Origin of the sequence: Ensifer sp. ENS02 (genome assembly GCF_014851885.1) — a bacterium.
GTDB classification, from domain to species: Bacteria; Pseudomonadota; Alphaproteobacteria; order Rhizobiales; family Rhizobiaceae; genus Ensifer; species Ensifer adhaerens.
In genome coordinates, this window is sequence record NZ_JACVAO010000009.1 from 223,353 (window position 1) to 280,043 (window position 56,691).

50 protein-coding genes and 8 tRNA genes (1 of these 58 cut by a window edge) are annotated in these 56,691 nt (G+C 61.8%); 28 read left to right on the forward strand and 30 right to left on the reverse strand.

Annotated elements, in window-relative coordinates; genetic code table 11:
• From trmFO to IB262_RS20655, 3 genes are all read right to left on the reverse strand, one after another.
• Positions 1–698 carry the 5' portion of a methylenetetrahydrofolate--tRNA-(uracil(54)-C(5))-methyltransferase (FADH(2)-oxidizing) TrmFO gene (trmFO, locus tag IB262_RS20645; protein ID WP_112976447.1) on the reverse strand. It extends 721 nt beyond the left edge of the window, so only the first 698 of its 1,419 coding nucleotides appear in the window; the start codon lies at positions 696–698; its stop codon lies off the left edge, out of view.
• Between the two features lie 100 nt (positions 699–798).
• Positions 799–942 (reverse strand): DUF1127 domain-containing protein, encoded by a 144-nt coding sequence (locus IB262_RS36700; RefSeq protein ID WP_064816989.1) that lies wholly within the window; start codon positions 940–942, stop codon positions 799–801.
• 433 nt (positions 943–1,375) lie between these two features.
• The gene (locus IB262_RS20655; RefSeq protein ID WP_064816990.1) at positions 1,376–1,519 is read right to left on the reverse strand and encodes a DUF1127 domain-containing protein; all 144 of its coding nucleotides are present in this window, start codon (positions 1,517–1,519) and stop codon (positions 1,376–1,378) included.
• A gap of 933 nt (positions 1,520–2,452) precedes the next feature.
• On the opposite strand from IB262_RS20655, the gene IB262_RS20660 reads away from it, so the two are divergent.
• The 4 genes from IB262_RS20660 (at position 2,453) to tig (ending at position 6,066) form a co-directional block, all read left to right on the forward strand.
• The gene (locus IB262_RS20660) at positions 2,453–3,562 is read left to right on the forward strand and encodes a DUF2157 domain-containing protein (protein ID WP_089044637.1); all 1,110 of its coding nucleotides are present in this window, start codon (positions 2,453–2,455) and stop codon (positions 3,560–3,562) included.
• Entirely contained in the window at positions 3,559–4,140 is a 582-nt protein-coding gene (locus IB262_RS20665) for a GDYXXLXY domain-containing protein (RefSeq protein ID WP_112976448.1), read from the forward strand. The genes IB262_RS20660 and IB262_RS20665 overlap by 4 nt, the downstream gene beginning before the upstream one ends.
• A gap of 183 nt (positions 4,141–4,323) precedes the next feature.
• A tRNA-Leu gene (locus tag IB262_RS20670) sits at positions 4,324–4,408 on the forward strand.
• Between the two features lie 179 nt (positions 4,409–4,587).
• On the forward strand, positions 4,588–6,066 hold the full coding sequence (gene tig, locus IB262_RS20675) for a trigger factor (protein WP_034796594.1): 1,479 nt from the start codon (positions 4,588–4,590) through the stop codon (positions 6,064–6,066).
• Between the two features lie 177 nt (positions 6,067–6,243).
• On the opposite strand, the gene IB262_RS20680 is transcribed toward tig, so the two are convergent.
• Positions 6,244–7,047: an endonuclease/exonuclease/phosphatase family protein gene (locus IB262_RS20680; RefSeq protein ID WP_112976449.1), complete on the reverse strand. Its 804-nt coding sequence runs from the start codon at positions 7,045–7,047 to the stop codon at positions 6,244–6,246.
• A 190-nt stretch (positions 7,048–7,237) separates the two neighbouring features.
• Entirely contained in the window at positions 7,238–8,653 is a 1,416-nt protein-coding gene (sthA, locus tag IB262_RS20685; protein WP_034796590.1) for a Si-specific NAD(P)(+) transhydrogenase, read from the reverse strand.
• A 257-nt stretch (positions 8,654–8,910) separates the two neighbouring features.
• On the opposite strand from sthA, the gene IB262_RS20690 reads away from it, so the two are divergent.
• Complete coding sequence (locus tag IB262_RS20690) at positions 8,911–9,900, forward strand: magnesium and cobalt transport protein CorA (RefSeq protein WP_226020709.1); 990 nt, start codon at positions 8,911–8,913, stop codon at positions 9,898–9,900.
• Between the two features lie 51 nt (positions 9,901–9,951).
• Entirely contained in the window at positions 9,952–11,130 is a 1,179-nt protein-coding gene (locus tag IB262_RS20695; RefSeq protein WP_112976450.1) for a putative zinc-binding metallopeptidase, read from the forward strand.
• 84 nt (positions 11,131–11,214) lie between these two features.
• On the opposite strand, the gene radC is transcribed toward IB262_RS20695, so the two are convergent.
• The 4 genes from radC to phaC are packed head-to-tail and all read right to left on the reverse strand — an operon-like array spanning position 11,215 to position 15,447.
• Positions 11,215–12,003, reverse strand: a complete 789-nt coding sequence (gene radC / locus IB262_RS20700) for a DNA repair protein RadC (RefSeq protein ID WP_192493745.1) — start codon at positions 12,001–12,003, stop codon at positions 11,215–11,217.
• The gene (map, locus tag IB262_RS20705; protein WP_034796583.1) at positions 12,000–12,839 is read right to left on the reverse strand and encodes a type I methionyl aminopeptidase; all 840 of its coding nucleotides are present in this window, start codon (positions 12,837–12,839) and stop codon (positions 12,000–12,002) included. Before map ends, radC begins: the two co-directional genes overlap by 4 nt.
• Positions 12,840–12,869: 30 nt before the next feature.
• Positions 12,870–13,589, reverse strand: coding sequence for a DNA/RNA nuclease SfsA (sfsA, locus tag IB262_RS20710; protein ID WP_089044641.1), 720 nt, complete (start codon positions 13,587–13,589; stop codon positions 12,870–12,872).
• A 19-nt stretch (positions 13,590–13,608) separates the two neighbouring features.
• Positions 13,609–15,447 (reverse strand): poly(3-hydroxyalkanoate) polymerase subunit PhaC, encoded by a 1,839-nt coding sequence (phaC, locus tag IB262_RS20715; RefSeq protein WP_060583199.1) that lies wholly within the window; start codon positions 15,445–15,447, stop codon positions 13,609–13,611.
• Between the two features lie 109 nt (positions 15,448–15,556).
• Here phaC and IB262_RS20720 point away from each other — a divergent pair, with 109 nt between their 5' ends.
• From IB262_RS20720 to recJ, 4 genes are all read left to right on the forward strand, one after another.
• Positions 15,557–15,865 carry a hypothetical protein gene (locus IB262_RS20720; protein ID WP_060583200.1) on the forward strand — a complete coding sequence of 103 codons (309 nt, stop codon included), beginning with the start codon at positions 15,557–15,559 and terminating at the stop codon, positions 15,863–15,865.
• A gap of 126 nt (positions 15,866–15,991) precedes the next feature.
• Positions 15,992–17,209 carry an LL-diaminopimelate aminotransferase gene (locus tag IB262_RS20725; RefSeq protein WP_034796568.1) on the forward strand — a complete coding sequence of 406 codons (1,218 nt, stop codon included), beginning with the start codon at positions 15,992–15,994 and terminating at the stop codon, positions 17,207–17,209.
• 88 nt (positions 17,210–17,297) lie between these two features.
• A complete protein-coding gene (locus IB262_RS20730; RefSeq protein ID WP_089044644.1) occupies positions 17,298–18,620 on the forward strand; it encodes a homoserine dehydrogenase in 1,323 nt (440 codons plus the stop codon).
• Positions 18,621–18,853: 233 nt separating this feature from the next.
• Positions 18,854–20,656: a single-stranded-DNA-specific exonuclease RecJ gene (gene recJ / locus IB262_RS20735; protein ID WP_112976451.1), complete on the forward strand. Its 1,803-nt coding sequence runs from the start codon at positions 18,854–18,856 to the stop codon at positions 20,654–20,656.
• A gap of 87 nt (positions 20,657–20,743) precedes the next feature.
• Here the strand turns inward: recJ and IB262_RS20740 are convergent, their stop codons facing one another.
• The 7 genes from IB262_RS20740 to IB262_RS20770 all read right to left on the reverse strand — a co-directional run bounded on the left by IB262_RS20740 (position 20,744) and on the right by IB262_RS20770 (position 24,854).
• The gene (locus tag IB262_RS20740; RefSeq protein ID WP_162728821.1) at positions 20,744–21,331 is read right to left on the reverse strand and encodes a hypothetical protein; all 588 of its coding nucleotides are present in this window, start codon (positions 21,329–21,331) and stop codon (positions 20,744–20,746) included.
• A gap of 327 nt (positions 21,332–21,658) precedes the next feature.
• Positions 21,659–21,733 (reverse strand) — tRNA-Glu (locus IB262_RS20745).
• 179 nt (positions 21,734–21,912) lie between these two features.
• A tRNA-Glu gene (locus tag IB262_RS20750) sits at positions 21,913–21,987 on the reverse strand.
• 199 nt (positions 21,988–22,186) lie between these two features.
• Positions 22,187–22,261: transfer RNA gene (locus IB262_RS20755), tRNA-Glu, on the reverse strand.
• 199 nt (positions 22,262–22,460) lie between these two features.
• Positions 22,461–22,535: transfer RNA gene (locus IB262_RS20760), tRNA-Glu, on the reverse strand.
• Positions 22,536–22,671: 136 nt separating this feature from the next.
• Complete coding sequence (locus tag IB262_RS20765; RefSeq protein ID WP_112976453.1) at positions 22,672–24,015, reverse strand: YcbK family protein; 1,344 nt, start codon at positions 24,013–24,015, stop codon at positions 22,672–22,674.
• A gap of 398 nt (positions 24,016–24,413) precedes the next feature.
• A complete protein-coding gene (locus tag IB262_RS20770; RefSeq protein ID WP_112976454.1) occupies positions 24,414–24,854 on the reverse strand; it encodes a VOC family protein in 441 nt (146 codons plus the stop codon).
• Between the two features lie 196 nt (positions 24,855–25,050).
• Here IB262_RS20770 and IB262_RS20775 point away from each other — a divergent pair, with 196 nt between their 5' ends.
• The 3 genes from IB262_RS20775 (at position 25,051) to IB262_RS20785 (ending at position 26,931) form a co-directional block, all read left to right on the forward strand.
• Entirely contained in the window at positions 25,051–25,629 is a 579-nt protein-coding gene (locus IB262_RS20775) for a cold-shock protein (RefSeq protein ID WP_034790903.1), read from the forward strand.
• Positions 25,629–26,114 (forward strand): DUF192 domain-containing protein, encoded by a 486-nt coding sequence (locus IB262_RS20780; RefSeq protein ID WP_112771585.1) that lies wholly within the window; start codon positions 25,629–25,631, stop codon positions 26,112–26,114. The genes IB262_RS20775 and IB262_RS20780 overlap by 1 nt, the downstream gene beginning before the upstream one ends.
• A 163-nt stretch (positions 26,115–26,277) precedes the next feature.
• Positions 26,278–26,931 (forward strand): outer membrane protein, encoded by a 654-nt coding sequence (locus IB262_RS20785; RefSeq protein ID WP_112976455.1) that lies wholly within the window; start codon positions 26,278–26,280, stop codon positions 26,929–26,931.
• A 65-nt stretch (positions 26,932–26,996) separates the two neighbouring features.
• Here the strand turns inward: IB262_RS20785 and IB262_RS20790 are convergent, their stop codons facing one another.
• The 3 genes from IB262_RS20790 to IB262_RS20800 form a co-directional block, all read right to left on the reverse strand.
• Positions 26,997–27,626, reverse strand: a complete 630-nt coding sequence (locus IB262_RS20790) for a DUF1062 domain-containing protein (RefSeq protein ID WP_060582193.1) — start codon at positions 27,624–27,626, stop codon at positions 26,997–26,999.
• Positions 27,627–28,126: 500 nt separating this feature from the next.
• Complete coding sequence (locus IB262_RS20795; protein ID WP_112976456.1) at positions 28,127–29,308, reverse strand: GGDEF domain-containing protein; 1,182 nt, start codon at positions 29,306–29,308, stop codon at positions 28,127–28,129.
• A gap of 236 nt (positions 29,309–29,544) precedes the next feature.
• Positions 29,545–29,621: transfer RNA gene (locus IB262_RS20800), tRNA-Pro, on the reverse strand.
• 225 nt (positions 29,622–29,846) lie between these two features.
• Here IB262_RS20800 and IB262_RS20805 point away from each other — a divergent pair.
• Positions 29,847–30,152 carry an ETC complex I subunit gene (locus IB262_RS20805; RefSeq protein WP_034791376.1) on the forward strand — a complete coding sequence of 102 codons (306 nt, stop codon included), beginning with the start codon at positions 29,847–29,849 and terminating at the stop codon, positions 30,150–30,152.
• Between the two features lie 37 nt (positions 30,153–30,189).
• Positions 30,190–30,266 (forward strand) — tRNA-Arg (locus IB262_RS20810).
• A 513-nt stretch (positions 30,267–30,779) separates the two neighbouring features.
• Here the strand turns inward: IB262_RS20810 and IB262_RS20815 are convergent.
• Positions 30,780–31,028, reverse strand: a complete 249-nt coding sequence (locus IB262_RS20815) for a hypothetical protein (protein ID WP_162728817.1) — start codon at positions 31,026–31,028, stop codon at positions 30,780–30,782.
• Between IB262_RS20815 and IB262_RS20820 the strand changes: the two genes are divergently transcribed.
• On the forward strand, positions 30,958–31,938 hold the full coding sequence (locus IB262_RS20820) for a GlxA family transcriptional regulator (protein WP_089044651.1): 981 nt from the start codon (positions 30,958–30,960) through the stop codon (positions 31,936–31,938). The two genes, IB262_RS20815 and IB262_RS20820, sit on opposite strands and share 71 nt — an antisense overlap.
• 217 nt (positions 31,939–32,155) lie before the next feature.
• Here the strand turns inward: IB262_RS20820 and IB262_RS20825 are convergent, their stop codons facing one another.
• From IB262_RS20825 to IB262_RS20835, 3 genes are all read right to left on the reverse strand, one after another.
• Positions 32,156–32,419 (reverse strand): hypothetical protein, encoded by a 264-nt coding sequence (locus IB262_RS20825; RefSeq protein WP_043623603.1) that lies wholly within the window; start codon positions 32,417–32,419, stop codon positions 32,156–32,158.
• A gap of 155 nt (positions 32,420–32,574) precedes the next feature.
• Complete coding sequence (locus IB262_RS20830) at positions 32,575–32,829, reverse strand: glycine zipper domain-containing protein (protein WP_034790944.1); 255 nt, start codon at positions 32,827–32,829, stop codon at positions 32,575–32,577.
• A 222-nt stretch (positions 32,830–33,051) separates the two neighbouring features.
• A tRNA-Lys gene (locus IB262_RS20835) sits at positions 33,052–33,127 on the reverse strand.
• Positions 33,128–33,318: 191 nt separating this feature from the next.
• Here IB262_RS20835 and IB262_RS20840 point away from each other — a divergent pair.
• Positions 33,319–34,065, forward strand: a complete 747-nt coding sequence (locus IB262_RS20840; protein ID WP_112975421.1) for a cytochrome c biogenesis CcdA family protein — start codon at positions 33,319–33,321, stop codon at positions 34,063–34,065.
• A gap of 116 nt (positions 34,066–34,181) precedes the next feature.
• The gene (locus tag IB262_RS20845; protein ID WP_192357253.1) at positions 34,182–35,144 is read left to right on the forward strand and encodes an AEC family transporter; all 963 of its coding nucleotides are present in this window, start codon (positions 34,182–34,184) and stop codon (positions 35,142–35,144) included.
• On the opposite strand, the gene IB262_RS20850 is transcribed toward IB262_RS20845, so the two are convergent.
• Complete coding sequence (locus IB262_RS20850) at positions 35,112–36,323, reverse strand: UbiH/UbiF family hydroxylase (RefSeq protein WP_112975420.1); 1,212 nt, start codon at positions 36,321–36,323, stop codon at positions 35,112–35,114. The genes IB262_RS20845 and IB262_RS20850 overlap by 33 nt on opposite strands.
• 273 nt (positions 36,324–36,596) lie before the next feature.
• Between IB262_RS20850 and pcsA the strand changes: the two genes are divergently transcribed.
• The 8 genes from pcsA to IB262_RS20890 all read left to right on the forward strand — a co-directional run bounded on the left by pcsA (position 36,597) and on the right by IB262_RS20890 (position 45,502).
• On the forward strand, positions 36,597–37,322 hold the full coding sequence (pcsA, locus tag IB262_RS20855; protein WP_034790952.1) for a phosphatidylcholine synthase: 726 nt from the start codon (positions 36,597–36,599) through the stop codon (positions 37,320–37,322).
• A 9-nt stretch (positions 37,323–37,331) separates the two neighbouring features.
• A complete protein-coding gene (locus IB262_RS20860; protein ID WP_112975419.1) occupies positions 37,332–38,303 on the forward strand; it encodes a quinone oxidoreductase in 972 nt (323 codons plus the stop codon).
• A gap of 48 nt (positions 38,304–38,351) precedes the next feature.
• Positions 38,352–39,926, forward strand: coding sequence for an ABC transporter ATP-binding protein (locus tag IB262_RS20865; protein ID WP_112975418.1), 1,575 nt, complete (start codon positions 38,352–38,354; stop codon positions 39,924–39,926).
• Positions 39,916–41,004: an ABC transporter permease gene (locus tag IB262_RS20870; protein ID WP_112975417.1), complete on the forward strand. Its 1,089-nt coding sequence runs from the start codon at positions 39,916–39,918 to the stop codon at positions 41,002–41,004. The genes IB262_RS20865 and IB262_RS20870 overlap by 11 nt, the downstream gene beginning before the upstream one ends.
• Positions 41,004–41,924, forward strand: coding sequence for an ABC transporter permease (locus IB262_RS20875; RefSeq protein ID WP_060606392.1), 921 nt, complete (start codon positions 41,004–41,006; stop codon positions 41,922–41,924). Before IB262_RS20870 ends, IB262_RS20875 begins: the two co-directional genes overlap by 1 nt.
• 49 nt (positions 41,925–41,973) lie before the next feature.
• Positions 41,974–43,044 (forward strand): BMP family ABC transporter substrate-binding protein, encoded by a 1,071-nt coding sequence (locus IB262_RS20880; RefSeq protein ID WP_034791380.1) that lies wholly within the window; start codon positions 41,974–41,976, stop codon positions 43,042–43,044.
• Positions 43,045–43,263: 219 nt separating this feature from the next.
• Entirely contained in the window at positions 43,264–44,043 is a 780-nt protein-coding gene (locus IB262_RS20885) for a FadR/GntR family transcriptional regulator (protein ID WP_051659212.1), read from the forward strand.
• Between the two features lie 166 nt (positions 44,044–44,209).
• Positions 44,210–45,502 carry a hemolysin family protein gene (locus IB262_RS20890; protein ID WP_090295591.1) on the forward strand — a complete coding sequence of 431 codons (1,293 nt, stop codon included), beginning with the start codon at positions 44,210–44,212 and terminating at the stop codon, positions 45,500–45,502.
• Between the two features lie 276 nt (positions 45,503–45,778).
• Here IB262_RS20890 and glp read toward each other — a convergent pair whose 3' ends face one another.
• From glp to IB262_RS20915, 5 genes are read right to left on the reverse strand one after another with little or no spacing between them, the layout of a single operon-like run.
• Entirely contained in the window at positions 45,779–46,990 is a 1,212-nt protein-coding gene (gene glp / locus IB262_RS20895) for a gephyrin-like molybdotransferase Glp (RefSeq protein WP_112975416.1), read from the reverse strand.
• A gap of 4 nt (positions 46,991–46,994) precedes the next feature.
• Positions 46,995–47,483 (reverse strand): cyclic pyranopterin monophosphate synthase MoaC, encoded by a 489-nt coding sequence (gene moaC, locus IB262_RS20900; protein ID WP_112975415.1) that lies wholly within the window; start codon positions 47,481–47,483, stop codon positions 46,995–46,997.
• Positions 47,483–48,298, reverse strand: a complete 816-nt coding sequence (trpC, locus tag IB262_RS20905) for an indole-3-glycerol phosphate synthase TrpC (protein ID WP_060517062.1) — start codon at positions 48,296–48,298, stop codon at positions 47,483–47,485. Before trpC ends, moaC begins: the two co-directional genes overlap by 1 nt.
• 14 nt (positions 48,299–48,312) lie before the next feature.
• Complete coding sequence (gene trpD / locus IB262_RS20910) at positions 48,313–49,326, reverse strand: anthranilate phosphoribosyltransferase (protein WP_034791006.1); 1,014 nt, start codon at positions 49,324–49,326, stop codon at positions 48,313–48,315.
• A 17-nt stretch (positions 49,327–49,343) separates the two neighbouring features.
• On the reverse strand, positions 49,344–51,233 hold the full coding sequence (locus IB262_RS20915; protein ID WP_060530031.1) for a SurA N-terminal domain-containing protein: 1,890 nt from the start codon (positions 51,231–51,233) through the stop codon (positions 49,344–49,346).
• A 350-nt stretch (positions 51,234–51,583) separates the two neighbouring features.
• Here IB262_RS20915 and IB262_RS20920 point away from each other — a divergent pair, with 350 nt between their 5' ends.
• Positions 51,584–53,230 carry a Na/Pi cotransporter family protein gene (locus IB262_RS20920; protein ID WP_112975414.1) on the forward strand — a complete coding sequence of 549 codons (1,647 nt, stop codon included), beginning with the start codon at positions 51,584–51,586 and terminating at the stop codon, positions 53,228–53,230.
• A 12-nt stretch (positions 53,231–53,242) separates the two neighbouring features.
• Here the strand turns inward: IB262_RS20920 and IB262_RS20925 are convergent, their stop codons facing one another.
• Entirely contained in the window at positions 53,243–55,003 is a 1,761-nt protein-coding gene (locus IB262_RS20925; protein ID WP_112975413.1) for a hypothetical protein, read from the reverse strand.
• Positions 55,004–55,246: 243 nt separating this feature from the next.
• Between IB262_RS20925 and glmU the strand changes: the two genes are divergently transcribed.
• On the forward strand, positions 55,247–56,617 hold the full coding sequence (gene glmU / locus IB262_RS20930; RefSeq protein ID WP_112975429.1) for a bifunctional UDP-N-acetylglucosamine diphosphorylase/glucosamine-1-phosphate N-acetyltransferase GlmU: 1,371 nt from the start codon (positions 55,247–55,249) through the stop codon (positions 56,615–56,617).
• Positions 56,618–56,691 lie beyond the last annotated feature (74 nt).

Below are 56,691 nucleotides of genomic sequence, written 5' to 3' on the forward strand. Positions count from 1 at the left end.
CCTTCCCATTCCTTGAAGCCGGTCTTGTCGCCGGCGATCAACGCATCGACGAAGGCATTGTACTGCTCCTCGGTCATCGGGCAGTTGATATAGTCCTTGCCGGTTCCGCCAGGGCCGACCTTGTCGTAGCGCGACTGAAACCAGCAGATGTCCATGTCGATCGTCTCGGTATAGACGATCGGCGCGATGGCGTCGAAGAAGGCGAGCGCATCGGCGCCCGTTTCCGCGCGGATCGCTTCGGCAAGACCGGGGGCGGTCAGCGGGCCGGTCGCGATGACGGCGAGATCCCAATCTTTCGGCGGCAGACCGGTGACTTCTTCGCGCACCACCGTGATCAGCGGATGAGCGGCGATCGCCGCGCTGACCGCGTCGGAGAAGCCGTCACGGTCGACCGCAAGCGCACCGCCCGCAGGCACCTGGTTGGCGTCGGCGGATTTCATGATCAGCGAGCCGGCAAGGCGCATTTCCGCATGCAGCACGCCAACCGCGTTGCTGGTCGCGTCATCCGAGCGGAAGGAATTGGAACAGACGAGTTCGGCAAGGCCGTCGGTCTTGTGCGCGTCAGTGCCGCGCACGCCGCGCATCTCATGCAGGATGACCGGTACGCCGGCTTCGGCGATCTGCCAGGCGGCTTCCGATCCGGCAAGGCCGCCGCCGATGACGTGGATGGGGGAGTGGGAAGAAGTGTCTTTGCTCATGGCCGGCTTCCTATCACGGCTCGGCCTTTCGTTCCAACGCCTATAAACGAAAACGGCGCCCTGAAGGCGCCGTCTTGGAAGTCCTGGTCGTTCGTTCCGATTAACGGAAGGAACGGGCCGCAATGTTGCGGATGTCGTAACGGGTGATGCCGATGTCATTGAGAGCGTGGTTCGACAGGTTGCCGAGCTCGCTGACGGTGCGGCGGTAGTTGATCCAGCTTTTTGCGATACGAATCGGGTTCATGGTCATTTCCTCAAAATCAGGTTGTCGCGACAGCCATCTGTCTGCGTCGTTGAGGTTCTTATACGCTTGTCTAATTAGAAGGTGGAGTGCAAAGAAAATGCAGCTGCTATGCATTTGTGCAGTGCATCGCCGCATAGATGGGCACCGCTTCAAAAGGCGGCATCGATTAATGATTGATTAAAAGCTTAATTGCCCGTTGATAAGCGATTGTTTTCAAAGGGACTTACAAGCCGATGCTGAGCAAGAACGCAGCGTCTGTCGATAGACGCGGTTCGGCCGCATGGGCAGTCGCAGATGGCGAAGCATCCGGTGCCTCTCGCAAGTGCGAAGGCGTCACCTGGATCGTACTCGCTGCGACAAAAGAAAACGCCCCCCGGAATGAACCGGAGGGCGTCTTACTTGGAGATCGGTTGCGCTTGACGCGCAGTCTGAATTACTTGATCGCCTGGCGGGCAACGTACGGGATGTCGCCACGGCCGATGCCGAGGTCAGACAGTTCGCGGTCGGTCATACGGCCGAGTTCGTTGCAGGTCTGACGATACTTGCGCCAATTGTTGAAAGAACGTGCGAGGTTCATGATCCTATCCTTTCTAGGGTCGTGTGCCAGCGCTCATCTCTCTTGCTGGCCGTCATCTGATGCTCTGAAATATAATCTTTTTGAGCAGAAGTTACAGAGACAATGCTGCATCGCACCCATGCAGGCCGTGCAAGCCTCTACGCGATGGCGTGTTCGCGGCTGGCGCCTAAAACGCGCGGCGCAATCGAGTTGTCGTGGCTGGAAAGCTGCCCGAAATGTGAGGGCCAAAAACAAACAACGCCCGCTGGGGGAGGAGATCCAGCGAGCGTCGCTTTGTTCTGATCGGCAACCGGGAGGAGGAGTGTCGCCGATCCAAATCGAGGGGCGCTGGGAGGAGGAGTGCGCCGCCCCGATCGATGAGTTGAAGATAGTACGCAGGCGGGTGGAAGGGTAGCGCTGTTCCAGAATGGCACCTATGCATACAGTGCATGGCGTGGGGCCAGCGCAGCGAAATTATGCACGAATATTGTGCAGGTGCGCAGGCGCAGGCTTCTTTGTGGAGAGGAGGGCTGAAAAGAATAACGCCCGCTGGGGGAGGAGGTCCAGCGAGCGTCATTAGGGGTGATTGGCAACTGGGAGGAGGAGTGTTGCCAATCTGATCGGAAGAGCGCTGGGAGGAGGAGTGCGCTCGTCCGAATTCCGTCGGTTTTACCCGGGCCTTTCTCAGCAAACTGAGGCGGCTGGCCATTTCCGCTGGCGACCGTCTGGCTTCATGCCTTCGTTCGCCTTTGATGATTTGAATATAGGACCTTTAAATCGATTTGTGCAGTGCAATATCTGCATGGAAGATATGCGCATTGCGCAAGCCGTTCGTTCGTCCTCATCGGTTTGGTGCGCAGTCGCGAGTGAGCGATTGTGTTTCCGCGCCGATACGTGATTAGTTGGGAGCTGAACCGGACCATTTCAAGCATCGGATTCTAGGCTGGGGGCAGGATGTACCGCGCGCGTCTCGAACGAGACTTCAAGCACTGGATGGACAAGGGGCTGCTGCAGGAGAATGCAGCACGCGCAATGCTGGCCGAATATGACGGTCGCGAGTCCACTTTCCGGGCAGGGCGGGTCCTGCTCATTCTCGCCGCACTCCTGTTGTCCGCCTCAATCCTGCTGCTTGTCGCCGCCAACTGGGAGGCGCTGCCACGCCTTGCGCGGGTGGCCGGCATCGTCGCTCTGGTCTGGGGCTTTCATTTCGCCGCTGCCTGGCTGACCCAGACCGGCCGCACGACGCTTGCCGCAGCGGCCCTCGTTCTGGGGGTGGCCGCCTTTGGGGGCGGCATCGCGCTGATCGGGCAGATGTATCACCTGTCGGGTGACGCGGCCGATGCCGCGCTGCTGTGGTTTGCCGGCGCCGTCCTCTCTGCCCTGGCATTTCGCTCAGCAGCAATGACCGCAGTTGCGGGTGGGCTTGCCTGGTTCTATTTCGGAACGGTGCTGCAGGACAATGGGTTCGGCGCCACGCCGGACTGGCGCGTGTGGTCCGTTCCGGCGCTCGCGGTGATCGTCGTTCTGCTGGTGCGCTTCACGGCCGCCGACCGGGCCCGTCATCTCGCCTATCTGCTGGTCCTGTCGTGGCTGGCCTGGCTTTACCTCGACAACGCGTCGCTTGCCTTTGCAGGTGGCCTTGCGGCGTTCGGCCTCGTGGCCTTTCTGGCGGCGACGCTGCCAGGCTCGCCGCTTCGCGCCCTGGCGGTCGATGCCGGTTCGGCACCCGCTTTCTATTCTTTCGCGCTCGCCTTGCTCGGTTTTACCGCTCTTCAATTTGAAGCCGTCGGAGTGACAACGGAGGTCGCAACCGGGGCGGGCACGCTGCTGGTGGCCCTCCTCGGGATCGCGCTTGCCGGGGCGCAGAACGGCGCCGTGCGCTATCTCGGCTACGTCGCCTTTGCCGGTGAGCTTCTCTATCTCGCCTTCGAAACCCTCGGCTCCATGCTCGGCACCTCCGGTTTCTTCCTGATCTCCGGATTGGTGGTTGCCGGCATCGCCTGGCTCGTCATCCGCATCGAGGGGCACTTGGCAAATGCGCGCGGGACGGAGGCGCCACGATGATCACCGCAAAGACCCGTTGGTTGAACCCATTGCTGGCGGCCCTGCTGGTTGCGGGCGTACAAACGGCGGCACTTGGCTATATGATCGAGAGCAGGGCCTCGATCCTCAGAAGCGGCCGTGACGTGCTGTTGAAGACCGTGCCTGTCGATCCCCGCGATCTGCTTCGGGGCGACTACGTGATCTTGAGCTACGACATTTCAAGGCTCCAGCCGGAATTGTTCAAGGGCGATACGTCGAAGCAGTCGGAAGAGGCTAAGGTCTACGTTCGGCTGGAAAGGCAGCTTGACGGCTTCTGGGTGGCGACCGAAGCGTCCTTCGCGCCGCTTAGCCCTGCCGGCGACAGCGTCGTCCTTCGCTCTCTGCCATTTGCCTACTATCCCTCGTCTGCGCTCTCGTCCGTCAATGTAGAATACGGGATCGAGCGTTTCTATGTGCCGGAAGGCGAGGGACGGACGCTGGAGGAGGCGCGCAACGCCGAGGCGCTCTCCGTCAATATCCGCGTGGACGCCAAGGGAAAGGCCCAGATCCGCGAGATCGCGGTCAATGGCAGCCCGGTCTATGAGGAGCCTCTCTATTGAGGCACGCCGTGCCAACCCGCTTGGTCGTGGAATTCCCGCATTTTCCCTTTGATCCCGCGAAAACGAGTGATATAGAGACGCCGCGCTCGGGAAAGCCCTGAACTTTCAGCATGCCCATTCTATCCGCGGTATTCCGCTGGTTGGTCTTGCGGGAATACGGTCAGGCGGTGCGATTGTCTGAACGCGGGTATGGTGAAATTGGTAGACACGCCAGATTTAGGTTCTGGTGCCGTAAGGCGTGGGAGTTCAAGTCTCTCTACCCGCACCAGATCAGCGATCGCACCCAAAGTCCGGATTCTGCGAGGATGAGGGGGGCTGGAGTGCCATTTTGCTTGCAAAACGGTTGCAGAACTGCGTAAAGCCACTCCCGGCAAATGGATCGGCTCACGTGCTCGCCAGACCTTTCGAAGGGGAAGAGCACAGTCAACGTGAAATGAAGGTTTGAACATGCAGGTTATCGAAACGCTCGCTCAAGGGCTGAAGCGCGAACTCAAGGTCGTTATCCCGGCCAAGGACATGGAAGCTCGGATGAACGAGCGTCTGGCCGAAGTGAAGGACCGTGTGAAGATCAACGGCTTCCGTCCCGGCAAGGTGCCGGTTGCGCATCTGAAGAAGGTCTACGGCAAGTCGATCATGGCTGACCTGGTCAACGAGATCGTTCGCGACAAGCCGACCGAGATCCTGTCGGGCCGTGGCGAAAAGTCGGCCACCCAGCCGGAAATCGCGATGACCGAGGACGAGGCCGAAGCCGACAAGATCCTCAACGCTCAGGCCGACCTCGAGTTCACCGTTGCCTACGAAATCATCCCGGCGATCGAACTCAAGGACGTCAGCGGCATCAAGGTGACCCGCGAAGTCGTCGAGATCGCTGAAGACGAAGTCAACGAGCAGATCCTGAAGATCGCCGAAAGCGCCCGCAGCTACGAATCGAAGAAGGGCAAGGCCGCCAACGGCGACCGCGTCACCATCGATTACCTCGGCAAGGTCGACGGCGTCGCCTTCGACGGCGGCAAGGACGAGGACGCTGAGCTGGTTCTCGGTTCCAACCGTTTCATCCCGGGCTTCGAAGAGCAGCTCGTTGGCCTGAAGGCTGGCGACGAGAAGGTCATCACCGTGACTTTCCCGGCTGAATACCCGGCTGCAAACCTTGCTGGCAAGGAAGCCACCTTCGACATCACCGTCAAGGACGTGGCTGGCGCCCAGGACATCGAAATCAACGACGAACTGGCCACCAAGCTCGGCCTCGAATCGGCTGACAAGCTGAAGGAAATCGTCCGCGGCCAGATCGAAAGCCAGTATGGCAACCTGACCCGTCAGAAGGTCAAGCGTCAGATCCTCGACCAGCTCGACGAACTCTACCAGTTCGAAACGCCGGAGCGCCTCGTCGAGGCCGAATTCGAAAACATCTGGCGCCAGATCAACACCGACCTGCAGCAGGCCGGCAAGACCTTCGCTGACGAAGAAACCACCGAAGAAGAAGCCCGCGCTGAATACCGCAAGCTCGCTGAGCGTCGCGTTCGCCTCGGCCTCGTTCTCTCGGAAATCGGTGAAAAGGCCGGCGTTCAGGTCAGCGACGACGAACTGCAGCGTTCGCTGTTCGAACAGCTCCGCCAGTTCCCGGGCCAGGAGAAGCAGATCCTCGACTACTTCAAGAACACCCCCGGCGCTGCTGCTTCGCTGCGCGCTCCGCTGTTCGAAGAAAAGGTCGTCGACCACCTGCTCGGCGAAATCTCGGTAACCGACAAGACGGTTTCCAAGGAAGAGCTGACGGCTGACGACGAAGAGACTGAAGGCAAGGCTGCCAAGAAGGCTCCGGCCAAGAAGAAGGCCGCTGCCAAGGCTGAAGCCACGGAAGGCGAAGAAGCCGCTGCTCCGAAGAAGAAGGCTCCGGCCAAGAAGAAGGCCGCTGACGACAGCGCCGAGTAATCGGATCGAAGCCTTAGGAATCGAAAGGCCCTGCCGCTTGCGGCAGGGCCTTTTTCGTTGCGGGAGGCGAGCTCTTCGTCCAGCGCTGGCCGAGAGCATGCTGCTTTCAGCGACACACGGAAGTGTCAGCTGATTGAGCCAGAGCCGACTTCGTGGCTCAGTGAAACCCGCGGCGCGCTAAGCGATGTCGAGGAGGAGGGCGCGATGGTCGGAGACTTCGGGCTCTGCGACGACATCGAAGCGAGCGACGCTGACTGCACCGTTCGCCAGCATGTAATCGGCAAAGCGGCCGCTCTTTAGATAGTGCGACGTGCGCGTGTCCGTGTGGCCGCGGGAAACGACGAGGTCGACGAGCCCCAACTGGCCGAGCGTCTGAAACGTTTGGCTGTCTGGGAGCACATTGAAATCACCGCACACGACAAGCCGCTCGTCTCCGGGCCAGACCTGGTGGACGAGACCTACCAGCGCCTCCGCCTGCGCGCGGCGTGCCGGACTGTCGTGCTTACCACCGACCTCCCGCAGGCCGTGCATCTGTGCGATGGTGATGGGAGTGCCGGCGTCGTGATCGAACAGGCGAATGCAATGGGCGTTGCGCGCACGCGGATGCGGCCCCCAGCTGTCGGGCGAAAAACGGCCATGCACGAAACCGAGGGCCTGGCCGATGACGGAATAGCCCCGCCGAACGAATGTTGCCAGACCGAATTCCGATGCCACGGGCGTGTCTCCAGCAAAGAGCGTACCTCGCGCGGTCGGGCAGAAGAATCCATCATGTCCCGGTAGTACGGCGGCGATCTCGTCGAAGAGGTTGGCGCGTTGCGGCAGTTCCACATCCGCATCGCGATAGCTCAGCCATTCGGTCTCGGTCGTCGGTGATCGCGCGATCTCCTGCAGGCACAGGACATCGGCGTCGACATCGGCGAGATATTTCATCAAGGGCGAATGGAGCTTGCCGCCCCAGGCATTGAGCGAAAGGATGCGCATGGTGTTCGGCTCTCTTGATCGGGAGAGGTGAAGCTAGCCGATTCGCCGGCGTCCTGCGCATTTCAGATGCGGTCTGTGGGATGGCAAACCCGGAGAGATCGGTTCGGCAACGCGGAACCAAAATCGTTGCCCTCTAGGCACGTGGCCGCCGCCGTCAGCGTTGACGGCGGTCAGCTCTGTCGCTGGATGCTTACGCTTTCGGCGCTTCCTGCTTGATCTCGCCCATACGGTTCCAGGCGTCGAGGCCGGCGATCTTGTAGGCCTCGGCCAGCGTCGGGTAGTTGAAGGTGTTTTCGACGAAGTACTCGACCGTGCCCTTGAGGTTCAGCACGGCCTGGCCGATATGCACTAGTTCTGTCGCGCCTTCGCCGATGATATGCACGCCGAGCAGGCGGCGGGTCTTCAGCGAGAAGATCATCTTCAACAGGCCGGAATCGAGCCCCATGATGTGGCCGCGCGAGGTCTCGCGGAAGCGGGCGATGCCGCATTCGTAGGGGATGCCGCGTTCCTTGACCTCTTCTTCCGAGAGACCGCAGGTGGAGATCTCAGGCACGGCGTAGATGCCGTAGGGGAAGTATTTCTGCGGCTCCATCGCGATCGCGCCGATGGCGACCCGGGCGGCGATGCGCCCCTGTTCCATCGAGGTTGAGGCGAGGCTCGGGAAGCCGACGACGTCGCCGGCGGCATAGATGTTGGGCACGGAGGTCTGGAACGTCTCGGGATTGACCTTGAGGCGCCCTCGGTTGTCGGCTTCGAGCCCGGCTGCGGGCAGGTTCAGCGTATCGGTGGCGCCCATGCGGCCCGCGGCAAAGAGCACCATGTCGGTTGTGATCTTGCGGCCGTTGTCGAGCGTCAGCAGCACCTTACCATCGTCGAGCCGCTCCACCGTGTCGGCCTTCTGCCCGAGGTGCAGCTTCATGTTGCGGTCACGCAACTGGTAGATGAAGTCTTCGACGATTTCCTTGTCGATGAAATCGAGCATCGTCGTCTTCGGATCGATAACCGTCACCTGGGTGTCGAGCGCGCTGAAGATCGTCGCGTATTCGATGCCGACGACGCCGGCGCCGATCACCACCATGGAGCGCGGCAGGGTCTCGATATCGAGCAGTTCATCGCTGTCGAGCACAGTCTTGCCGTCGAACGGCATGTAATCCGGGCGGAAGGGCTTGGTACCGACGGCAAGCATGATGCTGGTGCCGGACACGAGCATGGTCTCGCCGTCGTCCTTGACGACTTCGAGCGTGGTCGGATTGACGAAGCTGGCTTTCCCGCGCATCTGCTGCACGCGGTTGCGCGCGAACTGATGTTCGAGAACCTCGACTTCATGATTGAGGGTGATGATCAGCCGCTGCCGGAGGTCATCGGCGCTTATCTCCTGCTTGACGCGATAGGAGCGCCCGTAAAAGCCGCGCTCGCGCCAGCCCGAAAGATTGAGCGCCGTTTCGCGCAGCGTCTTGGAGGGAATCGTACCGGTGTGAACCGAAACGCCGCCAACGCGTTTTCCCTGTTCGATGACGAGGACCTTCTTGCCGAGCTTGGCTGCCTGGATGGCGCCGCGGCGGCCGGCAGGTCCGCTTCCGACAACGATGAGATCGAACTGGTTCATAGGCGTTTCCGTTAGAAGGTGGAATCGTTGTGCGTTGCGAAAACTCTCGCTCGCAAGCCTCTATACCGTCAATGGCACGGTTTGATGAAGTGGTTTTCATAGCCGAAACAGTCGGATGAGAATATATAAGGGAGTGCGCGTATGCTTGGCTTCGTTACGACATGCGGAGCCCGTCGGTGTCGTATTTGCCTGGGAGGCTGACGATGGGATTGGAGCTGACGAACAGGGCTTTGCCACAGTCTGGCGCTGAGGGCGTCATGCCGCATTCGCAGCCGCAGCCGGGCGTCGTAGCGGCCGCGGTCTACGAGAACGGCGTGCGCGTCCGCGATATCCGCATCGAGGACGCAGGCAAGTGGCGCGATCGCCCGGGCACAGTGATCTGGATCGGCCTGCATGAGCCCGATGCCGAACTCTTGCGGCAGATCCAGCAGGAATTCGATCTGCATGACCTGGCGATCGAGGACGCCTGCAAGGCGCACCAGCGGCCGAAACTGGAGATCTATGGCGACTCGATCTTCGTCGTCGCCCGCACCGCGCATATGGTTGGCGACGAGATCGCCTTCGGCGAGACGCATCTGTTCGTTGGGCGCGGTTACGTCATCTCGGTCCGGCACGGCGCGTCGACCTCCTACATGGCCGTGCGCCAACGCTGCGAAGCATCTCCTGCAGCCTTGGCCCACGGCGAAAACTACATCCTCTATTCGATCCTCGATTTCATCGTCGACAACTACATGCCGGTGATCGAGGCGATCCACGAAGAGGTCGAGGAACTGGAAGACCGGCTGCTGCGCGAGCGGCTGGTCAAGGGCGACATCGAACGCCTCTATCTGCTGCGGCGCAATCTCTTGCGCCTGCGAAACGCGGTCGTGCCGCTGGTCGACGTCTGCCGACGGCATGAGCACATCGATCTACCGGGCATGGATGCAGCACTGCAGCCGCTCTTCCGCGACGTTACGGACCACGTGCGCCGCGTTCAGGAGGATATCGACGCTTTGCGTGAGGTTCTTGCCTTCACCTTCGAGGCGAGCCTGATGGTCGGTCAATCCGAGCAGACGGAAATCTCGCGCAAGCTCGCGTCCTGGGCCGCGATCCTCGCGGTGCCAACGGCGATCGCCGGCATTTACGGCATGAACTTCGACGACATGCCGGAACTGAAGTTCCGCTACGGCTACTTCGTCGTCCTGGCAGTGATCATCGGTCTTTGCGGCACGCTCTACCGGTTCTTCCGCCGCGCGAAATGGCTTTAGGCCGGAGCACTGACCGGCAGACCTTACCAATTCCCGAACTCGGAGGATGTGGTGGCAACCCTTCTGCAAACGCTCGGCGACCTGATCGGTACGAACTGGAAACACCGCGACGTACCCAAGCGGTACTCGCGCACCTTTGTGTGTCGCTGCGGCAGTCACGTGTTTTTCGGCAACATGTTTTGTAACAGCTGCCAGGCGCCACTCGGATATCTGCCAGGTGAAGATGCGCTGCTGCCGCTCGACCCCGGCCCACAGCCAGGTATCTGGGCCGCAGGCGAGGAACGGCCGTTGCTGAAGTATTGCGGCAACCGTGACACGCCGGCGCAGTGCAACTGGATGCTGATGGCCAGCGAACCGGGGGAACTTTGCATCGCCTGCCGGCTGAACCGGACAATTCCGAATCTCGATCGCGAGGACAATGCCCGCTACTGGGGTCTGCTTGAGGTGGCGAAGCGACGGCTCGTGTCGCAGTTGCTGGCACTCGGCTTGCCCGTGAAGTCCAAGGTCGACGAGGACGAGAAACACGGTCTGATGTTCGATTTCCTGCGTTCGCCATCGAGCGGGCCGCGCGTGCTGACCGGGCACGCCGACGGTTTGATTACGGTCAACATCGAGGAGGCGGATTCGGTCCAGCGCGAGAAGATGCGGCTCGAATTCTACGAGCCCTATCGAACGCTGCTGGGCCATCTTCGACACGAGGTCGGTCACTACTACTGGAACCGGCTCGTTTTCAACGGACCCTGGCTGGAGCCGTTTCGCACGCTGTTCGGCGATGAGCGCGCCGATTACGCGGCGGCATTGAAGGCGAACTATGAGAATGGCGCACCCCCAGACTGGGCCGATCGGTACATCAGTTCCTATGCTTCCACACATCCCTGGGAAGACTGGGCCGAAACTTGGGCGCATTACCTGCATATGATCGATAGCCTGGGCACGGCACTCGGCTTTGGGCTTGATGCAGAGGATCTTGAAGCGATTGTCGAGCCATTCGAGCGCGACGCCTTGTATGCGCCCGACGACGCCGGCGCCGACGGGCTTCTGTCGCTATTGAACTCCTGGATCGAAATGACGATGGTGCTTAACGAGTTGGCGCGCAGCATGGGCCAGCCGGACTTCTACCCCTTCGTAATGTCGAAACCGTCAGTGGCGAAACTGCAGTTCGTGCATATGGTCATCGAGGCTTCACGCTCGGCGGGGACGGAGTCTGTCGAAGCCGGCTTTTTGGGGTAAACGCCTTCGCCACTGTTTGCGGCCGGGCGGCGTCACCACCGGGCTGCTACCTCCGCCGCGCGAAACGGCTGGGTGCCAGTGCGCTCAGAACAGCCGCAGCCCTTTCAGGCTCACGTGGCCGTCCTTGCCGATGATGATGTGATCGTGCACGGCAATGCCGAGAGGCTTGGCCGTCTCGACGATCAGCTTCGTCATGTCGATATCGGCGCGCGACGGGGTCGGATCGCCGGATGGATGGTTGTGCACCAGGATGATCGCGGTGGCCGAGAGTTCCAGCGCGCGCTTGACCACTTCACGCGGGTAGACCGGCGTGTGGTCGATCGTACCTTTCTGCTGCACCTCGTCGGCAATCAGCGTGTTGCGCTTGTCGAGGAACAGGATGCGGAACTGTTCCTTCGTCTCGTAGGCCATCGCCGCGTGGCAATAGTCGATGACGGCGCTCCAGGACGAGAGAAGCTGCTTCTGGCGAAGTTCGCTCTTCAGCGTGCGGTGACCAATTGTGGAGATCAACTTGAGGTCGAGGGCGACGGCCTCGCCGATACCGCTCACCTCCTGCAACAGCGCGATCGGGGCGCCGAAGACACCGGCGAGCGTGCCGAAGCGCGCGAGCAGAGCCTTGGCGATCGGCTTGGTATCCTTGCGTGGGATCAGCCGAAACAGCAACATTTCCAGGATTTCGTAGTCGGTGAGTGCGGCATCGCCGCTTTCGCGGTAGCGCGCCCTGAGGCGATCGCGATGACCGTGATAGTGCGCCTCGGGTGCCGGCGCCTTCTTGGCGGCCGGCGAGTTATCTAACTGCAATTGCGGAAAAAACGTCCTCTCGTCCGCCGATGGCACAAAGTCGCCGTCAGGGGAGATCGAGCGTTTCGTCATGCGGCGCCGAGCGTGCTGACGCCGGGCTTGAACAGGCCGGCGGGCGAAAGCGTGAAGATCTCGCAGCCATCGGCGGTGACCCCGACCGTGTGCTCGTATTGCGCCGACAGCGACCGGTCGCGGGTCACGGCGGTCCAGCCGTCCGAGAGCACCTTCACATGCGGGCGACCGAGATTGATCATCGGCTCGATGGTGAAGATCATGCCCTCGCGCAGTTCCGGGCCTTCATTGGCGCGGCCGTAGTGCAGGATGTTCGGCGCGTCGTGGAAGAGCTTGCCGACGCCGTGGCCGCAGAAATCGCGCACGACGGAGCAGCGCTCCGCTTCGGCATAGACCTGGATCGCTTCACCGATAGCGCCGGTGCGGGCGCCGGGGCGCACGGCGGCAATGCCGCGCATCAGGCTCTCGTGGGTGACGTCGAGCAGTCGCTCGGCCGCACGCTTGATCTCGCCGACCGGATACATCCGGCTCGAATCGCCATGCCAGCCATCGACGACGTAGGTGACGTCGATGTTGACGATATCGCCCTCGCGCAGCGGCTTGTCGTTCGGGATGCCGTGGCAGACGACGTGGTTGATCGAGGTGCAGGACGATTTCGTGTAGCCGCGATAGTTGAGCGTCGCCGGCAGCGCGCCATTGTCCATACCGAACTCGAAGACGAACCGGTCGATCTCGTCGGTGGTGACGCCAGGCTGTACCCGCGAGACGAGCTCGTCCAGACAACGCGCAGTCACCTGGCAGGCCTTTCGCATGCCCTCGAAACCTTCCGGTCCATAGAGCCGGATTACGCCGGTGTTCTTGTAGGGCGCAGACCCTGCCTCGATGTAAGTCACCATTCCAAAGCTTTCAGTTGTTCCAGTCGGATTTCATAGAGCAGCGAGGGCCGCTTCGTCCACTGTCATCAATCCGGTTGGGCGGATTTGCGTTGGCGAAACTCGACATTTGACCGCATAGGCCTCAACGCCACGTGACATCGCGCGGTCGAATGCGCGCGCATAGGCGGGATCGAACTCGCGGCAGATCCTCAACCGGTCACAATCGTCGCGCTGCACGAGATAGATCATCACCGCGCGGTGACCGGCCTCAACCATATCACCGAGTTCGTCGAGATGTTTCGCCCCCCGCGTTGTCGGACTGTCAGGGAATTCGGAAAGACCGGGCGAGCGGCTGAAATGCACGTTCTTGACCTCGACATAGGCACGGCCGCGCTCGGGATCGCTGAGGAGAATGTCGATGCGCGAGTTGCGTCCGTATTTCTGCTCGCGTGCACTATGCTCATAGGTATGCAGGTCGGAAACGAGCCCCAGCCGGATGGCTTCTTCCGCAAGCCGGTTGGGCAGGCCGGTATTGATGCCGACCATCGTTCCGTCGGCTTCAACGATTTCCAGCATGTGGCGGTACTTCCGCGTCGGGCTGTCGTGTTCCGACATCCAGATGCGTGAACCGGGTGTCGTCAGCCCGCGCATCGACCCCGTGTTGGGGCAGGATCCGGTCATGGCCGTGCCATCAGGCAACAGGGCGTCGAAGAGAAAGCGCTTGTAGCGCTGCACAAGGGTTGCGGTCGTCAGCGGAGGATCGAAGATCAAGGCAGGTCCTGCGAATGATTCAGGCGCGAGCGCGTACGTAGGAGCCCGGCGCTTCCTCGAGCGAGTTCAGCGGACCGCCCGGCTTGCGGGGCGCAACGCGTCGCTTGTCGAGTTTCTCGATCCATTGGTGCCAATGCGGCCACCAGGATCCCGGTGTTTCCTTGGCGGCCTTGAACCAATCGTCGAAGTCACCCTTGGGCGCGCCTCCGGTCCAGAACTGATACTTGCCCTTGTCCGGCGGATTGACGACGCCGGCAATGTGGCCCGAACCCGAGAGAACATAGGTGACCTTGCCGCCGAACGAAGCGCTGCCGAGAAATACAGAGCGCGGCGGGGCGATGTGGTCTTCCTTGGTCGCGAGATTGTAGATCGGGATCTTCACGTCGCCGAGCGATACCTGCTTGCCGGCAAGAACCATCTCGCCCTTCGAAAGCTTGTTATCGAGGTAGCAGTTGCGCAGATAGAAGGAATGGTTGGCGGCCGGCATCCGCGTCGAATCGGAGTTCCAGTAGAGCAGGTCGAAGGGCAGGGGTTCCTGGCCCTTGAGGTAGTTGTTGACGAAGTAGGGCCAGATCAGCTCCGAGGCGCGCAGCATGTTGAAGGCGGTAGCCATCTTCGAGCCGTCGAGATAGCCGGTCACGCTCATGTTCTGTTCGATCTGGCTTATCTGGTCCTCGTCAACGAAGACCTTGAGGTCGCCAGCGTGAGTGAAATCGACCTGCGTCGTGAACAGTGTCGCCGAGCGGATGCGGTCGTCGCCCTCGGCCGCATGCAATGCGAGCGTCGCGGCAAGCAGGGTGCCGCCGACGCAATAGCCGATGGCGTTGACTTCCCGCTCACCGGTGGCCTGCTCGACGATATCGAGCGCAAAGCCGATGCCTTCGCGGGCATAGGCTTCCCAGTCCTTGGTCGCGTGCCGTTCGTCCGGGTTCACCCAGGAGATGACGAAGACCGTGTGTCCCTGATCGACCGCCCATTTGATGAAGGATTTCTGCGGGTTGAGATCGAGCACGTAGAATTTGTTGATCCAGGGCGGGCAGATCAGCAACGGCCGCTTCAGCACGGTTTCCGTCGTCGCCTCATATTGCAGCACCTGGCAGACGTCGCTCTGGGCAATGACCTTGCCCGGCGTCATCGCGATATTCTCGCCGATTGCAAACTTGCTGGTGTCCGTCTGTCGGAGCTTGAGGTCGCCGCGGCCGGCGGCGATGTCCTCGGCAAACATCTGCATGCCTTTGACCAGATTGGCGCCGCTTGAGGCAACCGTCTCGCGGTAGAGCTGCGGATTGGTGGTGACGAAGTTGGTCGGAGACAGCGCGCTCGAAACCTGGCGAACGTAGAAAGCAGCCTTGTGTTTCGTGTGGTCGTCGAGCCCCTCGGCGTCTTCGACCATGCGCTCGGCCCAGTCCGACGTTACGAAATAGGCCTGGCGAATGAAGTCGAAGAACGGGTTCTTTACCCAATCCTCGTCGGTAAATCTCTTGTCGTTGCGCTGGAGGGCGGCCGGCTCCGCCGTCTCTTCGCCGGACATGCGGTGCAGCGTGCGCGACCAGATCTCGAAGAAGCTGCCCATCAGGTGAGTCTGCGCTTCGAGCGTGCGGCGCGGATCGGAAAGCCAGTACTCCGAGACCTTGGACAGCGTCTTGACCATGTCGGTGACGGGTTCAGCGAAGGTATCGGACTTCTGGCCCGATTCCCGCGGCGCCAGCCAGGCGGAAGCCGCTTTGCCAAGCTGTTCCATGGCGCGGGCGAGGTTGACTGCGAGGCTTTCCGGATCCTTGACGATATAAGGTTCGACGGATTTGGGATCGAAGCCTGCGTAGCCGTCCTTGCCTTCCGCATTCCTCTCTGCTGTCACCCGGCGTCCTCCACAGCATCTTGTTTGTTTTGTATTTTTACATTCTGCCCGAAAATGATTACAAGGGCTAGCGCATCGTCGCGCCATCAAAATAGAGGTCGTCTCCAGTATGCTTGCCGTCGGAAAACAGCGTTCCATCACCTGGGTTGCCGGGATCGTTCTGCTAGGCACGCTTGCAGGCTGCAACAGCCAGGGGACCAACTTCGAGAACTATCCGTCGGTTTACGGCCAGAAGCCGGCCGCAACGTCGCAGATGACCAACGATGAAGCGGCAAGCATGCAGGCGCGCCTGAGCTCTCTCGGCGCTGCACGCAAGTCCGGCGCGATCTCCGAAGCCGAGTATCAGCGTCGCCTGAAAGAAATGCGCGCGCTGGCCGAACAGCACGGCGCCGACACGCTGAAAGAGATCCAGAATTAGCGCTTGCCTTTCCGGTGATTTGGACGCAAAGCGTTCAATGGCCGCATGGACGGCCGTTCACCACAGCGCACGGTTTCGCAAAGGCTTGAGCCGCTGGCGGGAGCGTGCGCCAAACGAGGTTTGGAGATGGAAGAGTTTCACAAAGTCCGGCGTTTGCCGCCCTATGTTTTCGAACAGGTCAACCGTTTGAAAGCAAGCGCGCGAGCGGCCGGTGCTGACATCATCGACCTCGGCATGGGCAATCCGGATCTACCCACACCACAGTCGATTGTCGACAAGCTCTGCGAGGCCGTTCAGGACCCGCGCACGCATCGTTATTCGTCGTCGAAGGGCATTCCCGGGCTGCGTCGTGCCCAGGCCGCCTACTACGCCCGCCGCTTCGGCGTCAAGCTCAACCCGGATACCCAGGTCGTCGCTACCCTTGGCTCCAAGGAAGGCTTCGCCAACATGGCGCAGGCGATCACCGCACCTGGCGACGTCATTCTGTGCCCGAACCCCACCTATCCGATCCACGCCTTCGGCTTCCTGATGGCCGGCGGCGTCATCCGCTCGATCTCGGTCGAGCCGGACGAAACCTTCTTCGGGCCGCTGGAACGCGCCGTTCGCCATTCAATCCCCAAGCCACTGGCGCTGATCCTCAACTATCCGTCGAACCCGACGGCGCAGGTCGCGACGCTCGACTTCTATAAGGACGTGATCGCCTTTGCGAAAAAGCACGACATCATCGTGCTGTCCGATCTCGCCTATTCGGAAATCTACTTCAACGACGCGCCGCCGCCGTCGGTGCTGGAAGTTCCGGGCGCGATCGACTGCACAGTCGAGTTCACGTCGATGTCGAAGACCTTCTCGATGCCGGGCTGGCGCATGGGCTTTGCCGTCGGCAACGAGCGGCTGATCGCAGCCCTGACACGCGTGAAATCCTACCTCGACTATGGCGCCTTCACGCCGATCCAGGTGGCCGCCACCCAGGCGCTGAACGGCGACGGCAGCGACATCGCCGAAGTGCGCAACATCTACAAGCGCCGCCGCGACGTGATGGTCGACAGCTTCGGCAAGGCCGGCTTCGAAGTACCGCCGCCGGCAGCGACGATGTTTGCCTGGGCAAAGATCCCGGAGAAGTTCCGTCATCTGGGCTCGCTCGAATTCTCGAAGCTCCTCGTCGAGAAGGCGGACGTCGCGGTCGCTCCGGGCATCGGCTTCGGCGAACAGGGCGACGACTATGTGCGCCTCGCTCTCGTCGAGAACGAGCACCGCATCCGCCAGGCGGCGCGCAACATCAAGAAGTTCCTGTCGACCGCCGACGAGACGATGCACAACGTCATCTCGCTCAACGCTCACAGGTAAGAAGTCGGGAGGCGTGCTTGACGCGCGCCTCCTTCCACACTGGCCCCGCTGTTCTCGCGGCGCGCCCTCTACATGTTAGGAAATGGCTATGGCAGATGCCCTCAAAATCGGCATTGCGGGCTTGGGTACCGTCGGTGCCTCGCTCGTGCGAATCCTCCAGGATCGTCACGAGATGCTTGCGACAACGTGCGGACGGGCAATCGAGACCACGGCCGTAACGGCGCGCGACCGCAACAGGGACCGCGGCGTCGATCTTTCGACGACCGCCTGGTTCGACGATGCCATTTCGCTTGCGCGTGACGCCGATATCGACGTTTTCGTCGAACTGATGGGCGGTGCCGGCGATCCGGCCTATTCGGCCGTCAAGGCGGCGCTGCAGCGCGGCATTCATGTGGTGACCGCCAACAAGGCGCTGCTGGCTGCCCATGGCATCGAACTTGCCAAGATCGCCGAGGAGAAGGGCGCGCTGCTCAACTACGAAGCGGCTGTTGCCGGCGGGATCCCCGTCATCAAGGCGCTACGCGAATCCATGACCGGCAATACGATCTCGCGCGTTTATGGGATCATGAACGGCACCTGCAACTACATCCTGACGAAGATGGAGAAGGAACAGCTTTCCTTCGAAGCCTGCCTTAAGGAGGCGCAGCGCCTCGGCTATGCCGAAGCCGATCCGGCCTTCGACATTGAGGGCAACGACACGGCGCACAAGCTGTCGATCCTGACGAGCCTTGCATTCGGCACGGCGATCGCTGCCGACGACATCTACCTCGAAGGCATCACCAATATCTCGATCGACGACATTCATGCAGCCGCCGATCTCGGTTACCGCATCAAGCTCCTCGGTGTCGCCCAGCGCACCGAAAGCGGCATCGAGCAGCGCGTCCACCCGACGATGGTGCCTTACGATTCCGTCATCGCCCAGGTCGATGGCGTGACCAATGCCGTTGCGATCGAATCCGACATTCTCGGCGAGCTCCTGATGGTTGGCCCGGGTGCCGGCGGCAACGCGACGGCGTCGGCCGTGCTCGGCGATATCGCCGACATTGCCAAGAGCCGCCCGGGCGCCCAGCACGTTCCGGCCTTCGGCCGTCCGACCAATGCGCTGCTGCCCTATAAGCGCGCGCAGATCCAGAGCCACGAGGGCGGCTACTTCATCCGCCTGAAGGTCGTTGACCGCACCGGCGTCTTCGCCAGCATCGCGACCCGCATGGCCGACAACGGCATCTCGCTGGAATCGATCATGCAGCATTCCAAGCATCTGATGGACACGGGCGAGCCGCAGACGATCATCTTGGTCACGCACGCGACATCGGAGCACTCCGTTCGCGATGCGATCAAGGCGATCAAGGGCGAGGGCTACCTCGTCGGCGAGCCGCAGGTCATTCGCATCGAACGCCCGAAGGCAAACTGACGGCGAAGGACCTCGGGCCGTTCGGCATGACGGTGCGCAGTGCCGTTTGTGGCCAACAAATTAGAAGCCTCGCCGCGCAAGCAAGCCGGCGAGGCTTCTTTTTTGGGAATTGGGCGCCTGCGGCGGCCCAACCCCCTACGAAACGTGGATCTCTGTGTATGCCGTTCCAAAAACGGTCACGATTTCCAGGGTTATGCGCTAAGAGGAATGAAGCGCCAAGCGGATGGACGAGCATGGAAGAATTGGTGGATCCGGTACAGCGGGCCTTTCTGAATGTCGAGCAGTCGATCAGCGGCCAGCGATGGGTGTCGCGTCTCGACCAGGCGGGCCAGAACCGGGCGCTCGCCATCAGTCAGGTCCATGGCTACTCCGACCTGCTCGGTCGCGTCCTTGCCGGCCGAGGCGTCGTGCTCGACGATGCCGCAAGCTTCCTTGATCCGACGCTTCGCTCGCTTATGCCGGACCCGGACACGCTTACCGATTGCCGCAAGGCTGCAGAGCGTCTGGCGGCCGCCATCAAGCGCCGTGAAAAGACGGTGATCTTCGGTGACTATGACGTCGACGGTGCCGCGTCTTCGGCTTTGATGGCGCGTTTCCTGCGCCATTTCGGCGTCGACGCGGAAATCTACATTCCCGATCGGATCTTCGAGGGCTATGGCCCGAACCCGACGGCAATCGAGCAGCTGATCGACAAGGGCGCCGATCTCATCGTCACCGTCGACTGCGGCTCGACCAGCCATGAGGCGCTCGCCGTTGCCGATAAACGCGGCGTCGATGTCGTCGTCATCGACCACCATCAGGTCGGCTCGGCGCTGCCGCCCTGCCATGCGCTCGTCAATCCCAATCGGGAGGACGATCTTTCGGGGCAGGGGCATCTTTGTGCTGCCGGTGTCGTTTATCTGGTTCTCGTCAATACCTTGCGCGTTTTGCGCAACGCCGGCGACAGCCGCGTTTCTTCGTTCGACCTGCTGTCCCAGCTCGATCTGGTGGCTCTGGCGACGGTCTGTGACGTGGTGCCGCTCAAAGGGCTCAACCGCGCCTATGTCGTCAAGGGACTGATCGCGGCGCGTCACATGGGCAATGTCGGGCTTTCGGCACTGCTGCGGAAAGCTGCGATCGGCGGCCCGGTCACGCCCTATCACCTGGGCTTTCTCGTCGGCCCGAGAATCAATGCCGGCGGACGCATTGGCGATGCTGCGCTCGGCAGCCGCCTGCTGGCGATGGAGGATGCGGCCGAGGCAGAGAAGATCGCCGCGCAGCTCGATGAGCTCAATCGCGAGCGGCAGGCGATGGAAGCCATCATGCTGGCCGAGGCGGAGGCTGAGGTTCTGGCCGAATACGGCACGGGCGAGGGCGCTTCGGTGATCGTTACCGCGCGCGAAAACTGGCACCCGGGCATCGTCGGACTGCTCGCCGCCCGCATCAAGGAAAAATTCCGCCGACCGACTTTTGCCATCGCCTTCGACCCGAACGGCCGCGGCACCGGCTCCGGCCGCTCGATCAACGGCTTCGACATGGGCAAGATGGTTCGGGCCGCCGTCGATGGTGGCCTGCTGGTAAAGGGCGGTGGCCATGCCATGGCTGCCGGTCTCACCGTCGAGCGCGCGAAACTCGGCAAGCTCAGGCAGTTTTTCGAGGGACGTGCGGAAGCGGCGGTGCGCGAACTCGTCGCCATTCAGACGCTCAAGGTCGACGGCGCGCTTGCAGCCTCCGGCGCGACCCTGGAACTCATCGATCTCCTGGAGCAGGCCGGCCCCTACGGCTCGGCCCACCCGCAGCCGGTCTTCGCCTTCCCGCAGCATCGCTTGCGCGACAGCAGGCAGGTCGGCGCCAACCACGTCAAGGTGACGCTGGAGGGGCAGGACGGCAGCCGCCTTGACGGTATTGCTTTCCGGGCGACCGAGACACCGCTCGGCGACTTCCTGCTGTCGAGCCGCGGAACATCCATCCACGTCGCGGGATCGGTGTCCGCCGATCTGTGGCAGGGCCAGCGACGGGTACAGCTGCGCGTCACGGACGCGGCAAAGGCGCTGTAGCACCCGTCGCGAAGTGTGCTGACAGATATTTCGCTGGGCCGTGTTATGGCTGACCGTACCGCACACGCTTCAAAACATCTCGAGGATTCACAGCGAGGATGGTGTTGAAGAACGTCGTTTCGACGATGGTGTCGCCATCGGCTTGCAGGCGAAAATGCACGCTCTTGTTGCGCCACAGTTCGTTGAGTCGATCATCGCGATAACTCTTTCGACCTCGTCGGGCGTCTTTTCGTCCAGCCTGACAAGGGTAGGATAAAGGGGGGCGCAACTTGCACCGCCGTCGCGAACAAGTTCTCCTTGTCGATCAAAGAGATAGCTGAGGCGTGCGAACTCTCCCTTGTGCGAGCCGCGATGGGCGCTGCCCCACATGGCACTTAGGTACTGAACCACAGCGCTCAAAGATCCGAGATCATTGAACGGTCGCAAGGCTTCAACATTGTAAACCACGGAGTAGAGGCGACTGCCGCTGAGTGGTGAATTCAGTGTGAGCGAGTAGGTTCGACGAAGACCTTGTTGTTGGTCCGGTCGGGTAATGTGTATTCGCTGCAGATAGGGTGCTTTGGCAGAAGCTGGGAGCTTCGGGTCTTTGCGATTGTTCAGTCTTCGCGTCGTTTCGGAGCGTTTCCAGCCTTTGAAATCCCGCGCAAGCAAAGCTTCCAGCTCTTCGATAGGCACCCCCAGTTTGAATACCGGACTCGGTACCAAGTCTGCAGGCGTCAGTGGCTGCGCGCCAGAAATCACGTTGGAACGAGCGGCCGCAGGCGATCCGGGATAGGCGAAATTATGATTGCGGCGAGCCCCGCAGCAATGACGCGAAACAAAAATATTCCCCTGTTTCGAAAGATTGTTGGTGCCGTCGCCTACTTGTGACCGACTCGGGGTGGCTAGGGCGCTGCAGGACCTTACAAATCCGCGGTTGCCGGTCAAATGGCACGAGGGACTAGGTGCAAGCGTAGCCGTCCACGCGTTCGCCGCCGTCGGGAGAATTTTCCGAGCCGGCCTTGGCACGCCCAACGGGACTCGAACCCGTGTTACCGCCGTGAGAGGGCGGCGTCCTGACCGCTAGACGATGGGCGCCTTTAGGCTCGCTTCGCGCTGACAATTGCGGCGCATGCCGCATACTAAGCCTTTTCCGCGAAATCGACGATAGGCTTTCTCTGACGCCGGGTAGGGCGCTTGAAACGGGACCGTTCGGTCACGCGCCCAAACTGGCGGTGTTGATAAAGCTTGGAATGTCGGGGAGAAGATCAACACAGTGGCACGCCCTAGGGGAGTCGAACCCCTCTTCCCAGAATGAAAATCTGGTGTCCTAACCGATAGACGAAGGGCGCACTTGCTGTGTGGGCGCCTTATAGCCAGCGACTCTGAATAGAGCAAGCGCCAATCTCAGGAATGTTGTGATTTTCCTGTTCAAAATACCAGGAAAGATTCATGGCGGCACGAGGCGGAAATTTAGGTGTCGAAACGCGCGGTAAATCGCTGTTCCAACAACAGAAAATCGATTTTCATTTGGGGAAGAGATCAACACAGTGGCACGCCCTAGGGGAGTCGAACCCCTCTTCCCAGAATGAAAATCTGGTGTCCTAACCGATAGACGAAGGGCGCACTCGCTGTGTGGGCGCCTTATAGCCAGCGACTCTGGATACCGCAAGCGCCAATCTCAGTTTTTTTGTGCTTTCCCTGTTAAAATCGGTGAGAAAAATTCGGCGGCCGAAGAGCAGGAATCGGAAATGCGTGCGACGCAGCGAGTTGCTGCTTCAGATGCTGAAAACGTCGATTTTTCGGGAGAAGGAGATCAACACAGTGGCACGCCCTAGGGGAGTCGAACCCCTCTTCCCAGAATGAAAATCTGGTGTCCTAACCGATAGACGAAGGGCGCACTCGCTGTGTGGGCGCCTTATAGCCAGAGGATTTCAGAACCGCAAGCGGCAATTTTCATATTTCTGTAAAAATTCCACAGGCCGGAAACAATGGAGGGTTCTCGTCGAATCCTCCATGGAAACAAATGCTTGCCTTCAGCCCTTGGCGCGCCGGCAGCGCCAGTTCCAGTCCCGCTGTGCGCCGATATCGATATGGACCGACTCCGTGTGGCAATAGGTGCCGACGCCGCCGCGGCCGGGGACGCTGCGCAGGAATTCGGCGAGATCCCACTTGCTGACGCCCTGAACCTGAATGTCAGCCGCCTCGCAGCGTGTATGCAGCGATTGCTTGGCGCGGTTGACCTTGATCGGCCTGAGGCCCGAGGTCACCATGACCTGCTTGCCGTAATGCGTTTCCACCTTCTTCAGCATCTGCATGAGCTCGGGCTTGAAACAGCCGGCATCGACTTTCTCGGTCTGCAGAATGAGCCCGCTCGGCGCCAGTCGAGCGAGCCCCGAGAGCGAGGCGACCTGAACCGGTGCGCCGTCGTCGTCATCGCCGAGGTGCTCTTCGTGCTCGTAGTTGTAGAGCGAGTTCAGTTTGACGCCCGGAAGCGTGTAGGCGAGGGAGGCCGTTTGCGGCTGGCTCGCGTTGCTGGTGGTAATCGTCTTCTTTTCCGCCGGCGGAGCGGAGCGAAGTGCCGCCTGCTGCGGCTTCTCCTTGCGCTTGCCGGCAAAAAGGGCCGCGAGCGTCCAGGTTTTGGACGTGTCCTTGTTATCGTCTGCCGGCGTGGCTTCTGGTGCTGCCTGCTGCGCGGCGGCGACCTCGGTCGCTGCTGGTGTGGCGTCGGCATTGGCCACCGCCTGTGGCGTTGACGAGGTCTGGCCGTTGGCGGCAGCCTCGGCGCTCAGCGGCACCGGAACGGCAACAGGAAGGGTGGCGTCCTGCGCGGGAGAGGGAGCATAGGCGGCGACAGCGGCGTCCGTCACGACGTCGGTGGCCGTGTTGGCGGCCCCCTGCTGCGGCGCTATTACCGGCAGCGGCTGTCGCTGGGTGCCGCTGAAAAGACTGTTGTTGGTTGCGTTCATGCCGGGCTGGCCGGCGGGGAGCGGAACAGTTCCCGTCGTCTGCGGCTGGACGGTCGTCGTTGCCTGTGCGGCAGGCGCCTGGCCATAGATGCTTGAGGAGGCGGCGCGCAGGCCGGTGCCCTGCATCGTCAGCGATTGCGGCTGTCCGCCGTCGTGGGGAACTGTGGCATTGCCGGCTGCCTGTTGCGCCTGCGGATTGCTGCCGAGCGCGACCACCTGTCCATCCTGGACTGTGGCCTCCGATTCGGCGGTTTGCACAGGGGCTGCCTGCCCCTCGGCCTTCAGCGCGGTCGCGGCATCGTTTTCCCCGACCGCCGACATGCAGCCGCTCAAGGCCAGCAGCGATACGGATAAGGCTGCCGCCCGCGCAATGGTGACGAGCACCGCGCCCTTCGTGTCCGGATGTTGCAACGTCCTATCCCCGCTCTCCGTGCATGACCGACGAAGCCTCGCCTTGTCATGCATTAAGTCTCAGTTCCGAAACATCGCTCAGAACAAACAAACTCATGCTTCTCGCGGCGATCGGAATGAGCGCCACGGGAAAAGATCAGGCCAAGTACAAAAGGGGGTCGCCGCCACGAGATATCGCGGATAGGACCCGGCATCAACGTTTCGCGCGAAAAAGTACTCAACGATACGCGATTTGTAAACCGGCGCTAACCTTGAGCCCGCATGTTTCCAACATGCAAAGGCCCGGATAGACCGGGCCCTGGATCATTCATAGCTGCTGCTGATCGACGGCTCGGCCGTGCCCGCCGGATTTCACCGACAGCACGGGGCCATCTTCGTTCGCGAGAATTGTGCGGAGCTTACCAGACGCCCGTATTGGCCATCGACGCCCAAGGTTCCTGCGGCGGCCGGTTTTCGCCTTTCTGCAGGATCTCGATCGAAATGCCGTCGGGAGAGCGCACGAACGCCATGTGGCCGTCGCGCGGCGGCCGGTTGATGGTCACGCCGTTCTCCATCAGATGCTGGCAGAAACCGTAGATGTCGTCGACTTCGTAGGCGAGGTGCCCGAAGTTACGCCCGCCCGTATAATCTTCCGTATCCCAGTTGTAGGTGAGCTCGAGGCAGGGAGAGAGTTCGCCGCGGGCGCGATCGATGTCGCCGAGAGCGGCCAGAAACACCAGCGTGAACCGGCCCTTTTCATTTTCGTAGCGGCGGATCTCCGTCAGGCCGAAAATCTTGCCGTAGAAGTTCAAGGCCTCGTCCAGATTCTTGACGCGAACCATCGTGTGCAGATAGCGCATTGCAATGTCCCTGTTTTGCAGAAGATGGCGTATACTGGTCCGTCAGCAAGCCAGAGGCAAGGCTGCGTCCCCATATTAGTTCTCGGCCAAAATATGCCGAGGGTCTTGCGTATCCGCGGCGGGACGATGTTATTCTGGTCAATAAGAATCAGTTAACCGTATCGGTAGTCGCGCGTAAACGAGGGGCTGGGAGAGAATGGCGGATAGGACATCTTCAAAAGACGTCATGCATGGTGACGACTTTGGCAGCGACGCTCTCGACCTCATCGAAATCACCGGCGTGATCAAGTGGTTCGACGTCGCCAAGGGCTTCGGCTTCATCGTTCCCGACAACGGCATGCAGGATGTGCTAGTGCACGTGACCTGCCTGCGCCGCGACGGCTACCAGACGGTTCTTGAGGGTGCGCGGGTCGTTGCTCTCATCCAGAAGCGGGACCGCGGTTACCAGGCGTTCCGTATCCTATCGATGGACCAGTCCACGGCGGTGCATCCGTCGCAGCTGCCGCCGGTCCGAACCCACGTGCAGGTAACGCCGACCAGCGGCCTTGAGCGCGTTCTCGTCAAGTGGTTTAACCGCACCAAGGGCTTCGGCTTCCTGACCCGCGGCGAGGGAACCGAAGATATCTTCGTCCATATGGAAACGCTCAGGCGTTTCGGCCTGACGGAACTGCGGCCAGGCCAGGTGGTGCTCGTCCGGTTCGGCGATGGCGAAAAGGGCCTGATGGCCGCTGAGATACATCCGGATGGACCGTCGCCGACGAGCCGGGCGCACTGATGGTCGCGGCTCGAAACCTTGTCGGAAAAAGCGCCTTCCTGGCGCTTTTTTTGTTGCTTGCCCTGACGGTATCGTCTTTCGCCGACGTTCAGTTCACAACGGACAAGATGCGCCTGGTCACCGCGGACAAGGCTGTGCACGAACTGACGGTCGAACTGGCCCTCGATCCGGCCCAGCGTGAGCAGGGCCTGATGTTTCGTACCTCCATGGCGCCGGATCACGGCATGCTGTTCGATTTTGGCGAGACACGCCGCGTGATGATGTGGATGAAGAACACCCATTTGTCGCTCGATATGCTGTTTATCGACAACAAGGGCGTTGTGCGCACGATCCATGAAGGCGCCGTGCCTTTTTCGGAAGCGATCATTGATTCGAGAGAACCGGTGGCTTTCGTGCTTGAGCTCAATGCCGGCGCGGTCAAGCGGCTGAATATCCGGCCCGGAGACCGGCTGGAAGGTGCCCGCATGCCGTCTTCGAAGCCGTAGACGTCGGGGCCAGTTCGCGGTCGGCCTTGTCCTTGCCCGATCATTTCCTAAATTATGTGTCTGAACCCCACGGGTTTCATGGTTGAGCTCATGGAGCCTTTCGGGCAGACTGCGCGTTAACGACTTGCTAATATTCTTCTGGCGACAACAGGAGGCATCCGTGATGATCCGGAGTGTGCTTGTTGCAATCATAGCGGCCTGCGCCGTTGCGCAAACAGCGATGGCAGCGGACTTGGCAGCCGATCTGAGCCAGCCGCCGGCACCGGTCGCGCAGCCATCTCCAGGATTCGTCTGGACCGGCGGTTATGTCGGCCTCCAGGGCGGCGGCGGGTGGCTCAATGGCGATTTCAGTGCGCCCGGCAGCAGCGCTTCAGAAGACTTCAATGGCGGATTGCTCGGCGCCTTTGCCGGTTTCAACTTTCAGCAGGGCGACTGGGTTTACGGCATCGAGGGTGACGTCAACTACAATTGGAACGACAAGACGTTCGACGTCGGCGGAACCTCGACCGAAGTTGGTACCGACGTTTCCGGCGCAATACGCGGCCGGGTCGGCTACCTGCTGAATGACAAGGCGCTGCTCTATGGCGCCGGCGGCTGGGCGGTGACCCGCGGCTTCGTCGATGTGCCCGGCGCATCGAAGGAAAAGGAAACCTTCAACGGTTGGACGATCGGTGCCGGTGTCGACTATTCGTTCACCGACAGCGTCTTCGGCCGCGCCGAGTACCGCTACAACGACTACGGCGACAAGGACTTCGGCGGCGTCAATGTCGATCTCGACCAGCACCAGTTCACCGTTGGTGTCGGCGTAAAGTTCTGACCAGCAACCATTGGCATCGCGGAGCGCGCCGGCATGCTGCCGGACGCTCCGCGGTATCCTTTCAACTACGGGCCGCCGCGGGCACGCCGGGCAATCTCGGCCCGGTCATCTTCCGCCGTAAGATCGAGGACGATGCGGCTGCCGTCTCTGATCGGGCGTTGCAGGGCCTTCCGCGACTCGGGCAGAAGCGTGAGTCGCCCTTTGGTTTCGAGCTTGCTCAGTCTGGCGCGTGAAAGCGCGAGTTCCGCCGATAGCAGGCGGTCGACGCGCAGGCTGCTTGCCTGGCGCACGACAAGGACAATCTCAAGCCGTGCGCAACCCGCACTCCCACCCAATACGTGCCGTTCCACGTTAGAATCGGCCAAATCCTCGATCCGGTCCGTGCATTGGCGAAGACCTTCGATGTCGAACGCCGCCTGGCGGACCCAGACAGGATCGTTGCTTTGAAGCGCTGCGAGCGCATCCGGGGCGACGCTGGCGACATTCCGCCGCTCGAAGATCGGGCGGTTCCAGGTGTCTTCGCAGACGGCGCAACGATAGATCAGCCAGGCGTCGAGCCGCCGCCCGTTGGCGTTCAACCGTGTCTTGCCGCTGCATACGAAGGGGCGGTGGCCGCCGCAGCGGCTGCAGGCAAGCCAGGGGCGGGGGGCGGATTGGGGTTCGATGGTCCACTGGACCGTCAATGTATGAGACATGTCGTCTGGTTCTTCCAATTGGAAGTCCATCGAGACGACGGTTTGAGTACCCGTTCCGGGGACGCGGCCTGGCAGCTGTTGGACGTGATGGTTCCGCCTGACGAAGTTACGTCGGGCTTGAGATCGGCAATGCCATTCCGGTCTCGAACCGCCACCTCAACGAACGCATGAAAATTCTATCCGACAGCTGGAGTGCTATCGGGCGTACGGGGTGAAACTAGCGAGACCGGATTTTACAAAGGCAAAGCGAAACTCCAGGAGAGCCAGCGCAATAATGGCTGCTTGAACGTCCTACACGCTTGGGCGGATGGCGAAAAGTGCAACGATGCCACAGGCTCGCGTCAAGGTGGCGTGCGATGGCGCGCTAGGCGAAATTTGGCCACAAGCGAATTCGGCGCATTGCGGTAAAATACGCCTTACACCTCCAATCTGAAGCGGATCGGAAATGCTTGGATCCGCTTCTCTTTTTTGAAGGTGGTCTGCGGCGAAGCATCGCCTGATTAGCCGGCGCGGTGAAGGCTCGCCGCAAGCGGCTTCGAATCGGCAAGCTCCGCATCGGACGCGACACGGTTACGCCCGCCTCGTTTGGCCGCGTAGAGCGCGGCATCTGCCCTATTGAACAATTCCTCCCAGGAACGCTCCGCGCCGCTGGCGGTGGCAAGCCCGATGCTGATGCTGACAGCTACGCTTTGCCCGTTGCTCACGACCCGCAGCTCTTCCACGGCGCGGCGCAGCGTCTCGGCGATTGCAAACGCCTGTGTCTCGCTTGTCAGCGGGAGATAGAGCCCGAATTCCTCGCCTCCGAGACGCGCGAAGTCGTCGCCCCTGCGCAGGTTCTTCCTGACCAGATCGGCGAAGGCGACGAGCACCTGATCACCCGTATGATGACCGTAGCGGTCGTTGATACGCTTGAAATGGTCCAGGTCCATGACGAGGAGGCAATCGCCCTGCCAGCTCGCCTGAGGCAGTTGCGCCAGGAACCAGCGCCGGTTGCCGACGCCGGTCAGCGCATCTGTATCGGCAGACCGGCGAAGCTCTGCTTCCGCCCGCTCCTTGACGAGCACGAGGGCGAAGAGCGCGATGGCGAAGTGGCAGATGATCGAGAGAAAGAAGGCGTAGGTCGTGGTGATCGGCACGATGCCGGGCTTGAGGAGGCCAATGACCACCGCGAGGCAAAGGCCGGCCCCGACGGCCATGGCGGCCGCCAGCATGGCGCGCGCCGGCAGCGGCTCCTTCGAGCGATCGGCGATGACGGCGACAGCCGAAGCCGCGAGGAAAAGAAAGGCGGCGGCGTTGAAAACGCTGGCCCTGACGACGTTGACGACATGGAAATCCGTGGCGAGACCGACGAGCGCGCCGGCAAGCGGCACAAGTAGCGCCAGCCAGTCCGCCAGACGGCGCCGGCCGCCGCTGAGGCGGCGCACGCCGATCCAGAACAGGGCATATCCGCCGATCCCGAGCGTGAAGCTGGAAAGCCTCCACAGAGTGGGCGGCAACAGCTTTTGCTCGCCATAGCCCGCGAGCGTCGAGGCGAGCGCCAGGAAGAGGAAGCCGCTCGCCAGGATACCAAGCCCTTCGTCCCGCGGCGATTGCCAGCGCGCATAGAGGAAGCAGAAGGCGCCGATCAGGAAAGACGACTTGTGAAGCAACAGAACGGTGGCAAGGTCGAGTTGGGCAGTCATTGGATCGCTCGGGCGGGCTTGGGGGCGCGCAGGGCACGAAAGCGCGCCGGTTCGCTCTATCCACAATGGATTTAGCGATTCCTAAATTCGTATGACAAATAGGCATTCTTGTCCCAACTCGGGACGATTCGATCGTTTGCCAACGCAATCGGGTGATCTACGGCGATGTTAGCCTGCAGATCTGCGATCACGAACAGATTGAAAAAAAAGGAGAATGACGCTTCCGCCTCAATGAATGGTCGGAGTGGAGAGATTCGAACTCCCGACCCTCTGGTCCCAAACCAGATGCGCTACCAGACTGCGCTACACTCCGTGCCAACGGCGCCGGAGATACACGCTTCGCAGCAGGGCTGCAACAGCAAAATTTCCCAATGCCTCATCTTAGACTGGGACAAACCCACAAGTTCGCTCATCTCCGACTGAAAGCCAAATTTATCCGGCCAAAAGTCATTCCGTTTTAAATCATTCTGCGTTATGGGAAGACGGAATGCTGGCGCCCGTGAATGTTGCCAGCGAAAGTATGGAGCCGTTCGAAACCATGTCCGCAAAGATCTATCGTCCAGCAAAGACCGCCATGCAGTCTGGCAAGGCCAAGACGAATCTGTGGGTGCTGGAGTTCGATCAGGAAAAGCCGCGCACCATCGACCCGATCATGGGCTACACAAGCTCCGGCGACATGAAGCAGCAGCTGCGGCTGACCTTCGAAAACGCCGAGCAGGCGATCGCATACGCCGAGCGAAACGGCATCGAATACCGCGTCATCGCGCCGAAGGAAGCGACCCGCAAGAGCGTGTCCTATCCGGACAACTTCCGTTTCAACCGGATGCAGCCCTGGACCCACTAAGGTCCTTCAGCCGCATTCGACGGGCACAGCCCGGGACGGCCCCTTAGCTCAGTTGGATAGAGCACCTGCCTTCTAAGCAGGTTGTCGCAGGTTCGAATCCTGCAGGGGTCGCCAATAATTTCAAGAACTTAGCAGCTGTTTTGGGGCTTGAAAGAAGCTCGATTACAGCTTCCCTTTGCCGATAGCAGAATTCGTCGGCCAGGTGATCTCTCCATCCGCGAAACGGCGCCGTCGCTGGCCCATTGTCTCCCGGTAGATCTGTTCGTCCGCCATGAGCGGCAGATCTCTAGTACGCCACCACGCGGCGGATAAGTCCGGCGATTCGCGCCGCACCACTAGAGGAAAGCTACGCTCGTTTCCGGAAGCAGGAAAGAAGCGCGGTAACAGGCTTGAACAAGAGCCTGTGGCCCTTGGTGAACATGCGGCCCGGACGATGGATCGTCAGTGCGTAGAGATACGAGCGCTTTCCTTGCAGGTAGGACCGGAATTTCCGGATCATCTGGCGCCGGGCATCGTTCTCCTGGATTCGACTCTTCCGTGATCGGGGGGCGGATCGTTGCAGAGCAGATGGAGCGCAACCGTGTCGCTGACCATCGGAAGTGTAAATGCCCGTGCGCTGAAATCGCTTCATAAAAAAACGGGCCGGCGGATGGTTTCCGACCGGCCCGTTCCGGCAAAAGGCGGAAAGGGGAACGTCTCTGCGCGGGGCTGCAGCGCCGCGCGTAGGGAGATCGATACGGTCTGATAATGCCCGAAAGGCAGCATTGGAATTGACATTTCCCGCTTGAAATTTGACATTTCCCGCATGCCTTCCGATGGACGTCTACAATCTGTGATCGAAGTTTCCGTCGTTATCCTGCCGGAGTCGTCGATCATGTCGCTTGCCTCCGTGCTGGACCCGATGCGCGCCGCAAACCGTATCTCGGGGCGCGAGGTGTTTCGTTGGCGGCTGCTCTCGGCCGATGGCAAGCCGGTGGTCCTGACCTGCGGCGTGCCGATTGCGGTCGAGGGCACGCTTCGCCCGCCGCTTGCCGGCGACGCGCTGCTGGTGATCGGCGGCTTCAACCTTGATCGTCACGCCGGCAAGAAATTCATCGGTGCATTGCAGGAGTGCTCGCGCCATTTCGATATCGTCGCCGGCATCGAATCGGGCTGCTGGTTGCTCGGCCGCAGCGGTCTGCTCAATGGCCGCAAGGCGACAGCGCATTGGGAGGAGCTTGAGGATTTCAGCCAGGCCTTTCCGGAGTTGACGGTGCTTGGCGACCGGTTCGTCATCGACGGCAAGTTCTGGACCTCGGGCGGCGCTTCGCCGACCTTCGACATGATGCTGCACTGGATCACCCAGCGGCTGGGGTCTGCACTGGCGCTCGATGTCGCCAGCATCTTCGTCTACGACCAGACGCATAGTGCAGCCGACGTGCAGCCCTATGTTTCGCTCGGGAGGATCGAGACGCGCGACCCGAAGCTCGCCGAGGCCATCCGCCTGATGGAACGCACGCTGGAGCGTCCCTTGACGATCGCCGCGTTGACGAAGCGGCTGTCGATCTCGCAGCGCAAGCTGGAGTTGCTGTTTGCGCGCGGACTATCGACGAGTCCCGGCGCCTATTACCTACGCCTGCGTCTTCAGTTCGCCCATCGGCTGGTGCGCGACTCCGCTAGCCCGATCCGCGAGATTGCCCTTCGATGCGGTTTCGACAGCCTGTCTGCATTTTCGCGCGCCTATAGCCGCGAGTATGGAATGAGCCCGCTGAAGATGCGACTGGCCCGCAGAGGAGCGGAAGCATAGGCAGCGCCGTCAGGCACGCGACTATTGGGAAGGCCGGGGTGAGGGGCCCGCGAATTGCTCACGGCATCGCCGATCCGGATTGTTCGCGTGTTTTGAGGCAACCGCGCAGACAGCACCCGCTGATGCGTCCCCATCATGCATGGAGTGCGACGTCGTTCCGCACGCCCGGCGTCGCCGGGCCGAATCCGGCCGGGCGCAGTCGCGGGGTCATTATGCCCTAGTGAACCGTTTGTGGCGGCTCGTCGGTAAAGGCTTGGATGCCGTCGCGCTGGACCGTGGCGATAAACTCCTCGAAAGCTTCCCTGTCGGTCGGGAAGGGCTCCTCCCATGTCGTAGAGAAGCCCTCTTCGTCGATGACCTCGAGGGTCCAGTCGCGATTCGTGCCGGCCTCCCGGTAGATCCGCAATTCCACGACGACGCCATCGTCACTGAATTGGCCGGAAAATTCCGAAAACTCGTAGTTCTGTTCTTCGTCAGTCATGTCTGAAGTGTAACACGCTTGCTTGAGGACGTCCTGCCATGTTCGGCCTCGACGATATTGCTCGCAGCTTCAGCCGGGCACACAGGCGCATTCACCGGCCTCCGCGAAGGTTTGGACCGGGGATGCGCCTGTCACCTTGGCGAATGGTCTTGCTGTTACCGGCAGCGGGCTTCGTAGCGGCGGCCATAGCGGTCGCGATAGATGCAATAGCCCTGGCGCTCCTGGGAGCGTCCGATCAGGTTGCCGATAACGCCACCGGCGACCGCACCGATTGCCGCGCCGCCCCAACTGTCGCTGACCGCGCCACCAATGATCGCACCGGTGCCGGCGCCGATCGCCGTGCCTTTCTCGGTCTGCGTGCAGGAAGCAAGCGTACCAATCATCAAAACCGCAATGACAAGCTTTCTCATGCCTTCACCCCTTTGCTCGATACCAAACTGGGCAGTTCACCGCCTTGCATCCTCAGCGTGAGCCTCAGCATCTACTCAACGCTTCGAATTGTCGATAGCACGGAATGCAACAAGCGAAGATACGGCGCAGTTCGCTCCAAAAAATGTAGAGAATGGGCTCGCATCACGATGCATTTGATGTCCTAGGGCACCAGCAAGCAATTGATTTCAATGGGGTTTGCGTGGTGAGCGCGCAGGGATTCGAACCCTGGACCTACTGATTAAAAGTCAGTTGCTCTACCGGCTGAGCTACGCGCTCCCTGGCCGCGGCGGTGAAGCCCGGCGGAAGTGGCCGGACATATGCACGCGTGTTTCCCCCCGGTCAACCGAAAAATTGCGGGTTTTGTGAAGAAACGGTGCATGGCGCAATGATCGCCAAAAGGTGATTGGTATCATCATGATCCTGCGGCTAAGGAATGGCCCAAATGCCGCGTGCCGGAGTTCTTGCCGTTGTCGATCGCCGATATTTCCATCTGGACCGCCGTCCTTGCCGGCGCCCTTTCGTTCCTTTCTCCCTGCGTTCTGCCGCTCGTACCGCCCTATCTCTGCTATATGGCGGGCGTCTCGGTCGATCAGTTCCGCAGCGGTGATGCGGCGACCATCGGCAGCACGCGACGCGCTGTCTTGCCGGCAGCCCTGTTGTTCACGCTCGGTTTTGCCACCGTCTTCGTGGCGCTCGGGGCGGGGGCCTCGTCGATCGGCATGCTGCTTCGGCAGCATATGGACCTGCTGTCGCGCGTCGGCGGCGTGATCATCATCATCATGGGCCTGCATTTCCTTGGCGTGTTCAAGGTCGGGCTGCTCGCGCGGGAAGCGCGATTCCAGGGCGGCGGCAAGCCGGCGACGCTCTCGGGCGCCTACATTATGGGTCTTGCCTTTGCCTTCGGCTGGACGCCCTGCATCGGCCCGGTACTCGGCACGATCCTCGGCGTTGCTGCCGCACGTGACACCGTGTCCGACGGCGCAATGCTGCTGGCGATCTATTCACTGGGCCTTGCCGTGCCGTTCTGGATCGCGGCTGCGTTTTCCGGCTCTTTCATGCGCTTCCTCTTCCGCTTCCGTCGCCATCTCGGTCTGATCGAAAAGCTGATGGGCGGCCTTCTGGTGCTGGCGGGCCTGGCTTTTCTCTTCGGCTTCATCAGTTCCGTCGCCATCTGGTTCCAGACGACCTTCCCGATCCTGATGAAAATCGGCTAGGGCATACCCTCGTATTTTAGAATCACTTTTCGGCTTAACCGGCCTAATCGTCAGGCCGGTTCGTGCGCTAGGCGTGCGGGCGTCGGCGCGGGAAGGTGAAGGATGCGAGGGACAAGATGACGGAAATCGCGGGCCTGGTGCTGCCGTTCTTCGGCCTGATCTTCCTCGGCTATCTGACGGCGCGCTTCGTCCACCATCCGGGCGAGGCGATGGGGTGGCTGAACACCTTCATCATCTACCTCGCGCTGCCGGCGCTGTTCTTCAAGCTCGTCTCGCGCACGCCGATAGAACAGCTGGCGCGTGCCGACTTCATCCTGACCACCGTCGGGGCGACCTACATAGTCTTTTCGCTGATCTTCCTCATCGGGGTCTATATCAGGCGACACTCCATTGCCGAGGCGACGATCCAGGGTTTTGGCGCTGCTTATGGCAATATCGGCTACATGGGGCCTGGCCTTGCGCTCCTGGCGTTGGGCGATGCCGCTGCCGTACCGGTGGCGCTGATCTTCAGCTTCGAAAACGCCGCGCATTTCGCGGTCGCACCGGCGATGATGGCGATATCAGGCGGCCGGCAGGAAAAGCCGCTGGCGCTTGCAGCCAGCGTCGCGCGCAAGATCATTCTGCACCCGTTCATCCTGGCCACACTTGCCGGTGTGGTCGCCGCCTTCTTCGCCGTGCAGCCGCCAGTTCCGGTTCAGCGGCTGATCGATTATCTCGCCCAGTGTGCGGCGCCCTGCGCGCTCTTTGCCATGGGGGTGACGCTGGCGCTACGCCCAATCAAGCGCATTCCCGTCGAGATCGGCTACATCGTCCCGGCGAAGCTGCTGTTGCACCCGCTCGTGATGTTCACGGCAATGAGCCTGACGGGGAATTATGATCCGGTCTGGGTGCAGACGGCGGTACTGCTCGCAGCGCTTCCGACGGCGACGAACGTCTTCGTTATCGGCCATCAATATGGTGTGTGGCAGGAGCGAGCCTCGGCCACGATCCTCATCACGACGACACTGTCGGTCGCAACGGTGACCGGCCTGCTTTACCTGATCCGTTCAGGCGCTCTTCCGCCCGATCTTTTCCCTTAAGCCTTCCTTGAAGGCATTGAGCGCGCTGCCGGGGTGCACGCCTTCGCGCATCAGGAGGCTGCGGAGCGGCCCAACGGCGGAAAGCACGTGCAGCCCCAGTGCGCGCAGCGCCTGCACTGGCAGGAAGCCGGAGAGCAGCGAGCGGTTGAGCAGATCCACACTTGCCGTGCGGCTGATGATGTCCGGCCGGCGGCGGCTGTCGAAGCGGTCACCGATATCGCCGGCAAGCGGCTCGCCGCTGGATACGCCGATGATATCGACGAGCGTCATCACATCGCGAAGGCTAAGGTTGAGCCCCTGAGCGCCGATCGGCGGGAAGGCGTGCGCTGCTTCGCCAAGAAGCACGACGCGGCCCTTGCCGAAGCGCTGGGCGGTCATGCCCGAGAGCGGGAAGGATTGCGGCGTGCCCTCGACGGTTACCTTGCCGAGGATCGATTGCATCCGGTCTTCGACGGCGCGGGAGAGTGCCGCAAGATCCAGCGTCAGCGTTTGTGCGGCATCCTCGGGTTTGCGGACCCAGACCAGGCTGGAGCGGTTGCCCGGCAGGGGCACTTGCGTGAAGGGACCGCTTTCGGTGTGGAATTCGGTCGAGATGTTCTGGTGCGGCAGCTCGTGCGCAAAGTTCAAGACGACCGCCGTCTGCGGATAAGACCAGGTGCTGACGGAGATCTTCGCCGCTTCGCGCACCGGCGACCGACGACCATCGGCGCCGACGAGGAGATAGGCGCTGCATTGGCTGCCGTTTGAAAGCTCGATCGTTGCGACAGCGTCCGAAAGTTCAAAGCCGATCGCCGACGTGGTGATGCGTGTCAGCGTCGGGCTCTCTTCGGCGCGGTGGCAGAGAATATCGATGAAGGGCGCATTGGGGATATTGTAGCCGAAGGCGTCGAGCCCGACTTCCGAGGCACGGAAGTTGACCGGTGGCGCCCGCAGCAACCGGTTGGTGCCGTCGAGGATACGCATGGTCGAAAGCGGAGCCGTCAGCGGCTCGACCTTTTCCCAAAGGTTGAGCGTCTTCAGATACTCGATCGATTGGTCCATCAGCGCGGTGGTGCGTCCGTCGGCAACCGCCGGCTCCGGTCCGATCAAGGCCACGCGGTAGCCCGCATCGGCAAGCGCGATGGCCGCAAGCGATCCGGCAAGGCCCGCACCGATAATGGCGATGTCGAAGTGGTCCATGATGCAAAAGCCCTTTCGCGCAAGCTGTGAGGCGTCTTGGCCCAGCCTCGATCATACCTCTAGTCGCCGGCGCATGCGAAATAAATGGGTAGAATCAGCGCAGAAGCAATTTGCAGGTGTCCACAGGACAATGGGGCGAGGGGAGGCTGTAATACTTGAATTTTAGTGGCGATGCGTTGCAAAGGGTGCATATTACGGGCAACGCGCCGCACAGCGGTCGAGGCGGGTCAAGGCCCGCACGGGGAAAACAGCAGGGGTGGGCGGCGTCCGCAGATGAAGTTCTTTAACTATAGACGAGTTCCCTACGCCGAGATTCGCGCCTTTTCCGTGCATATCTTGACCGCCTCGGGGTCGTTTCTCGCCTTCCTGGGTGTCGTGGCTGCGGCCGAGCATCGCTTCGTCGACATGTTCTGGTGGCTGGGGCTGGCGCTGCTCGTCGACGGCATCGACGGCCCGATCGCCCGCAAGGTGCGCGTCAAGGAAGTGCTGCCCAACTGGTCTGGCGATACGCTCGACAACGTCATCGACTATGTGACCTATGTGCTGTTGCCTGCCTTTGCGCTCTACCAGAGCGGCATGATCGGCGAGCCCTGGTCCTTCGTGGCGGCCGGCGCGATCGTGGTTTCGAGCGCGATCTACTATGCCGATATGGGCATGAAGACGGACGAATACTTTTTCTCCGGTTTCCCCGTCGTCTGGAACATGGTCGTCTTCACATTGTTCGTCATTCAGGCGAGCGAGCTGACCGCGTCGATCGTCGTTTTCGTGTCGGTGGTCTTGACCTTCCTGCCGATCAACTTCCTTCATCCGGTTCGCGTCCAGCGCTTGCGACCGCTGAACCTCGGCATCTTCCTCTTGTGGTCGGCGCTCGGCATCTATGCGCTGCTCCTGCATTTTGCGACGCCGGCATGGGTCGTGACCGGCTTCGTCGTCACAGGCATCTATCTCTACGTGATTGGCTTCGTGCTGCAGATTTTCCCAAGTCTCGGCCGGAAATAGGAGCAGGCAATGGCACAGGCGATTGTGGTACGCGAACTCGGAGGACCAGAGGTCCTGAAGCTCGAAGGCGTGACACTCTCGCCGCCGGGGCCGGGTGAGGTACAGATCCGGCAGGTGGCCGTCGGCCTCAATTTCATTGACGTCTACTTCCGCACCGGCCTCTACAAATCGGCTTTGCCCTTCGTGCCGGGCAAGGAAGGTGCCGGCATCGTCACTGCGGTTGGCGACGGAGTCAGCCTGTTTTCCGTCGGCGATCGCGTCGCCTATGCCTCGGCCGATGGTGCCTATGCGAGCGAGCGCAACGTCGATGCTGCGCAGTTGGTGAAGGTGCCCGACGGCATCAGCCTCGAGACTGCGGCTGCGATGATGTTGAAAGGCATGACGGCACAATACTTGCTCAACCAGACCTATCAGGTCGGTCCGGGCACGACGATTCTCTTCCATGCCGCAGCAGGCGGCGTCGGGCTGATTGCCGGCCAATGGGCGAAGGCGCTTGGCGCGACCGTCATTGGCACAGCGGGCTCGCAGGACAAGATGGATCTGGCGCTGGCGCATGGCTACGACCACGTGATCAACTACCGCAGCGACAATTTCGTCGCGCGGGTCAAGGAATTGACCGACGGCCGGGGCGTTGATGTCGTCTACGATTCCGTCGGGCGCGACACCTATCCGGCGTCGCTGGATTGCATCAAGCCGCGCGGCCTCTGGGTCAGCTTCGGCAATTCGTCCGGTCCAGTGGAGGCTTTTAGCATCGGCATCCTGGCGCAGAAGGGGTCGCTTTTTGCGACGCGTCCGACACTCTTTGGTTACGTTGCCACGCGGCCTGCGCTGGAAGCGTGTGCAAATTCCCTGTTTGATATTGTGCAAGGCAACAAAGTGCGTATCAATATAAATCAGACTTATCCGCTGGCCGATGCGGGGCGAGCGCATACGGATCTCGAGACAAGAAAAACAAGTGGAACAACACTGCTGATTCCGTGATCGAAGCCTTAAGGCGGACGCGGATCAACAGAGGGGAAAGAGGGCAGCGTGCCTGTTGAGGGAGTAGCGGCGAACGGTCATCTATTGGCTGTGAGCAACCTGACGAAATTGTTTGGCAGCTTCGCGGCCTGCAATGGGATCAATCTGCAAATTGAACCGGGCGAAGTTCACGCCCTTCTCGGCGAAAACGGCGCCGGAAAATCGACCTTGGTGAAGATGCTGTTCGGCGTATTGGCGCCGACGGCAGGCGAGATCCTCTGGCAGGGCCAGAGCGTGCGCATCGCCAATCCCGCGGCTGCGCGCAAGCTCGGCATCGGTATGGTTTTCCAGCATTTTTCGCTGTTCGAGGCGCTGACGGTCGCCGAGAACATCGCGCTTTCCATGGATGCGAACATCTCGCTGGCGAGGGTGGCGGAAGAGGCGTCGCGCCTGTCGCATGCCTACGGACTGCCGCTCGACCCCAAGGCGCATGTGGCAGATCTCTCGGTCGGCGAGCGCCAGCGCATCGAGATCGTGCGCGCGCTCTTGCAGAACCCGCGCCTCATCATCCTCGACGAGCCGACCTCGGTGCTGACGCCGCAGGAAGCCGACCGCCTGTTCGAAACGCTCTACAAGTTGAAGGCGGAGGGGCGCTCGGTTCTCTATATCAGCCACCGGCTCGAAGAGGTGCAGCGCATCTGCGACCGCGCCACGGTGTTGCGTCACGGCAAGGTAACGGGAGCCTGTGATCCGAAGGCGGAAACCCCGTCGTCGCTGGCGCGCATGATGGTTGGCGGTGACGTCGCGGCGGTGACGGCCGAAGGCACCAGCGCCAAGGGCCAGGTGCATCTGGAAGCGCGGCACTTGACCGTGCCGGCTCGCACGCCCTTTGCCGTTTCGCTGAAGAACATCTGTCTCAAGGTGCATGCCGGCGAGGTGCTGGCGATTGCCGGTGTTGCCGGCAATGGCCAGGGCGAACTGTTCGATGCGCTCTCGGGCGAGTACCCGGTTGCCGACGATAATGCGGTGCAGATCCGCCAGAAGCCGGTCGGCAACCGCAACATCAATGCGCGCCGCCTGATGGGCGCGGGCTTCGTTCCCGAGGAACGCCACGGCCATGCCGCGGTATCGGCGTTGCCGCTTTCGGACAATCTCGTGCTTGCCCGCAGCCGTTCGGACGCCAAGGCGTTTCTCGGCGGCGGCTTCCTCAAGATCATCCGTCGCGATGCGGTGACGAGCGCCACGAAGCGCATCTCCGAGGCGATGGACGTGCGCAAGAGTGGTGAGGATCCACCGGCCGGCTCGCTTTCCGGCGGCAACCTGCAGAAGTTCATCGTCGGGCGTGAGCTCGACCGTCAGCCGAGCGTGCTCGTCGTCAATCAGCCCACCTGGGGCGTCGATGCGGGTGCTGCGAGCCGCATCCGCCAGGCGCTCGTCGATCTCGCCAAGGCCGGCTCTGCCGTGCTCGTCATCAGCCAGGACCTCGACGAAATCTTCGAAGTGGCGACGGAGATCGCTGTCATCAGCGACGGAAAGCTATCCGATCCCTATCCGGCAAAAGAGCTTTCGCGCGAAAAGATCGGCCTGCTGATGGGCGGCATGTACGGCAAGACGGAAGGCACGGAGGCCGCACATGCGCATTGAACTGGAAAAACGCGCCAAGGTCTCGACGCTGTTTTCGATCCTGTCGCCGTTCATCGCCTTCCTGCTGACGATCGTCTTCGGCGGCATCATGTTCGCGCTGCTCGGCAAGAACCCGGTCATGGCGCTCTACAGTTTCTTCGTCGAGCCGTTGAGCGAGGTCTGGTCGCTGCACGAGTTGGCGATCAAGGCAGCGCCCCTGATCCTGATTGCCGTTGGGCTTTCGGTCTGCTTCCGCTCCAACAACTGGAACATCGGCGCCGAGGGCCAGTTCATCATGGGCGCGATTGCCGGCTCGATCCTGCCGGTGGTGTTTTATGACTGGCAGTCGCCGCTGGTGCTGCCGCTGATGATGCTGATGGGCATGCTCGGTGGTGCGCTGTTTGCCGCCATTCCCGCCTTTCTCAAGGCGCATATGAACACCAACGAGATCCTGACGAGCCTGATGCTGGTCTATGTCGCCCAGCTCTTTCTCGACTGGCTGGTGCGTGGACCCTGGCGCAATCCGGGCGGCATGAATTTTCCGGAGACGCGCACCTTCGCCGTTGATGCGATCCTGCCGGAAATGCTTGCCTCGGGGCGCACCCACTGGGGCTTCGCCTTCGCCATCATTGCCGCGATCCTCGTCTGGTTCATGATGCGTTACACGCTGAAGGGCTTCGAGATTTCCGTGCTTGGCCAATCGGAGCGGGCAGGGCGCTTTGCCGGTTTCTCCTCGCGCAAGATGATCTGGTTCTCAATGCTGCTTTCGGGCGCCTTTGCTGGTCTGGCCGGCATCTCCGAAGTCAGTGGCGCGATCCAGCAGCTGCGCCCGGTCATCTCGCCCGGTTACGGCTTCACCGCCATTATCGTTGCGTTCCTCGGCCGCCTCAATCCGCTTGGCATCGTCGCCGCCGGCCTGGTGCTGGCGCTCACCTATCTCGGCGGTGAGGCGGCGCAGCTGTCGATCGGTGTTTCCGAGAAGGTGACGCGCGTCTTCCAGGGTCTCCTGCTCTTCTTCGTGCTCTCCTGTGACACGCTCATCCACTATCGCATCAAGCTGGTCTTCGACCGGTTGACCAATAGCGAGGGGAGCCGCTGATGGGTATCGTCGAAGCGATTCTTCTGAGCGTCATCACTGCCGCGACGCCCCTGGTGTTGGCCGCGATCGGCGAACTGGTGACCGAACGGTCCGGCGTGCTGAACCTCGGCGTCGAGGGCATGATGATCATGGGGGCGGTCTCCGCCTTCGCGATTACCCAGATTACCGGTTCGCCCTATCTGGGCATGCTTGCCGGCATCGCCTGCGGCGCACTGTTCTCGCAGCTCTTTGCCTTCCTCACGCTGAGCCTGGTGGCAAACCAGGTGGCGACGGGCCTGGCTTTGACTCTGCTCGGCATCGGCGTCTCCGGCATGATGGGCGAGAGTTTCCTCGGCATGCAGGGCGTCAAGCTGCAGCCGATCGCGATACCGCTTCTCGCGGATATCCCCTATGTCGGGCCGCTGCTCTTTCGGCAGGATATCATTTTCTATCTTTCGATCGCGATCGTCGCGGGCGTGCATTGGTTCCTGTTCAAGAGCCGTGCTGGCCTCAAGCTTCGCGCCGTCGGCGATAGCCACGCCTCCGCGCACGCGCTTGGCGTCAACGTCATTCGCACCCGCTATCTGGCCGTGATGTTCGGCGGCGCCTGTGCCGGGCTTGCCGGCGCGCAGCTGTCGCTCGTCTACACGCCGCAATGGGTGGAAAACATGTCGGCCGGTCGCGGCTGGATCGCACTGGCGCTGGTGGTCTTTTCGTCCTGGCGCCCCTGGCGGCTGGTGGCCGGTGGCTATCTCTTCGGTGCCGTATCGATCAGCCAGTTGCATGCGCAGGCCTTCGGCCTCGGCATTCCCTCGCAGCTCCTTTCGTCGCTCCCATATGTCGCGACGATCGTCGTCCTCATTCTCATTTCGCATAACCGGCGCATGACCCTGATCAATACGCCGGCATCGCTCGGCAAACCGTTTGTGCCGGACCGATGATTGCAAGCATTTCATACTGACGTTTCTCAAACCGACAGAGGTCAAGAAAATGAAAAAACTACTGCTCGTTCTCGCAAGCTCCGCGGCAGCGATCGGCTTTGCCACCGGTGCAAGCGCCCAGGAGAAGGCCAAGGTCTGCTTCGTCTACGTCGGTGCCAAGACCGACGGCGGCTGGACCCAGGCGCACGACATCGGCCGCCAGGAGCTGGAAAAGGCGCTCGGCGACAAGATCGAGACGCAGTATCTCGAAAGCGTGCCGGAAGGCCCGGATGCCGAGCGCGCGATCGAGCGTCTCGCACGCTCGGGCTGCGGCCTGATCTTCACGACGTCCTTCGGCTTCATGGACGCGACGATCAAGATCGCGCAGAAGTTCCCGGACGTGAAGTTCGAGCATGCGACCGGCTACAAGACCGCGCCGAACGTCGCGACCTACAACAGCCGCTTCTATGAAGGCCGCTACATCCAGGGCGTGATCGCCGCCAAGATGTCGCAAAAGGGCGTCGCCGGCTACATCGCCTCCTTCCCGATCCCGGAAGTGGTGATGGGCATCAACTCCTTCATCATCGGCGCGCGCTCGGTCAACCCGGACTTCAAGATCAAGGTCGTTTGGGCAAACACCTGGTTCGACCCCGGCAAGGAAGCCGATGCTGCCAAGGCATTGGTCGACCAGGGCGTCGATATCCTGACGCAGCACACCGACACGACGGCACCGATGCAGGTTGCCGCCGAGCGTGGCATCAAGGCCTTCGGCCAGGCCTCCGACATGATCAAGGCCGGCCCGGAAACGCAGCTGACGGCGATCGTCGATACCTGGGGCGCCTACTACATCAAGCGCACGCAGGCCTTCCTCGATGGCAAGTGGGAAACGACTTCGAGCTGGGACGGCCTGAAGGACGGCATTTTGACGATGGCGCCCTACACCAACATGCCTGACGACGTGAAGAAGCTCGCTGAGGACGCCGAAGCCAAGATCAAGTCGGGCGAACTGAAGCCCTTCACCGGCCCGCTGAAGAAGCAGGACGGCAGCGAGTGGCTTGCTGCAGGGGCGACGTCTGACGACGGCACGCTGCTTGGCATGAACTTCTACGTCGAAGGCGTCGACGATCAGCTGCCGAAGTAAGCAAGAGCCTACGAAGCAGAATGCAAACCCCGCCATTTCGGCGGGGTTTGTCGTTTGGAAAACGCGTAAGGGTTGTTTCATCGTTCGGCGGTGCGCGGTTTACGGTTTTGCGGCCACCCTGGGGCTTTCCGGAATCGACTGTTCAAACTACATTCATTTGCGCAGGTTTAGGGGGCCCGCCCGTGCTCCGCACGAAGGCCTTGTGGCGCGTCGCGCCGTATGAAATCAGGCAGGGGAGTGCCTGGAGGAGATGGATTGAACAGGAGTTTGCTGGAAACCGTCGTGTCCGGCTCGCGCAAGCGCACGAGCCACGCACATGTTGTCGATCAACTCGGCAAGGCAATCATATCCGGCGAATTTCCGGTCGGCTCCATTCTTCCGGGTGATCCGGAACTTGCGGCACGCTTCAAGGTATCCCGAACTGTTCTGCGCGAAGCCATGAAGACGCTGGCCGCCAAGGGGCTGGTCGTGCCGCGGGCTCGCATCGGCACCCGCGTGACGCCGCGCAACGACTGGAACCTGTTCGACAACGATATCCTGACCTGGCACTTCGAATGCGGCGTCGATGAAGACTTCCTCTATCACCTCAGCGAAGTGCGCCTGGCATTCGAGCCGCATGCGGCAGCACTTGCGGCGCGAAACGCATCTGAGGCCGAAATCAGCCGCATGATGCGGCTCGCGGTAGCGATGGGCGAGGAGGGCCATAGCGCCGAGAGCCTCGCAAGCGCCGACCTGAAGTTCCACCTGGCTGTCGCCGAGGCCTCCGGCAACCCATTCATGCGCACGGTCGGCGGGCTGATCGAAGCGGCGCTGGTCGGTGTCTTCAAGCTGAGCTCTCCGGTCGCCGAAAAGGGCGGCATAGACGAGGTTGCCCGCAACCACATCCGTATCGTTGAGGAGATCGGCAGGCGTGACGAGGTCGGCGCACGTCTTGCCATGGAAAACGTGATCAAGATCGGGCGCGAGCGCGTTCGCAGCGCGCTGCAAAGTCGCAGTTGAGGCTGCGACCGGTCGAGATTGTTCAACAAAACAGCGCTCGGCCCTTCCAATGTTCAGAAGATTGCAGCGATTTCATTGCTTGTGCTTGCTCGGATCGCGCGCTGGCCTTATTTGGTGAGGGCTCGCTCCTTGTGGAGCGGCTTTCGTCAACGGTGATCTGGAGACCATGTCCGAGTTTTTTGTCATTTTCGTCCTGCTTTTGATCAATGCATTTTTTGCTCTCTCGGAAATGGCAATCGTCTCGGCAAGCAAGCCAATGCTTCGCCAGATGGCAAAACAGGGAAATGCCCGCGCCGAAGTGGCGCTGAGGCTCGCTGAAGATCCCGGCAAGTTTCTTTCCACCGTACAGGTCGGCATCACGCTCGTCGGCACCTTAGCCGGCGCCTACGGTGGCGCGACAATCGCTGCGAAATTTGCACCGCTGCTCGATGAGGTCGCTTGGATCAATCCTTACGGCAACACGGTTGCCCTCGTACTCGTCGTTACCCTCATCACCTTCCTGTCCGTGGTTATCGGCGAGCTCATTCCGAAGCAGCTGGCGCTGAAGAATTCCGAGGCGCTGGCAATGTTCGTCGCGCGCCCGATGCACTTCTTGTCGCGGATCACCGCGCCGGTCGTCTATCTCTTCGAGACCGCGGCGTCGCTTGCCATGCGTCTCCTCGGCATCCGTCCTGACGATCCTGATCATGTGACGGAAGAGGAAGTCCACGCGATCATGGCCGAAGGCGTCGAAAGCGGCGCCATCGAAAAGTCCGAGCACGAGATGCTTCGGCGAATCATCCGCCTCGGCGACCGCAACGTGAAGTCGATCATGACCCACAGGACCGAGGTGAGCTTCATCGACGTCAATGACAGCCTGGAAACGGTCGGTCGCAAGATCGATCAGTTCGGCCATTCCCGCTATCCGGTGGTCGATGGCCCGAGCGGCGACGTTCTCGGCGCGGTTCTCGCCAAGGAAATCCTGAACGCGCCGACCTCCGGTCCGTTCGACGTGCGTAGATACATCAAGGAAATCCACACCTTGCCGGAGACGGCGTCGTGCCTAAAGGCACTGGAAGCCTTCAAGTCGTCAAGCATCAACATGGCGATGATCGTCGACGAATATGGAAGCACTGAGGGTATTATCACCATCGCCGACATTCTCGAGGCGATCGTCGGCGTGCTGCCGTCGAACTACGACGACATCGAGCATGCGTTGATCCGCCAGCGCGAAGACGGAAGCTACCTTGTCGACGGCCGCACGCCGATCGACGAAATCCACCTGACGATCGGCATCGAGGGAATCGACGCCGACGGCAACTTCGAGACCATCGCCGGCTTCCTGGTGCAGCAGTTGCGCAAGACGCCGGAGGAGGGCGATGTCGCGATTGCCCATGGCTACCGCTTCGAAGTGGTCGACATGGATGCACGCCGCATCGACAAGATCCTCGTCAGCCGCTCCGACGAGACGGTCAACTGATCCATGCGCGGCCAGGGGCGCACCCCGGTTTGCTGCGGCAAGAGCGGTGGCTGCCCCATGCGGCCACTTACACCGTTGCAAAGTGCTTCGTCACAAAACGTAGAGGGTCCGTGTCACAGCGCCGAATTGGTGGCGCTCTATGACGAGGCCACGTGATCATCGCTGAGGTCGCCCGACTACGGATGATCGAGAGGACCCGCCATGAACGGGAAAAAGGTCGGGTTCTGCCCGACCTTTTGCTTTTGCGCTCCCAGAGGTGGCTCTCGCTTGGTTTGTTCAGCGAAGCCTTAGAATGTCGCAGGTTGCGCCCGCGGGCGCTTCGGCAGCGTGCGGCGGCCGCACGATCAGGCAATCCGACTGCGCGAAAACCTTCATCATCGACGAATCCTGCCGCGAGAAGGGATGGGCGACCAACGTGCCGTCGCGGTCCCGCGTAAGGCGCGCGCGCACATAGTCCTGCCTGACGTCGTTGCCCGGAAGCGGGCCTGCAAGCCGCGCGGTCGTTATGCGGTCGCGCGATGGTAAGCGGGCGAGCTTACGGGTCAGCGGCTCGAGGAAGAGCAGGGCGCAGACGAGGCTGGAGACCGGATTGCCCGGCAGGCCCAGCACCGTGGCCGTTCCGAGCTGGCCCACCATGAGCGGCTTTCCCGGCCGCATGGCGATGCGCCAGAAGTCGAGCGTCATGCCGCAGGCAATGAGCGTCGATTGCACCAGGTCATGGTCACCGACCGAAGCGCCGCCGAGCGTGACGATCACGTCGACATCGGCGCCCTGCGCCCGTCTGACCTCGGCACTGATGGCGTCCCGATCGTCGTAGACGATGCCGAGATCGATGACCTCGGCGCCGTTGTCGCGCGCGATCGCCGCGACGCCGAAGCTGTTCGAGGCGATGATCTGATCGTCGCCCGGCTTGTTGCCCGGAGCCACCAGCTCGTCGCCCGTGGCGAGGATTGCGATCCGCGGGCGCTTGAAGACCGGCAGGCTCGCATGGTTCATCCCGGCAGCGAGCGTCAAACGTCCGGCGTCGAGCACGTCGCCCGCCGAAAGTGCCGCTTCGCCGGCGATAAAATCCTGGCCGGCCGTTCGAATATGCCGCCCCTTGCCGGGCACGAATTTGGTGCGGATCCGGTTGCCCGGCAACCGCTCGGTATCCTCCTGGATGATCACCGTATCGGCGCCCAATGGCACCGGCGCACCGGTGAAGATGCGCACGGCTTCGCCCGCTTTCATCTCGCCCTTGAAGCCATGGCCCGCAGCCGATTGGCCGATCACGGTCAGTTCGGCGCCGATGGTCTCAATGTCCCGGTGGCGCACGGCGTAGCCATCCATCGCCGAATTGTCGAAGGCCGGATGGGTGACGCGCGCCGGAATATCCTGAGACAGCACGCGGCCGGGCCCGTCATGGAGACCGACGAGCTCTGTCAATTGCGGTGGCGTGGCGCCATATAGGATCCGCTCGAGCGCGTCTTCGACGGACAGCAACGCCATGGCCTCAGTTCCCTTCGCGTCGATAGTCGCCGGATCGCCCGCCGGACTTGCTGACCAGCTGGATGCCGCCGATTTCCATCTCGCGATCGGCCGCCTTCGCCATGTCGTAGATCGTAAGGCAGGCGACGCTCACGGCCGTCAGCGCCTCCATCTCGACGCCGGTGCGTCCCGTCAGCTTGGCAAGCGCCTCGACCCGGAGGCCAGGAAGCGTCGGGTCCGGCGTGATATCGACGGTTACCTTGGTCAGCATCAACGGGTGGCAGAGTGGAATGAGGTTGGCCGTCTGCTTGGCGGCCATGATGCCGGCAAGCCGCGCCGTACCGATGACATCGCCCTTCTTGGCGTCGCCTTCGAGAATGAGTGTCAGCGTTTCAGCCTTCATGCGCACATGGCCTTCGGCGACGGCGATGCGTACCGTCTCGGCCTTGTCGCCGACATCCACCATGTACGCTTCGCCGCTGCCACCGATATGCGTGAGCGTCGGCTTGCTCATCACTCGGCCGCCAGCGTGGTCGTAGCGCCGGTCAGGAGCGTGCGCGTTGCTGATTCGACGTCGCTCTTGCGCATCAGGCTCTCGCCGACGAGGAAGGTGGTGATGCCGCTCTTTTCCAGCCGCTGGCAATCCGCATGCGTGAAGATGCCGCTTTCGCCGACGAGCAGACGGTCGGCAGGCACCATTCCCGCAAGCTGCTCGGAAACCGCGAGATCAACCTCGAAGGTCCTGAGGTTGCGGTTGTTGATGCCGACGAGCGGCGAGGTGAGCTTCAGTGCCCGTTCCATCTCTTCGGCGTCGTGCACCTCGATCAGCACGTCCATGCCAAGCTCGAGGGATGCGTCTTCGAGGCGGCGGGCGTCGTCGTCGCTGAGCGAAGCCATGATGAGAAGGATGCAGTCGGCGCCCCAGGCGCGCGCCTCGAACACCTGGTAGGTGTCGAACATGAAGTCCTTGCGCAGCGCCGGCAGGGCGCAGGCCGCACGCGCCGCTTCGAGAAAGGCAGGCGCACCCTGAAAGCTCGGGGCGTCCGTCAGCACCGACAGACAGGCCGCTCCACCGGCTTCATAGGCCTTGGCGAGCGCCGGCGGATCGAAATCCGGGCGGATCAGTCCCTTCGACGGGCTTGCCTTCTTGATTTCGGCGATCAGTCCGAACGCGCCGGCGGCCTTGCGTGCGGCGAGCGCCGCATGAAAGCCGCGCGGGGTGGCCTGATCAGCGATACGCGCCTTGAGTTCGTCGAGCGAAACGTTCGACTTGGCAGCCGCGATCTCGTCGCGCTTGTAGGCTTCGATCTTGCGCAGGATATCCGTCATGTGCTGATCCTTCCTCAGGCCGCGTTCGATACGCTGATCAGGCGCTGCAGCGCGGTCTTGGCGCTGCCGCTTGAAAGCGACTGGCGCCCAAGCGCCATGCCTTCGGTGAGGTCCTTTGCCCGTCCGGCTATCATCAGCGATGCGGCCGCATTGGCAAGGGAAATGTCCCGGTAGGGGTTCTCGGCACCATCGAGCACTGCCTGGAGCGCGACCGCATTGTACGCGCCGTCGCCGCCCTTGAGCGCATCGATCGTCACCGTCTGAAGGCCGAAATCGGCGGGCGTCAGGGTGAAGGTGGAAATCTTGCCGTCCTTGAGTGCTGCGACCTCGGTCGTGCCGGTCGTCGTGATCTCGTCGAGGCCATCGCCGTGAACGACCCAGACATTGTCCGAGCCGAGATCACGCAGCACTTCGGCCAGCGGCTGCACCCATTGCGGCGCGTAGACGCCGACGAGCTGGCGCTTGACGCCTGCGGGGTTGGAAAGCGGGCCGAGCAGGTTGAAGATCGTGCGCGTTCCGAGCTCCACCCGCGTCGGGCCGACATGGCGCATGGCGGAATGGTGCTGCTGGGCGAACATGAAGCCGACACCGGCCTCGCGGATGCATTTCGATATGGCGTCCGGACCGATGTCGAGCTTGACGCCGAGGCATGAGAGCGCGTCGGCCGTGCCTGACTTCGAGCTCAGCGCGCGGTTGCCGTGCTTGGCAACAGGCACGCCCGCGCCGGCGACGATCAGCGAGGCAAGAGTCGAGATGTTGTAGGTGCCGGCGCCGTCGCCACCGGTTCCAACGATATCGACCGCATCCGCTGGCGCATCGACCGGCAGCATGCGGGCACGCATCGCGCCCACCGCGCCGACGATTTCATCGACGGTTTCGCCGCGCACCCGCAATGCCATCAGGAAGCCGCCGATCTGCGACGGCGTTGCGGCACCCGACATGATGATTTCGAAGGCGGCACGTGCGTCTTCGCGGTTCAGCGCCTCGCGGGCGGCGACCTTGGCGACGAATGGCTTCAGATCACTCATCGATGGTTTCCTTGGGCCTATCGTTGCGCAATGGCGGTTTCAGCGAGCGTCTGGTTGATCGAAACGCCGTAGGCGGCCTGCAGCGTGGCGACCATCTGGTCCAGGATGTCCTCGCCGCTGACACGGGCGAGGGCCTCGATCTGGCGGCTGTCGTCCTGCAGCACGTCTGCCGGGCCGGCGGTGTCAACCGAGGTGACCTGCAGAAGGATCTGCCCTTCGCCGCCGATTCCGGGAGCGTTGGTGACGTGGCCGTTCGCGCCGGAGAAGGCGGCAGCGACGGCTGCCGGGCTAAGGGCAGCATCTGCGGTCGCGCGCGTCAGGCCGGCCTTGGTTTCGACGACGAGGCCGAGTTCGGTCGCGACGTCGGCAAGCTTTGCGCCCTGCTCGACGCGCTGCTTCAGTTCGCCGGCCTTCGTGGCAAGTGCTGCGCGCTGCTGCTCAGCCATCCAGTCGGCGCCGATTTCGTCGCGGGCTTCGTCCAGCGTGCGATCGCGCGCCGGGATGACTTCATCGAGGTCGAACCAGACATAGCCTTCGCGGCCGACATTCACCGGCAGGGTTTCAGCACCGACGTCGGCCTTGAAGACTTCCTGGAGAAGGGCTGCCTGTTCCGGCAGGCCGGCGACGTCATCGCCGTTCTTGTCCTTGCCGGTCGCGTCCACCGCATCGACGGTTACGAGCTTCAGCTTGAGCTGGTCGGCGACTTCCTTGATCGGCGCGCCGGAAGCGCGCTCGTCTTCGATCTTGTCGTGCAGGCGCATGACTTCTTCGCCTGCTGTGGAAAGGGCGATGTCCTTGCGCAGTTCTTCCTTCACTTCGTCGAGGCTGCGGACGGTTTCCGGGCGGATGTTCGTCACGCGCAGGATGACCGGCCCGAAGGCACCGTCGACAACCGGCGTCACGCCGTCGGCCTGAAGTGCGAATGCTGCTTCGCCGATCTTGGCGTCGGGAACGCGATCCCTCGTGAACTCGCCGAGAAGTACGTCGGCAGAAGACTTGCCTTCGGCCTTTACGAGATCGTCGAAGCTGGTGCCGGCAGCAAGCTTTGCCGACGCAGCGTCAGCCGCTTCACGCGACGTGAAGGAGAGCTGTTCGATTGTCCGCGCAGCAGCGCTGCGGAAGCTTTCCTTGCGGCGTTCGTATTCGGCGCGGATTTCGTCGTCGGTGACAACGGTCGGGTCTGCAACGTCAGTCGGCTCGAGCTTCACATAGGTGACCTTGCGATATTCCGGCGCACGGTAGTTTGCCTTGCGGCTGTCGTACCAGGGAGAAAGCACGTCGTCGCCCGGCACCTTGACCGGATCGATATTGGCGTTCGAGAGCAGCAGGTAATCGATCGTGCGCTTCTCGTGCCGGTAGGCGCCAATCGCGTCGGTGAGAACCTTCGGAGCGACATAGCCATCAGACAGCGCGTCGACGATCTGCGAGCGGATCGCCGTCTGGCTCTGGCTGTTGATGTAATCCTGTTCGCGCAGGCCCGCATTGCGCAGCACGCTCGAGAACGTCAGTCGGTCGAACTGGCCGTTGACGCTGTGGAATGCCGGATCGTCGGCGATCAGTTTTGCGAGCCGATCCTGCGACAGGCCGAGATTCATGTCGTTGGCGAGCTGGTCGAGAGCCGCGCCGGCGACGATCTGCGAGTAGACCCGCTGCTCGATGCCGAAGGCGCGCGCCTGCTGCGGCGTCAGCCGCGTGCCGAGCTGGCGGGAAGCCTGTGCCAGCATGGTCTCGTAGGCGAGCCGGAATTCCGGTGGCTTGACCTTGACGTCACCGACGACCACCACCGCATCCGACTGGTTCGTCATCGTCAACGATGAGCCGCCCCACACCATGAACGACAGAACGAGAACGATTAGCAGGCCTTTGACGACCCAGGTCTGGGCGGCGCTTCTCAGAAATTCGAGCATGGGGGCAGAAACCTCGTTGCAATGCGGTGGCCATCGGCCAAACGAAATCGTTCCTTAAAACAAACGAAACAGGAAATGAAGGGTTGTTTGCCGCAAATTGCGCCCATGCAACGGGATCGGCCGCCCGGAGCAACTGTCTGGTTTTCAATGGCTGCCGCGACAGCTGCGCGAGCTGCCTGGATGAGGCGGGCGGTGTCCGTCGATCGGACCGGCGCGGGTGATCAACTCGATGTCGGATTCGTTAGCCGGCAACTGAAAATTATCTGTCACATTGGCTCGAACATGCCGCGGTTCTGTGGTTCTGTTGCAGGGGCGGAGCGATTCTTTGGAGCTTCCGCGGGAAAGATTCCATGCAGTCGACAATCGTGATGGTAAACCTGTTTGGAGCAGTGGCACTGCTTCTCTTCGGCCTGTCCCTCGTCAAGGACGGGGTGACCCGTGCCTTCGGGGCTCGGCTGCGCGCCGGCCTCGCCCAGGGAACCGACGGCTCTCTCCGCTCCTTCGTGACCGGACTTGTCGCGACGCTTGCGCTGCAAAGTTCCACGGCCACCGCATTGATGACCGCATCCTTCGTGGAAAAGGGGCTCATCCGCTCGCGCATGGCGCAGATCGTGCTGCTTGGCGCCAATCTCGGCACGGCGATGACGGCCTGGATCGTGGCGACCGGAATAGAATGGCTGTCGCCGCTCGTCATTCTCATCGGCGTGGTCTTGCACCGCGCCAGCCGGTCGAACGCGCGCCAGGGTCTGGGCGCTGCCTTCGTTGGCATCGGCCTCATGCTCCTGTCGTTACATCTTTTGGGCGCGGCGACGGAGCCGATGCGTGACAGTCCGGCCCTTGGGGCCTTCCTCTCGATGCTCGACAGCGCCTGGCCAGTAGCGCTTCTCATTGCCGCGGGACTTGCCTTTGCGTCGTCGTCCAGTCTGGCTGTGGTGATGCTGGTGCTGTCACTCTCGACGACGGGCATCCTCAGCGTCGGGTTGACGGTGGCACTCGTGCTTGGCGCCAATCTCGGTGGCGCCGTTCCGCCTGTCATGGCAACGCTCGGTTCCGCCCCGTCGGCGCGCCGCGTCACCATAGGCAACCTTGTCGTTCGCGCCATTGGCTGCCTGATCGCGCTTCCGCTGACAGGCATGAGCGTGGAGTTTCTGCAGAGCCTGCCGCTGCCGCGCCAGAACCTGCCGGTCGACATTCATCTGGCCTTCAACCTCGCGGTCGCCATTCTTGCCTGGCCCTTTGCCGGTTTGCTGTCGCAGCTGATGGCCCGGTTCATTCCGGATGGAGAGGCCGAGGAGACTGGCCCGCGTTATCTCGATGAGACGACGCTGAATACGCCGGTCATGGCGCTTTCGGGAGCCACCCGGGAGGTCTTGCGCGTCGGCGATCTGGTCGAGGCGATGCTGATGCGTGCCGCGAACGCCTTCAACAACAACGACCTCTCGGATATTCGCGATATCGGCAAGTTCGAAAAACAGGTCGATCAGCTGCAGCAGGAGGTCAAGATCTTCCTGTCGCGCTTGGGCCGCGATGGCCTGAGCGCCGAAGACGGCCGCCGCTCGATCGTCATCATCGACTACGCCATCAATCTCGAGCATATGGGCGACATCATCGAGAAGGGGCTGTGCGAGCAGATCACCAAGAAGATCAGCAACGGCCTGAAGTTCTCGGAGGAGGGCTATCAGGAACTGAAGAGCCTCTTCAACCTGACGATCGACAATCTGCGAGTCGCCCAGACCATCTTCGTCACCCGCAATGCCGATCTCGCCAAGCAGCTCATCGAGGTGAAGGTCAACGTCCGTCACATGGAGAAACGCTCGGCGGAGCGCCATATCGAGCGGTTGCGCGACGGGCTGGTCCAGAGCCTGCAGACGAGCTCGCTGCATCTCGACATGCTCCGGGATCTGAAGCGCGTCAACGCGCATATCGCTTCCGTCGCCTATCCCATCCTTGAGGAAAATGGCCTGTTGAGCGAGAGCCGCTTGCGGCCGGGCGCCTAGCCGTCGCGTCGATCAGCCGCCGGTGTTGGCAGCGGGCTTCAGGCTGTTTCGGATAAAGGCGTCGTAGCAGCTTGTCAGCGTGATCCGGCTGTGAGCCGTTTCGAGGCTCGGCAGATAAAGCGACAGCAGCGTCTGGTTGACGTTGGTCACCGGGCAGGTCGGCACCAGCGCGACGTCGACCGCATCGAGGGCGGCGCGAACATTTTCATCCGGCGGCGGAATGGCGCGGAAGGGATCTGCGCCGATCGCGACATGCAGCGGGGCACTGCGGTCCATCAGCCATGGAAAGGGATTCGTGAAGTCGACGTTGAAGATCGTCCGGAAGCGTACGCCGTTCGAAGCCTCGTAGGCCGTCAACGCGTCGATCGCTTCGTCGACATTCATCAGCCATCCCGTCTGAAAATCGAAGTCGCTGTAGAGCAGGAACGACGGCAACTCGCCAGTTTTGGCGAAGGCGTCGAATGCGGGACGCTCGGTCGCGTAGAGGATGCGCAGACGCTCGGCGCGCAGTGCCAGGATGGGCCGTACATTGACGGCGCCCATGGTTTTGAGGTTGCGGCTTTCCAACGGCACGTTGTTGACAGCCCCGATCCATGCGCGGGCGCTTTTTTGCACGACGGCTGTGGCCGGCGGCAGGGCTGCCGCGAGGGCGAGAACAGCGACTGCAACTGCGGCAGGCCGTGTTTTGGCGGCTGCGACCTCATCGATCGCGAGCTTGAGGAGCAGCGGCAGCAGGAAGATGAACGCCTGGCTGCCGGTATTCTGACTTTCAAAGAGGATGCCAGCAACAACGAAGGCCGCCAGCCAGATAAACGGCTGGTCGAACATTCTGCCGAGCGCCGCCATTGACGGGCCTTTTCCAAGCTGACGCAGCGACTGGGCGAAGGGCGCAAGCTGCGTGCCGAGGAGCACCAGGCACAGCAACCCCGCCGGGATCAGCAGACCGGCATTGAGGGAGGCGGCCTGCAGCAGCCGCGGCAGTAAGCTGCCGTCATTGACGGAAAGCAGCGCCAGGATATCGAAAAGATAGGCAGAGACGCCGCCGAGGGCGAGCTCGACGCTCGCAAGGATGGCGATGACAACGAGCCCCGCCATGATAGCCGACCGGAACGGCAGGCGCCCCGCAGCAAAGGCCATGAGGCACATGAGCGTGCCGGCAACCGCGCCGGTGATCTTGACGAAGAACAGTGCCGCCATGGCGCCGGCGACCGTCGCGACGAGCAGCCGACGATCGCGTACGTGGACAAGTGCGGCTGCGAGTACATAGAGAAGCTGGCAGACCTGGCGGTTGTAGATGCCGAAACCGTCGGAGCCGGGGTAGGGGTAGAAGTCGCCGGTGTTGAACGGCAGCGCCGAAAACACCAGGAACGGCAGCAGGATCGCATAGGCGACTGCCGTCGAACGCTTCTGGACATCGGTGACCACCAGCGCGATCAGCGGCCCACTGACGAGAAGCAGGCACCAGCTCGCCAGGAGCAGCGGCTGGCCGTTCGGAAAGATGCCCTGCAGGGCGGCGAAGAGATAGTAGCCGAGGGCGCCGACGGGGGTGAAGAAATCGACCGACGGGATCTGGCCGTCGCGGATACGATTGGCGGCATCGAGATAGAGATAGTGGTCCCAGAACATCGGACCGATCGGCTGCGGGATCGTGAAGCTGAGCAGAACCGCGAGCACACCGAGCACAAGGGCAAGCAACAGAAGCGGAGATCGAGCGAGAGGAATGACCGCGCCGGTAGACTTTGCCGGTGTGTCGATGTCAGTGCGGCTGTGCATTGCGGCTTGATCCCCCGAAGGAGCGATGCACCCGCACGGCTTTGCTGACACAGGCTCCGCGCCTTCTTATGCCATCATCCGGTTTTAAGCCGGTTAATGCGACGTGATTGTGAGAATTATGCTTCTCGCAATATGTTGCTGCTAGCACCGCGCCGAATCGAAAGGCGATTTTGTACTTGAGCCGATTCCGATCTAAGGAATTGTGCAGTGGGCGTGAGCCTGGAAGAGACCAAGGAGAGATATATGGAACGGACGTGCCTGGCCATCGTTTTGGCTGCGGGTGAAAGCACGCGGATGAAATCGTCCATGTCGAAGGTGCTGCATCCGGTGGCGGGCCGGCCGATGATCGCCCACGTCGTCGAGGCGCTCTCAAACGCTTCCATCTCGGATATCGCTCTCGTCGTCGGCCGCGACGCCGACGCGGTCTCGGCTGCCGCCGACATCGGCGGCGTGTCGGTTTCGTCCTATCTGCAGAAGGAACGGCTCGGCACCGGCCATGCGGTGCTTGCTGCCCGCGACGCCATCGCAAAGGGTTTCGACGACATTCTCGTCGTTTTTGGCGATACGCCGCTGATCCAGCCTGAACCACTTCGGGCCGCTCGCGAGGGACTTGCGGCCGGCAACGATGTGGTGGTGATCGGCTTCGAGGCGGCAGACCCGTCGGGCTACGGCCGCCTGATCGTCAAGGACGGCGCGCTGCTCGCCATTCGCGAGCACAAGGACGCAACGGAAGAAGAGCGCCGCATCACCTATTGCAACGGCGGCCTGATGGCGATCGACGGTCGCAAGGCACTCGATCTTCTCGGCCGCATCGGTAACGCCAACGTCAAGGGCGAGTATTACCTGACCGACCTCGTGGAGATCGTCCGCGACATCGGTGGGCAGGCGATTGCCGTCGAGGCCCCCGAAGAAGAACTGACGGGCTGCAACACGCGCGCCGAGCTCGCCTTCATCGAGCGGCTTTGGCAGCAGCGCCGCCGCCACGAGCTGATGCTGTCGGGCGTATCGATGATCGCGCCGGAAACCGTGTTTCTCGCCTGGGATACCGCGCTGGAGCAGGATGTCCTGGTCGAGCCGAATGTCGTCTTCGGCCCGGGCGTGCGCGTCGAAAGCGGCGCGATCATTCATGCCTTCTCGCATGTCGAGGGTGCGACGGTGCGCGCCGGCGCGACGGTCGGTCCGTACGCACGCCTGCGCCCGGGTGCCGATCTCGGCGAAAACTCCAAGGTCGGCAATTTCTGCGAGGTCAAGAAGGCTGAGATTGGCGCCGGCGCCAAGGTCAATCACCTGACCTATATCGGCGATGCCTTCGTCGGCGCAGGCACCAACATCGGCGCCGGCACGATCACCTGCAATTACGATGGTGTGAACAAGCACGAAACGCGGATCGGCGAAAATGCCTTTATCGGCTCGAACTCGTCTCTGGTTGCGCCGGTGACGATCGGTGACGGCGCCCTGGTCGCCTCCGGCAGCGTCATCACCGAGGATGTGCCGGCCGACGCCGTCGCCTTTGGCCGCGCGCGCCAGGAGATCAAGCCCGGCCGGGCGCGGCTGCTGCGCGAGCGGTACGAGGCGGTGAAGGCGGCCAAGAAGGCGGCGAAGGCTGCCGGTTAGGCCCGTGGTGCCCGCGTGTCCGCGGGTTCGCCTCGGATTTGCTGCATGTCGCTTGATTCCGCTAGGATTCGCGG

Bases quoted from the DNA above. Each gene is read 5' to 3' on its own strand.
- IB262_RS36700 (WP_064816989.1), bottom strand. From the start codon at position 942: ATGAACCCGATTCGTATCGCAAAAAGCTGGATCAACTACCGCCGCACC.
- IB262_RS20655 (WP_064816990.1), bottom strand. From the start codon at position 1,519: ATGAACCTCGCACGTTCTTTCAACAATTGGCGCAAGTATCGTCAGACC.
- IB262_RS20660 (WP_089044637.1), top strand. From the start codon at position 2,453: ATGTACCGCGCGCGTCTCGAACGAGACTTCAAGCACTGGATGGACAAG.
- IB262_RS20665 (WP_112976448.1), top strand. From the start codon at position 3,559: ATGATCACCGCAAAGACCCGTTGGTTGAACCCATTGCTGGCGGCCCTG.
- tig (WP_034796594.1), top strand. From the start codon at position 4,588: ATGCAGGTTATCGAAACGCTCGCTCAAGGGCTGAAGCGCGAACTCAAG.
- IB262_RS20680 (WP_112976449.1), bottom strand. From the start codon at position 7,047: ATGCGCATCCTTTCGCTCAATGCCTGGGGCGGCAAGCTCCATTCGCCC.
- sthA (WP_034796590.1), bottom strand. From the start codon at position 8,653: ATGAACCAGTTCGATCTCATCGTTGTCGGAAGCGGACCTGCCGGCCGC.
- IB262_RS20690 (WP_226020709.1), top strand. From the start codon at position 8,911: ATGCCGCATTCGCAGCCGCAGCCGGGCGTCGTAGCGGCCGCGGTCTAC.
- radC (WP_192493745.1), bottom strand. From the start codon at position 12,003: ATGACGAAACGCTCGATCTCCCCTGACGGCGACTTTGTGCCATCGGCG.
- map (WP_034796583.1), bottom strand. From the start codon at position 12,839: ATGGTGACTTACATCGAGGCAGGGTCTGCGCCCTACAAGAACACCGGC.
- IB262_RS20720 (WP_060583200.1), top strand. From the start codon at position 15,557: ATGCTTGCCGTCGGAAAACAGCGTTCCATCACCTGGGTTGCCGGGATC.
- IB262_RS20725 (WP_034796568.1), top strand. From the start codon at position 15,992: ATGGAAGAGTTTCACAAAGTCCGGCGTTTGCCGCCCTATGTTTTCGAA.
- IB262_RS20730 (WP_089044644.1), top strand. From the start codon at position 17,298: ATGGCAGATGCCCTCAAAATCGGCATTGCGGGCTTGGGTACCGTCGGT.
- recJ (WP_112976451.1), top strand. From the start codon at position 18,854: ATGGAAGAATTGGTGGATCCGGTACAGCGGGCCTTTCTGAATGTCGAG.
- IB262_RS20770 (WP_112976454.1), bottom strand. From the start codon at position 24,854: ATGCGCTATCTGCACACGATGGTTCGCGTCAAGAATCTGGACGAGGCC.
- IB262_RS20775 (WP_034790903.1), top strand. From the start codon at position 25,051: ATGGCGGATAGGACATCTTCAAAAGACGTCATGCATGGTGACGACTTT.
- IB262_RS20780 (WP_112771585.1), top strand. From the start codon at position 25,629: ATGGTCGCGGCTCGAAACCTTGTCGGAAAAAGCGCCTTCCTGGCGCTT.
- IB262_RS20785 (WP_112976455.1), top strand. From the start codon at position 26,278: ATGATCCGGAGTGTGCTTGTTGCAATCATAGCGGCCTGCGCCGTTGCG.
- IB262_RS20790 (WP_060582193.1), bottom strand. From the start codon at position 27,626: ATGTCTCATACATTGACGGTCCAGTGGACCATCGAACCCCAATCCGCC.
- IB262_RS20795 (WP_112976456.1), bottom strand. From the start codon at position 29,308: ATGACTGCCCAACTCGACCTTGCCACCGTTCTGTTGCTTCACAAGTCG.
- IB262_RS20805 (WP_034791376.1), top strand. From the start codon at position 29,847: ATGTCCGCAAAGATCTATCGTCCAGCAAAGACCGCCATGCAGTCTGGC.
- IB262_RS20820 (WP_089044651.1), top strand. From the start codon at position 30,958: ATGCCTTCCGATGGACGTCTACAATCTGTGATCGAAGTTTCCGTCGTT.
- IB262_RS20815 (WP_162728817.1), bottom strand. From the start codon at position 31,028: ATGATCGACGACTCCGGCAGGATAACGACGGAAACTTCGATCACAGAT.
- IB262_RS20825 (WP_043623603.1), bottom strand. From the start codon at position 32,419: ATGACTGACGAAGAACAGAACTACGAGTTTTCGGAATTTTCCGGCCAA.
- IB262_RS20830 (WP_034790944.1), bottom strand. From the start codon at position 32,829: ATGAGAAAGCTTGTCATTGCGGTTTTGATGATTGGTACGCTTGCTTCC.
- IB262_RS20845 (WP_192357253.1), top strand. From the start codon at position 34,182: ATGACGGAAATCGCGGGCCTGGTGCTGCCGTTCTTCGGCCTGATCTTC.
- IB262_RS20850 (WP_112975420.1), bottom strand. From the start codon at position 36,323: ATGGACCACTTCGACATCGCCATTATCGGTGCGGGCCTTGCCGGATCG.
- pcsA (WP_034790952.1), top strand. From the start codon at position 36,597: ATGAAGTTCTTTAACTATAGACGAGTTCCCTACGCCGAGATTCGCGCC.
- IB262_RS20860 (WP_112975419.1), top strand. From the start codon at position 37,332: ATGGCACAGGCGATTGTGGTACGCGAACTCGGAGGACCAGAGGTCCTG.
- IB262_RS20870 (WP_112975417.1), top strand. From the start codon at position 39,916: ATGCGCATTGAACTGGAAAAACGCGCCAAGGTCTCGACGCTGTTTTCG.
- IB262_RS20875 (WP_060606392.1), top strand. From the start codon at position 41,004: ATGGGTATCGTCGAAGCGATTCTTCTGAGCGTCATCACTGCCGCGACG.
- IB262_RS20880 (WP_034791380.1), top strand. From the start codon at position 41,974: ATGAAAAAACTACTGCTCGTTCTCGCAAGCTCCGCGGCAGCGATCGGC.
- IB262_RS20885 (WP_051659212.1), top strand. From the start codon at position 43,264: ATGAAATCAGGCAGGGGAGTGCCTGGAGGAGATGGATTGAACAGGAGT.
- IB262_RS20890 (WP_090295591.1), top strand. From the start codon at position 44,210: ATGTCCGAGTTTTTTGTCATTTTCGTCCTGCTTTTGATCAATGCATTT.
- glp (WP_112975416.1), bottom strand. From the start codon at position 46,990: ATGGCGTTGCTGTCCGTCGAAGACGCGCTCGAGCGGATCCTATATGGC.
- moaC (WP_112975415.1), bottom strand. From the start codon at position 47,483: ATGAGCAAGCCGACGCTCACGCATATCGGTGGCAGCGGCGAAGCGTAC.
- trpC (WP_060517062.1), bottom strand. From the start codon at position 48,298: ATGACGGATATCCTGCGCAAGATCGAAGCCTACAAGCGCGACGAGATC.
- trpD (WP_034791006.1), bottom strand. From the start codon at position 49,326: ATGAGTGATCTGAAGCCATTCGTCGCCAAGGTCGCCGCCCGCGAGGCG.
- IB262_RS20915 (WP_060530031.1), bottom strand. From the start codon at position 51,233: ATGCTCGAATTTCTGAGAAGCGCCGCCCAGACCTGGGTCGTCAAAGGC.
- IB262_RS20920 (WP_112975414.1), top strand. From the start codon at position 51,584: ATGCAGTCGACAATCGTGATGGTAAACCTGTTTGGAGCAGTGGCACTG.
- IB262_RS20925 (WP_112975413.1), bottom strand. From the start codon at position 55,003: ATGCACAGCCGCACTGACATCGACACACCGGCAAAGTCTACCGGCGCG.
- glmU (WP_112975429.1), top strand. From the start codon at position 55,247: ATGGAACGGACGTGCCTGGCCATCGTTTTGGCTGCGGGTGAAAGCACG.